This window comes from Rhizobium sp. CIAT894 (assembly GCF_000172795.2).
GTDB lineage: Bacteria > Pseudomonadota > Alphaproteobacteria > Rhizobiales > Rhizobiaceae > Rhizobium.
In genome coordinates, this window is sequence record NZ_CP020947.1 from 569,346 (window position 1) to 624,783 (window position 55,438).

Consider the following 55,438-nt stretch of genomic DNA (forward strand, 5'->3'; position numbering starts at 1 on the left):
CTCGCCGGCGACAAGGACGGCCTGATCGGCTATCGCGGCAAGCATCACACTGCCGTCGTCGATGTCGACAAGAAAGATCAGCACGACATCTATGATTTCTGGGAGCCGCTCTATAGCCGCGGCCGCAACGAGCTGATCCTCGATCCCGACGAGTTCTACATCCTCGTCTCGCGCGAGGCCGTGCATGTGCCGCCGGATTATGCCGCCGAAATGACCCCCTTCGATCCGCTGGTCGGCGAATTCCGCGTCCATTATGCCGGCTTCTTCGATCCGGGCTTCGGCCATGCGCCGGCCGGCGGCCGCGGCAGCCGCGCCGTGCTCGAAGTGCGCAGCCACGAAGTGCCCTTCATTCTCGAAGACGGCCAGATCGTCGGCCGCCTGGTCTACGAGCACATGCAGGAAAAACCCGCCAGCCTCTACGGCTCCGGCCTCGGCTCCAACTACCAGGCCCAGGGCCTCAAACTCTCGAAGCACTTCCGCATCTGACGGGCAGCACTCGACGCGACTTGACAGCGGCCCCCATCTGTTGGAAATCTCGCATCATCGCGGGTGTAGCTCAATGGTAGAGCAGCAGCTTCCCAAGCTGAATACGAGGGTTCGATTCCCTTCACCCGCTCCAGCTGCCTTCTTCTAATCCCCAAAAAACCGGATCGGCTTGTATCGGCGGTGCGCGATGATCAGGCTGCGATCGGGCTGAATGATGTAGGTTTCCTCTACCTGCTGGCCGTATTGGTCGATAAAATCATGCGGGAAGCTGGACCCGGGTGGTGATTTGGTGAGCTTGCTGCGCGGCTGGCCGTTATAGGTGATGCTGCCCGGGATCGGCTCGAGGCCGGGGCCGCTATAGTAGGAAACGCTGTTGCACCCGGCAAGAATAAGGGTGCCGATCAGGCCGATGAGTGCGGGTTTCATGTCCATCCCTTCCGATGCGCCGAAGCCGCGATCTTACTCCTGATTGCATCGTGCTCGCCAGACGAAACGGCATCTGCGCCTTCACGCCTTCGCGAAACATCGCCTGGAGCGCCGTGATCGCTTCCGCCTTTCCATTGCCGAAACCACCGCCGTCTGCTAGATCGGCATCGTCGAAAAAGGCAGGATCGGTTGAGGTAAGCCCGATCCCTTCCGCGAGAGCGCGTGAGCGCTCTTACGAAGCTCTGCTCCGTGCCACGGCACGAGAACCCGCGACGTGATCCGCATCAAGATGCGGGATCCCGGCGGCGTGCGGAGACGGCAAAAGGCAGTCCCGGGATTTTTTCGAACGGAGACTGTCATGCGCCTGAACCATCTCGATTTCCACGTTCCCGATATTGCTGCAACAGCGGATTTCTTCATCCGCCATTTCGGCCTGACGCTGAAGGATATGCGCGGCCAGAACGGCCTGGCGATTCTGAGCGACGACGCCGGCCTCGAAATCGTCCTCAGCCACCCGATCGCCAAGTTCGGCACTGCCGACCAGGTGGAGATAGGCCGCCAGACCTATCACATCGGCTTCATCCTGCCTGAAAGGGGTGACGTCGATACTGTCCATGCCGGGCTTGTTGCCGCTGGCGCGGCGCTGTCCGGTCCGCCGGCCGCCATGCGCGGCGGCTGGCTGTTCTATTGCACGGCGCCGGGGAATATCCTCGTCGAGGTGGGTTGGCGGCCGGGTTAGAGTGGGACGGAGCCGGTAAACGCGGCTAAGAGGGACATGCCGCGACCTCGCGATTCCCTCTTCTCCCCGGCGGGGAGAAGGTGCCCGTAGGGCGGATGAGGGGGCCGGCGAAGCCGGTCTTTCCAGCTACGTCCATGCAGGCTTCGATGGTGGGGTAGATTATGACGAGAGGGAAGTCCGGGTAGCCCCCTCATCCGCCTGCCGGCACCTTCTCCCCGAGGGGAGAAGAGACTTGTGGTTGCCTCTCAGTTCCTCGCCCACCGCTCGCAAGCAAGCCGTCATCGAGGGTGAGGGGCAAATCACAGGGCGCGAACCGGACATCTGTGTCTCAGAACTCCGTCCAATCCCCATCCGGGCTTTTCGGCGCGCTGCTGCCGGCGCCGAAGGCGTTGGCAAGCGTTTGGCCGAGGGCGCGGGCGGGGGAGGCGGCCGGGCGGGTCGTGCCTTCCCTGGCGACGCGGATCGATGCCTTGGCTGCGGCCGGGCGCGTGGGCGCGCGCGGTGCTGCGGCCGGCGGCCGGGTGGAGGCGATCGGGGCGGCGGCGGCGAGGCTGCCGGTGCCGGTCAGCCGGAACTGGCCGAGCAGGTTGTTGAGCGCTGCCGCTTCGGTGGCAAGGCCGTGGCTGGCCGCCGTCGACTGCTCGACCATCGCCGCATTCTGCTGCGTGCCCTGGTCCATGGTGTTGACGGCGGTGTTGATCTCCTGCAGCCCGATCGACTGTTCACGCGCGGCTTCGGCGATCGCGTGGACGTGTTGGTTGATCTCCTGCACCTCGGCGACGATCGAGTCGAGCGCCTTGCCGGTTTCGCCGACCAGCGAGACGCCGGTCTGCACATGCGTGCCGGAATTGGTGATCAGGTCCTTGATTTCCTTGGCTGCCTTGGCCGAGCGCTGGGCGAGCTCGCGCACTTCCTGGGCGACGACCGCAAAACCCTTGCCGGCCTCACCGGCACGTGCGGCTTCGACGCCGGCATTGAGCGCCAGCAGATTGGTCTGGAAGGCAATGTCGTCGATGACGCCGATGATGTTGCCGATCGCAACCGAAGACTGCTCGATCTGCTGCATGGCGGAGACCGCCTTGCGGACGATCTCGCCGGATTTTTCGGCGCCGAGGCGGGTGCGGGCGACGAGCTGGCTCGCCTCCTCGGCGCGCTTGGCGGCGTCGCGCACCGTGGTAGTGATCTCTTCGAGCGCCGCCGCCGTTTCTTCGACGGAGGCCGATTGCTGTTCCGTCCGTTGGGAAAGCTGGTCTGCGGAAGAGCGGATCTCGTTGGCGCCGGCACCGATCGCCCGGGCATTGGCGCCGACCGTATGCATGGTCTCGTTGAGCTTCTCGACCGAGTTGTTGAAATCCTGGCGCAGCGCATCGAGATGGGCAACGAAAGGCTGGTCGATATGCGAGGCGAGATCGCCGGCGGCCAGGCGGCGCAGGCCGTCGCCGAGGGCTGCGACGGCACGGTCGAGTTCGCCGGCTTCGCGGGCTTTCTGCGCCTCGCGATCACGACGCTCGCCGTCGCTGACATCGCGGTCGGCTTCGGCGCGAGCTTCGATCCGGGCTCGCTCGATCGCGTTGTCGCGGAAGATCGATACGGCCTTTGCCATCTGGCCGACTTCGTCGCCACGGTCGAGGCCGCTGACCTCGCTTGTGGTGTCACCTTCTGCAAGCCGGGCCATGCGCAGGCGCAGCTCGGTCATCGGGCCGGTGATGCCTTTCTGCGCCACGAGCACGCCGAAACCGATCGCGGCGAGCACGGCGATGCTGATCAGGGCGAAGCTGAAGGTGATCTGGCCGTTGACGGAAGCCGAAAGCGCGTCGCCGCCGTCGTTGAGCAAGGCCATCATCGCATCGTTGTTGGCGATCATCTTCGGCGTCAGCGCATCGAGCTTGGTATTGATCAGGGCGGCATTCGCCAGTGCGCCGGCGCTGTCCTTGGCCTTGCTCTGTTCGATGATCTTGTTCGCCAGCGCTTCGATTTCATCGATGCCGGCCTGGATGTCGTCGATCGCGGCCTTGCGGCTCGGTACCAGAACCAGCGCCTGTTTCAGCCGGTCACGGGCCTGCGGCAGCCTGCTCGGCGTGGCCAGCGTCGCCTGGAATGCCGGCGTATCGGGTTTCATTTCGGCAAGCAGAGTAACTTGCAGCACCGAGGCCACGACCGATGCGCTGGCGCGCGCGCTCAGCATCGAGGCCGTCGCTTCATGATCGATGAAGGCGCCGTAGGCGGCGTCCGCCCGGCGGAATTCGGAGATGACATAGATCAGCCCGGCCATCGTGATCAGTCCGAGCAGCGCCACGACCGATATGATTTTCGTGCGGATTTTCAGATGCTTCAACATGGAAATGTCACCCGGTTGACTGGGGCGCGTCGCGCGCCCGGTGCTTTTGAAATCAATTGCTGCAGAAAAAAGCGCTGCTTCAATATCGCGGTTCAAAGATAGGTTTGGACTGACGCGTGCATCATGCGATCGGCTGGCGGGGTCCGATGTCGTCGCCACAAATAGAGGCGATATTCTTTAATTCCGCGCTAACACCGGGCGCAGACACACCCATAATTTTAGGGAGGCAAGAGGTTGGCGCCAACGCTCACGAGAGCCTCATCCTTGTAGGTTACCGCGCTGCTCCGAGGCCGATGCTTTCGCAACTGTCATGCTCACCTCACCCATATTCCCCGCCGGCCATGACTCTGTTACATCTTTCCGACCCCGCGATGCTTCGCCCTCAACCCCGAGACCAAGATCACGATGACGCAATCCAAGCTGGCATCCCTGACTCTCAAAGGGTTTTTCGCGTTCGGACTGTTGCTGGCAGCGCTGCTTTCGAGCTCTGCCGTATCCGCCCAGCAGGCGTCTCCCTCGCTGCCGCTGCTCTTCGATGCCCGCGAGCGTCTTGCGAGACCCGATCTCTCCTCGCTGGTGCGCCTGCGCTTCCTCACCTCGGTGGATTTTCCGCCGTTCAATTTCACCGATCAGAACGGCAAGCTTTCGGGTTTCGACGTCGACCTTGCCCGTGAAATCTGCAGCGAGCTGGAGATATCGGACAAGTGCCAGATTCAGGCGATCCCCTTCGCCGATTTGAAGGATGCGCTTGCCGCCTCGCAGGGCGATGCCGTCATCGCCGGCCTGGCGGTGACCCCGGAACTGCGCCGGCAATTCGTCTTCTCCCGGCCCTATCTGATGCTGCCGGCCCGCTTCGTGCGCAATCTCGCCGTGCCGCTCGACGGGAAGACGGCGGCCGCTCTTTCGAAACGCCCGGTCGGTGTCGTCAGGGGGACGGTGCATGAGGCGATGCTGTCGGCCTTCTTCCCGACGATTAAGGCCCAGCCGTTCGACACCAAGGACGCCCTACTGGCAGCCCTCAGGGAGCGCAAGGTCGATGCCGCCTTTGCCGATGCGCTGCAGCTTTCCTTCTGGGTCTCGTCGCCGGCCTCAGCCAAATGCTGCGCGCTGTTCGACGGGCCTTATCTCTCCGAGCAATTCCTCGGCGAGGGCATGACGATCATGCTGCGGCAGAAGGACAGCGTGCTGACGGCGGCCATCGACCACGCGCTCGCCACACTGTCGCGCAATGGCCGCCTCCAGGAAATCTATCTGCGTTATTTCCCTTACGGGCTCTACTGAAAAATAGAGATTAAAGCATGTCGCGCAAAAGTGTGCCGCGGTTTTCCCAGGCAAAGCGGAAGCGCTTTTGCCGGGCAAAGCGCGAAGCGCTTTTGCTGCAACGACATGCGTAAAACAAAGACCTAAAGCACGGGAAGCGAATCTGAAAGATCGCGACGCGCTTTAGCCCTTGCGGAAGCGGGCAATGGCGCTGCGCTCGATCGCCGCGCAGGTGAGCTTGTCGAGCCCGAGCCGGTCGCGCAGCAGGCTGAGCAGCCTGAGTTCCTCGGCCTTGACCGAAAGATCGGCGGAAGCGACTTCGACAGCCAGCGCATAGGCCGTGTCGTAGAGTTTTGCCGGCAGGGTATCGCGCACGGTTTCCAGAACGACGTCGAGACCTTCCGGCCCGGCCAGCAGCGAGGCGCAGTCGCGCGCCACCGAAATCAGCTTGTCGTCGTCGAAATCGCGGAACACCGGCAGGAACCCGATCAGCTGGCCGATCCTTTCCATCTCCCGGTCGTTCATCGTGCTGTCGACGGCGGAGGCCATCACCATCACGTAGATCAGCGCGTCATGGGCGGAAAGCGGCTTGTTCATCTCTGTTTCCTTTTTCGATCAGCCCAGAGTAGGAATTGGCAGCCGGCATTACAAGGGATCGGCCCTCTGTCAAGGCCGCCGTCTATCTCCGGCGCGGGTCGTCGCCGTAAATGCCTTTTCCCGCCTGCCTGGCCGTGTCGGCCACTGATGCCAGCGGCGAACCCGCGCCTGCTTCCGCCCAGCCGTTTTCGACGAGCCATGTGCCGAGATCCTGCCCGCCGAGCCGGCAGCTTGCCGATACCGTTCCCTTCCATTCCGCTGTATCGAGATCGCAGCCGATGCTGCGGTTGCGCAACAGCTGGCGCAGCGCCGTCTTCGCCATCATGCCGCAGGGCCATTGCCGGCCCGCCGGCCCGCATATTTTATCGGCGGCTGTCGGAATGACGCCGGCCAGCTGCAGCCGGCGCTCGCCGAACGAAAGCATACCGGCATTTTCGACCGCCGGCCGCGCCAGCTCTATCGGCTTTTTCGCGGCCGGCGCTGCCGCTTGCTGGCCGCCGGTCTGGGCTTGCTGCGTGACATCGGCGGGTTTGGCTGCCGCGCCGTCACCCGCTCCGGCCCCGGGCTCTGGAGCCGGCGGAGGCACCGGCTGCGCCGAGCCGGCGATGATTTCGGCTTGTTCATCCGATATCACGGCCGATTCGCCGGCCTTGGGGACGCCATCCGCTGCGGCGGTTGCCGTCTCCTCCGCCGATGCCGTCTCGTCGCCGGCGGTGTCGCCGCGAAGCTTTGCCTGCCCGGCCAGCAGCAGGCCGGCCACCACCGTCATCCCTAGGAGACCTGTGAAGACGGCGGCAGGGCGCATGGAATATCTTCCTATTGGCTGGCCCAGATGATGCGGGCGATCCAGTCGACATCGGCAAGATCGAGGGTGCGGTTGGGATGTTCGGGATTGAGCGACAGGAGTTCGATCGACCGCGGGCTCTGGCGCAGCAGTACCTTGGCCATCACCTCGCCCTCGCGTGTGCGCACCACGACGCGGTCGTTGCGGCGCACCTGCGCCGCCGGCTCGACGATCAGCACGTCGCCGTCGCGATAAAGCGGCATCATGCTTTCGCCCTGCACCTCCAGCGCATAGACGCCCGATTTTTGCGACGGCGTTGCCGGAAATTCCACCACGTCCCAGCCCTGGCCGGCCGGAAAGCCGCCATCGTCGAAGAAGCCGCCGGCGCCGGCCTGGGCAAAGCCGAGCAGCGGAATCGAGCTGCCCTGCGGCGGAACCGCGCCGTCGGGCCGTGCGACCAACTGCCCGGCCAGCGTCCTGGAAAAACCGGCATCCGGCTGCAGGAAGGCAAGAAACTGCTCGACGCTCGCCCCGGTGGCGTCGAGCACCTTGGCGATCGATTCCGTCGAGGGCCAGCGCAGCCGGCCATCGGCGGAAAGCCGTTTCGATTTGTTGAAGGAGGTGGGGTCGAGCCCGGCGCGGCGCGCAAGACCGGATGGCGTCAGCTCGTGCCGCTCGGCAAGCCTGTCGATCGCTCCCCAGATCTGGTCGTGTGACAGCATAGGCGCCCGATTCCGTACGCGGTTCATCCGCGCGTCAGCCGGGCGGAATATTAACCGACCGTGCCGTCCGAGTAAAGGCAAAGGAGGAATAAAATCCTGTTATTGCAAGCGTTTCAGGCGACCATCGCCATATTGATCTTGCCGAGCTGGATGACCGCCTGCGTCCGGCTGTCGACATCGAGTTTTAACAGGATCGCCGAGACATGCGCCTTGATGGTCGCCTCGGAGACGCCGAGCTCATAGGCGATCTGCTTGTTCAAAAGCCCTTCGGCGAGCATGGTCAGCACCCGGCTCTGCTGCGGCGTCAGCGTGTGCAGGCGGTGGATCAGGTTGGCGACATCGGGATCCTGCTCTTGCCCGTCGCGATAGCTTTCCGGCGTGGCGATATCGCCGGCCAGCACCGTCTGAATGCTGCGGCGAATGTCGTCGATGCCGGAGGATTTGGAGATGAAGCCGGACGCGCCAAGTTCCAGCGCCCGGCGGATCGTCGTCGCGTCGTCGGTGGCCGAAACGATGATGATCGGCAGGCTGGCGAATTCGGAGCGCAGCGCCATCAGGCCGGAAAAGCCGCTGACTCCCGGCATGGCGAGGTCGAGCAGCATCAGGTCGGCCTCCGCATGGGCGCCTGCCGCCTTGCGCGCGGCGGCGAAATCGCCGGCCTCGACGATCGTCTGCCGGCCTTCCATGCCGATGACAGCCTGGCGCAGCGCATCGCGGAACAGCGGGTGATCGTCGGCAATGATGATGGTCTGTTCGTGCATCGAAAACTCCCTCCCAAGAGCCCGATCCTGCCTGCATGCGCCGCCATCCCCTCCGCGCCGCATGCCGCTTTCTCGCAGGGACTATATCAGATCAGGTCTTCTGCGGAAGAGGATTGGCATTTTCCTCGGCCTGGAACTCCTTCACCATCCCCATGAAACTCTTCATCATCTTTTCCATGATGCTGATCGAGCGGTCGACTTCGGCATCGCTCGGCAGTGCGCGCTGGACGAGGCCGCCTTGTTCCAGCTTCGTCACCCGCTCGGAGAGCCGGTCGAGCTCATCCTCATAGGCTGCCCGCTCGTCGGCGGCCATGCGGCAGACGAGGGCGCCGTCCTTGTCCTGGCAGATCGACATCGCCCCGGTCTGTCGGTCGAGCCGGACGAAATGGTCGCCGCTCTTTTCCAGCTGGAAGCGGGTTGCATCGGCCTCCGCCGCCGCAGCGCCGAGCGGCAGGAGAAGAACGCCAAATGTGAGAACCAAAAACTTCATCGTCTCATCCTCCGGATTTTGCCCGTGGCAGTCCCATTTTAAGCGCCGGGGGCGTGGACATCGCCGCCTCTTTCCGGCAAAGCCCTCGTGACCCGAGGACCAGCAATCGCGAGGCCATGATGAGCGTGACACCGACCCTTTACAAGATCGTGACGGAAACGCTCTGGCAGCAAGCCAGACAAACCGGCATTTTTCATGGCGCCGGCATCGATCTCAAGGACGGCTTCATCCATTTCTCGACGGCCGATCAGGTCAAGCAGACCGCGGCCCTGCATTTTACCGGCCAGTCCGGGCTGCTGCTGGTTGCCGTCGATGGCAGCGGCTTCGGCGACAAGCTGATCTTCGAGCCGTCGCGCGGCGGCGATCTCTTCCCGCATCTTTACGCCGATCTGCCGCTGGCCGCCGTGCTCTGGGAGGCGGCGCTGCCGCTCGATGAAATAGGCGCCCATATCTTCCCGGAGCTTACGCCATGATCGATCCCTTCAAGCGTCTCGCCCGCAAGGGCCTCTTCCTGTTCGATCCGGAAACCGCGCACGGCATGTCGATTGCCGCGCTGAAGTCCGGCCTGGTGCCCGCCTGCCAGGTCACCCCCGATCCGCGCCTGCGCCAGACCGTCGCCGGCCTTGCCTTCGACAATCCGCTCGGCATGGCCGCCGGTTACGACAAGAATGCCGAGGTGCCCGAAGCCCTGCTGAAGCTCGGTTTCGGCTTTACCGAGATCGGCACGGTGACGCCAAAGCCGCAGGCCGGCAATCCGCGCCCGCGCATCTTCCGCCTGGTCGAGGATGAAGCGGTCATCAATCGCCTCGGTTTCAACAATGAGGGCCATGATGCCGCTTTCGAACGCCTCTCGGCACTGACGGGCGGCGGCATGATCGGCGTCAATATCGGCGCCAACAAGGATAGCGAAGATCGCATCGCCGATTACGTCGCCGGCATCCGCCGCTTCTATTCCGTCGCGCGCTATTTCACCGCCAATATCTCCTCGCCGAATACGCCCGGCCTGCGCGACCTGCAGGCGCGTGAAAGCCTGGCGGCGCTGCTCTCATCAGTGCTTGCGGCGCGCGACGAGATGGCACAGAAATCCGGCCGGAAGATCCCGGTCTTCCTGAAGATCGCTCCAGACCTGACCGAGGAAGGCATGGACGATATCGCCGCCGAAGTGCTCTCGCATGCGCTGGATGGCCTGATCGTCTCCAACACCACGCTGTCGCGCGAAGGTCTGAAAGATCAGCGCCAGGCGCAGGAGACCGGTGGTCTTTCCGGCGTGCCGCTGTTTGAAAAATCGACGGCGGTGCTTGCCCGGATGCGCAAGCGCGTCGGCCCGGCTTTGCCGATCATCGGCGTCGGCGGCGTCTCCTCGGCCGAAACGGCACTGGAGAAGATCAGAGCCGGCGCCGATCTCGTCCAGCTCTATTCCTGCATGGTCTATGAAGGCCCGGGCCTGCCCGGCGATATCGTTCGCGGCCTCTCGAAACTGTTGGATCGCGAAAAGGCCGGCTCGATAAGCGAGCTGCGCGATAGCAGGCTCGATTACTGGGCAGCGCGAAAAGTCTGATCGGCGCGCGGCTTGACCAGCACTGCGAGAAAGAAGCCGCGGAAGAGCAGGAAGGCGTTCATGCCGAGCCACAGGCCGTGGTTGCCGAAGAGCGGCACGAAGACGGCGAGCATCAGGAGATAACCGGCAAAGGATATCAGCATGCGGTTGCGCATGTCGACAGACCATGTCGCGCCGATGAAGACCCCGTCCATCAGGAAAGCGAGCGCCCCCGTCAGCCCGGTGATCGCAGCCCAGGGCAGATAGGTTTCGGCTGCCTGCCGCACTTCGGGCGAGGTCGTCAGCACCGAGATCAGCCACGGGCCGGCGAGAAAGAAGAAGGCGGAAGCGAATGCGGCCAGTCCGAAGGACCAGACGGTCGTCAGCTTCAGCCCGCGGTCGAAGGCCGGCCGATAACGCGCGCCGATCGCCCGGCCGGTAATCTGCTCGGCGGCATTGGCAAGCCCGTCGAGATAATAGCCTGACAGCAGGAAGAAATTCATCAGCACGGCATTGGCGGCAAGCGTCACCGCCCCGAAGCCGGTGCCGATCCGTGTCATGATCGTGAAAGCGCCGATCAGCACGAAGGTGCGGATCAGGATGTCGCGATTGAGCGCGAAAAGCTCCGCAAGCCGGTGCCGGGAAAAGATCTCGGGCCAAGCCGGCCGCTCGGCCCCGCCGAAACCTTTGAGCACGATGAAGAGCCCGGCGAACGCGCCGGCTGTCTCGCCGGCCATCGTTGCCCAGGCCACCCCCGCCACACCCCAGCCGAGCGACAGGCCGAGATAGATGGAAAGCAGGATGTTGATGCCATTGATCAGCGCCTGCAGCAGCAGGCCGACAGTGCCCTGTCCGCGCCCGAGCACGAAGCCGAGGATCGCGTAATTCGCCAGCGCCGCCGGTGCTGCCAGCATGCGGATCGCGAAATAGGTGCCGGTCGCTTCGGCGATCGCCCCTTGCGCGCCCATCAGCTTCAAACCGGCCGCCATCAACAGCGGCGAAAGACAGAGCAGCGTCAAGCCGCAGCCGAGCGCGGAAATCAAAGCCCGCCAGAAAACGGCCTGTTGCTCGTGCTGATCCCGCCGGCCATAGGCCTGCGCCGTCAGTCCCGTCGTCGAGGCGCGCAGGAAATTGAAACTGCCGAGGATCAGATCGAACAGCATCGCGCCGATCGCAAGCCCTGCAAGCGCTTCCGCGTTGCCCATATGGCCGACGACGGCGGTGCTCGTCAGCCCGAGCAGCGGTGTGGTCATGAAGCCGAGCGTCATCGGAATGGCAATCGACAGCACCAGCCGGTGCGTTACCTCGAAGCCAAAAGAGTGATTGTCGCTGCGCGTATCCATGACCTGCCTCATATTGAGGCGGAATCGCCTCGGCTGGAAAGCACCATGGCCCAATAGGGCAGGTTCCTGGAAGATGTATTATGGGCAACGGCGACGCCGAGGCCGTCATAACGCCCGAGCATGTTCTCCAGATGATGCGGCGAGTTGATCCAGGCCGTCACCACGGCATCGACGCTCTGCTGGCCGGAGGCAATGTTTTCCGCTGCCGGCAGCCGCACGCCGCTCGCTTTGACGCGGGCGCCGAAATTGTCGGTCATGCCGATCAGATGCGCCATCTTGCCGACGCTCGCCATGCGTTTGGCCTGGAAGAGGGCGGCGGTCTGCGCCGCCGGGTCGATAGCAAGCGGCGGCAGGCCGTTTTTGGCACGGAGCTGATTGACGAGCGGCAATACGCTCGCCGTCTCGTCCTCGCCGTTCGAAGGCGTGCCGGCAACGCGCGGCGTGGTGGTGCAGCCGGCAATGCCGGCGGCGAGCGCAAGTCCGGAAAGGCGGAGCAGGCCGCGCCTGGAAAGATCGATGGAGGTCATGTTACCGGCGATAGCTGAAAAGGCGAAGGATGACGAAGAGCGGGATGACGATCGTGGCGCCGAGCAGGAGATAGTCGCCGACGCGCCCGAGTGCCGAAAAACCCCGATGCCAGATTTCCAGGATGAAGTCGCGGAAACCATAGATGATGTTCCATGGCGTCAGGCCGAAGACGGTCATGACGAAACCGACGATCAGCGACACCACGATAAGTTTTATCAACGTGCGGCCGACTGAATCGCCAAGGAACCTGTTCGCCTGATCGGACATAAGCCATCTCCTGTTTGCCCCTGGAATAAGGTTGCGGCGCACTGCCCGCAAGCCCTTTCCGGAATTGGCTGTTTCGCCTGTGAAATAGGACTTGAGTTTTTTTGTGGCCGCCGCCAGATGCGCGGATTGAAAGTGTTACAGCCTCCTTTGCGCGTCTTAAAAGACGCGCGGCTGTGTAATGCTTGTCGCGCAAAAGTGTCGACCGGTTTTGCGACAACGACATGCGTAAAACAAAGAAGCAAGGTCCACTCATGCAGCCCCACCAGCTTTCCTCAGGCGATGTTATCGCCGACCGCCGCGCCGATTATGCCAGGATGCTCGAAGAAGGCGGTGAGCCGGAGGCGGCGGCCGAGCTGATGGAGCAGGCGCTGGAGCTCGTGCCCGCCTGGGCGGCCGGCTGGTATCGCCTCGCCACCTATCGCGAAAAAGCGGGCAGGGGGGACGCGGCGATCGAGGCCTATCGGCGGACGCTTGCCCTCGATCCCGATGACATTTTCGGCGCCGCCCTCAAGCTCGCCCTTCTCGGCGACGGCGCCACCCCTGACAAGCCGCCGAGCCGCTATATCGAGCGCCTGTTCGATGATTATGCCGACCGTTTCGAAACGTCGCTCGTCGAAAAACTCGACTACAGCGTGCCGCAGAAGCTTGCCTCCCTTGTCACCTCCACCGGCAGGCATTACGCATGCGCCGTCGATCTCGGCTGCGGCACCGGTCTGCTCGGCCCCGAAATCCGCGCTTGCGCCGGCCGTCTCGAAGGCTTCGACCTCTCGCAGAACATGCTGGTCAAGGCGGCCGAGAAGGGGATCTACGATCATCTCGCCCAGGCCGATCTCTCGCTCGCGCCCGATCTTTCCGGCCTGTTTGCCGATGCGGGACGCCAGCGCGCCGACCTGGTGACGGCAGCCGACGTGCTGATGTATCTCGGCAATCTCGAAAGCGTCTTTGCGATCATCGAAGAGCTTGCCGCGTCGGGCGCCCATATCGCCTTTTCCGTCGAGGATGCAGGGGATGGCGAAGGCTTCCATCTCGCGCCGTCGCTGCGCTATGCCCATTCCGAAACCTATGTGAGGCAGCTGCTTGCCCGCCACGGCCTGGAAATCCTCACCATCGTCAGGACGGTCATTCGCAAAGATGGCGGCAAACCGGTTGCCGGCATTCTGTTCCTTACGCGCAAACCCGCGTGAGCGAACATTTCTTGCGATGTTTTTATAGGACAGCATTGCTTACCTATTTCGCTTGATCGACGCACAAGAAGACTGATATTGCACGGATATCCGCAGAGAGCGCGGCGATAAGACGCTGGGCAATCCTGTTCATTTCACAATCGAAAATCCACCGCGTCCGGCTTTTCCTCCGGACGTGTTCCCGAACGCGTCTGCTGTTGGAGACTGGCGACATGACACAGCTCATCAATACCTTCGGCTTCTGGAATACCAGCGCCACGCGCCATGCCCCGGCCGAAGACGTGCAGGGCATCTTCTCGGGCAGCCTTGTCGCAGCCCTTGGCCTTTACGTGCTCGCCAGCGCCGGGCTTCTGACAGGCAGCACCGCCGGGGTGGCTTTCCTTCTGCATTATGCTTTCGGCGTCAATTTCGGCCTTGCCTTCTTCCTGCTCAACGTGCCGTTCTTCTGGCTGTCGTGGAAGCGCCTCGGCATGGCTTTCACGATCAAGACCTTCATCGCCATCGGCCTGACCTCGGTGCTATCAGACGTGCAGTCGCGCTTCTTTTCGATTTCCAGCATCCATCCGGCCTGGGCCGCCCTTCTCGGCGGCCTGCTCCTCGGCTTCGGCCTGCTGGCGCTCTATCGCCACCGCGCCAGCCTCGGCGGCGTCGGCATTCTCGGCATCTATCTGCAGGAACGTTTCGGCATCCGCGCCGGCCTCGTCCAGCTCGCCATCGACATGTGCGTGCTCGCCGCCGCCTTCTTCGTCACCACGCCGCCTGTCGTCTTCTACTCCGTCCTCGGCGCCATCGTCCTCAACCTCTTCGTCGCCATCAACCACCGCGCCGACCGTTATATCGCCCTCTGACATTACAAATCCGTAAGCCATTCTAAACAAATCGTAACTTGCCCCTGCTCCGTCCCGGCGCGAAACTCCACTCGCGCCGGATTTGATGAGGTGAGTTATGTCAGATTTGGAAAAGCTTGTGAGACGCCGCATGCAGGAAGAATACGCCAGGGGCGCTTCCGCGGACGAAATCGCGAAGGTCGTCCGCGATCTGCTCAACAGCATCGACCTCTCGGGCACAGGGCCTGACGCCGTTGCCTTGCGAGCCACTCCGAATTACGAGTGACCGTATATTCAACCGACCCGAATTTTTCGGGTCGGTTGTTGGGATGCCATCAAAGGTGCCCGCGGGGCAGATGGGGTTGAGAAGCCTATGCAAAAATCGCTACCCCGCACCGATTCCTAGCTGTCCTTGCTCCACAAACCACCCCACACTCCGTCATCCTCGGGCTTGACCCGAGGATCCACGCCGGCCGCCGTCAGAGGGGCCATGGATCCCAGGCTCAAGGCCTGGGATGACGGAGATTGGGGGCCTGTTTTGCCAAACTTGCCGTTGATGCAGCGGATGAGACGTCGCACTTCCTGGTTCTACGCGGTGCCGTGTGGCCTCACGCTTACCTGGTTGAGCCAACGGGCTCACCCCCTCCTTGGGACTGAGGCGAGCAGAGGATATGCCGCGACCTCTCCATCCCCCGCTCACTTCTATCGCATTGACCTCAAGCCGCTTTCACTGCCGCATCGATCGGATGCTGCGAGCGGAAGCCGACCGCCAGCCGGTTCCAGATATTGATCGCGCCGATCGCCACGGTGATCTCGGTCATCTCCTTCTCGGAGAAATGCGCCTTCAGCGCCTCGTAATCGCCGTCCGGTGCGCCCGTCTTGGCGATATTGGTGACGGCGTCGACCCAGCCGAGCAGGGCCCTTTCGCGGGCATCGTAAACAGGCGATTCCCGCCAGACGCACATCAGGTTGATCCATTGCTCGCTGAGGCCATCGTGGCGGGCTTCCTTCACATGCATGTCGACGCAATAGGCGCAGCCATTGATCTGCGAGGCGCGCAGCTTGATCAGGTGAATGAAGCGGCGCTCCAGCCCGGAAGACTGGACATATTGTTCGAGTGCGGCGACGGCCTTGTAGGCATCGGGAGCGGCTTTGGCGAAATTGAAACGTGGTTGCATGGTCATTCTCCTTGTTGGGGCTCAACGAGCCGTCTTGCGTTCATGAATTTCAAGGAAGGCGCAGCCTCGGGCTGCGATCGATCCGTCGTCGAGGGCGGCAAGTTCAATGCCGAGATCGGCAATGCTGGTCTTGGCGAGTTCGGCCCGGTAGACCCGTTCGGCTCTCAGCATCGCCGCGCTGATGTTGCAGGGCGTGGCGAAGAAGCGGTCGGAGACCGGGTTCGGTCCGCGCTGGCGGATTTCGGCGCAGCGAAAGGCCGGTGCCGGTCCTTCGACGGCGAGCAGAATATCGAGCAGCGAAATCTCCGCCGGCGCCTTCGCCAGCCGATAACCGCCCTTCGGCCCCGGCACGGTATCGAGGATGCCGGCACCCGACAGCGCCTGCAGGTGTTTGAGCAGATAGCTCGTCGACACGCCGTGGAATTGCGCCAGCGCGGCCGCCGAAAGCACGCCGCCTTCGGAAAGGCCGGACAGCATGGCGACGCTGTGAATGGCCTGCTCGACCCCATCGCTCATTTTCATACGCACGGCCTCCTCAATTCGTGGATAAAAAATATCCACGATTAGGGCGACTGTCAAGCGGCGCCTTGCTGCTTGCCTTTATCCCCGCGCGGGATAGAAGACGGAAAAAGCCGACAGGGGAACATCATGGCATCCAACGCCTTCGCAGGCCTTCTGAATTCCAGCGCCGATCGCCATTCGCCGTTCGACGATGCGCAGGGCATCGTCGCCGGCAGCATGCTCGCCGTGCTCGGCGTCTCGCTTCTGTCGGGCGCGGGGCTGCTCGCCGGCGGCACGGCCGGTCTTGCCTTTCTCGCCCATTATGCGACGGGTTTTAGCTTCGGCCTCTGCTTCTTTGCCGTGAACCTGCCCTTCTATTATCTCGCCTTTCGCCGATTGGGGCCGGCCTTCACCATCAAGACGTTCGCCGCCATCGCGCTGACCTCGATCCTGTCCGAATTCGTGCCGGGCTTTATCGGCATCACGCATGTCAATCCTATCGCCGGGGCGCTGTTTGGCGGCCTCGTCATCGGCGCCGGCATGCTGGCGCTCTTCCGCCATCGCGCCAGCCTCGGCGGCATCGGCATTCTCGCCCTCTATATCCAGGATCGTCTCGGCTGGCGCGCCGGCCTCGTTCAGCTCGGCTTCGACCTTGTTATCCTGGCGCTCTCCTTCTTCGTCGCCAGTCCCTTTATCATCGCCTGCTCTGTGCTCGGCGCGGTCGTGCTCAACCTTGCGATTGCCATCAATCACCGCAAGGACCGCTATATCGCCGTGTGAGGCGACGGCCGCTCTTCTTTTTCCTTGAGGTTTCACTACCTTCAGGATGTGGACCAGATCGATTCCGAAGCCCGCGCCCTGCTGCCTGCCGCCTTTGCCCGCTGGTTTGCGGAAAAGGGCTGGCGCCCGCGCGCCCATCAGCTGGAACTGCTTGCCCGCGCCGAGGCCGGCGAAAGCACGCTGCTGATTGCTCCCACAGGCGCCGGCAAGACGCTCGCCGGTTTCCTGCCCTCGCTCACCGATCTCACCCGTCGCGGCAGGATTCCGCCCGGCTCCGCCTTCACCGGCATCCATACGCTCTACGTCTCGCCGCTGAAGGCGCTGGCGATCGATATCGAGCGCAACCTGATGAAGCCGGTGGCGGAAATGGGCCTGCCGGTCACCGTCGAAAACCGCACCGGCGATACGCCGAACGCCAAGCGCCAGCGCCAGAAGCTCAATCCGCCGGATATTCTGCTGACGACGCCCGAGCAGGTCGCCCTGCTGCTGGCCAACCACGAGGCCGAGCGCTTCTTCAAGGATCTGAAATATGTCGTGCTCGACGAGCTGCATTCGCTGGTCACTTCGAAGCGCGGCCATATGCTGTCGCTCGGCCTTGCCCGTTTGCGCCGCCTTGCGCCCGACCTCAAGACCATCGGCCTGTCGGCGACCGTCGCCGAGCCGATGGATCTGCAGAAATGGCTGGTCGGGCAGGAGGAGGGGAGCAAGCATCATGCGGGTCTCGTCGTCGTCGAAGGCGGCGCTAAACCCGACATCTCGATCCTGTCGACGGAGGAACGTATTCCCTGGGCCGGCCATTCCGCCAAATATGCCATTCCCGATGTCTACACCAAGCTCCTCGACCACCAGACGACGCTGCTCTTCGTCAATACCCGCAGCCAGGCCGAGATGCTGTTCCAGGAACTCTGGACGATCAATGACGACAACCTGCCGATCGCCCTCCATCACGGCTCGCTCGATGTCGCCCAGCGCCGCAAGGTCGAGGCGGCGATGGCCGAAAACCGGCTGCGCGCCGTCGTCGCCACCTCGACGCTCGATCTCGGCATCGACTGGGGCGATGTCGATCTCGTCATCCATGTCGGCGCGCCGAAGGGGGCGTCGCGTCTTGCCCAGCGCATCGGCCGCGCCAATCACCGCATGGACGAGCCCTCGAAGGCGATCCTCGTGCCGGCCAACCGTTTCGAGGTGATGGAGTGCCAGGCCGCGCTCGACGCCAATTATATCGGCGCTCAGGATACCCCGCCCGTCGGCCGCGGCGCGCTCGACGTGCTCGCCCAGCACGTGCTCGGCATGGCCTGCGCCGAACCTTTCGACATGCTGGAACTCTACGACGAAGTCACCAGCGCCTCGCCCTATGCCGATCTCACCTGGGAGACCTTCGAGCGCGCCGTCGATTTCGTCGCGACCGGCGGTTATGCGCTTCGAACCTATGAGCGTTACGCCCGCATCCGCAAGACCAAGGAGGGTCGCTGGCGCGTTTCCAATCCCGCCGTCGCCCAGCAATACCGCCTCAACCTCGGCACCATCGTCGAAAGCCCAATGCTGAATATCCGCATGGTCAAGCGCGGCGAGGGCGGCCGGATCGGCCGCGGCGGCGCCACGCTGGGAAAGGTCGAGGAATATTTCCTCGAGCAATTGTCGCCCGGCGATACTTTCGTCTTCTCCGGCAAAGTGCTGCGTTTCGAGGGCATCCGCGAAAACGAATGCCTGGCCTCGCAGGCCTTTTCCCTTGATCCGAAAATCCCGTCCTACAACGGCGGTAAGTTTCCGCTGTCGACCTATCTCGCCGAGCAGGTGCGGGCGATGATCGCCGATCCCGACCGCTGGCGCCATTTGCCGGATCAGGTGCGCGATTGGCTGTCCTTGCAAGACGACAAGTCGATGCTGCCGAAGCGCGACGAGTTCCTGATCGAAACCTTCCCGCGCGGCAGCCGCGGTTATATGGTCGCCTATCCCTTCGAAGGCCGTCTCGCCCATCAGACGCTCGGCATGCTGCTCACCCGCCGGCTGGAGCGGGCGGGCGCCAAGCCGCTCGGCTTCGTCGCCACCGATTATTCGCTGGCCGTCTGGGGCCTGGAGGATATCGGGCTGATGATCGGCAATGGCCGGCTCAACCTCTCCGACCTGTTCGACGAGGACATGCTCGGCGATGATCTCGAGGCCTGGCTCGACGAATCCTTCCTGCTGAAGCGCACCTTCCGCAATTGCGCCGTGATTGCGGGCTTGATCGAGCGCCGCCATCCCGGCAAGGAAAAGAGCGGCCGCCAGATCACCGTCTCTGCCGATCTGATCTATGACGTGCTGCGCAGCCACGAGCCGGATCACATCCTGCTGCAGGCGACCCGCCAGGATGCGGCGACCGGACTTTTGGATATCAGCCGTCTTGGCGATATGCTGAGGCGAATCAGGGGCCACATCACCCATCGCCCGCTCGACCATATTTCCCCGCTCGCCGTGCCGGTGATGCTGGAAATCGGCCGTGAAGCGGTGCCGGGCGAGGCCCATGATGCGCTGCTCGCCGAAGCGGCCGACGATCTGATCGCCGAAGCTCTGGCATGATGATGACGACTGGGAAAAACACGACTGTGATGAACCGCCTGGCGCTGGCGCGCAACATTTCCGGACTGGCCGCGATACCCGGCATCGAGACATCGGTGAACGGCGTTGCCGCCGTCTGCGATCCGCTCGGCGCCCTCTATCTGCCGGACGCCGGCCTGCTCGTCGTCTCCGATCTGCATCTGGAAAAGGGCGCCGCCTTCGCCCGCCGCGGCATGATGCTGCCGCCCTATGATACGCTGGCGACGTTGACGGTGCTGGCCGCCGTGATCTCGCGGTATGATCCGAAGCTCGTCGTCTCGCTCGGCGACAATTTCCACGACCGCATCGGCTCCAAACACCTGCCGGAGAATTTTCGCGCGCTGATCGTCGCCATGGCGCGCGGCCGCGAATGGATCTGGATCAACGGCAATCACGATCCCGACGGCGTCGTCGATCTGCCCGGTGTTTCCACCGACGAGCTGCATTATGCCGGCCTGACCTTCCGCCACGAGCCGAGGAACGGTCTACAGAGCGGCGAAATCGCCGGCCATCTGCACCCGTCGGCCACCGTGCGCCGCCGCGACAAATCCGTCCGCCGCCCGTGTTTCGCCACCGACGGCGCCCGCCTGCTGATGCCCGCCTTCGGCGTCATGAGCGGCGGCCTGGATCTCGGCCATCAGGCGATGAAAGGCCTCTTCGACACATCGTCGCTGGTGGCCCATCTCTTGGGGCGCGATCGGATTTATTCGGTGCGGTATGGGAATTTGCGGGGGTAGGAACTGTTATCCCTGATGGGGCTTGCTTGGCACGCCCCCAATAGTCTGTTCAAAAAGCGGGTATCGGGCTGGCCGTCGGTCATGAGCTTGATCATTGCGGCCTGGATGAAAGTAAGGCTCGTCGCTGAAAAGCGCTTGAAATCCTTCGCCACGCCGGTTTATTCCGGGCCGGCCGAAGCCCTACGGCAGGAAGCAAATCATTGAGCTATGCTGCACTTAAAATCCCCAAGTTGCTTACTGTGTTGACGGCGTTGGCAGCAGGCACGCTCTCTGGCTGCGCCAGAATGCCGCCGGTATTTTCCGACGATGGCGCGTCAATTTCATTCAAGGGTGAAAAGTTTGAGTATCGCGCACCCGGTCAGGCTGAGGTGTCCTGCAAATTTGATAATACGCGAAAATTGGCAGTTTGTGACAATGGCCTAACCTCCGAGTTGGTAGTGGCAGGGCTTCCCTTCCGTGGCGTCGTCATAGTTGAATTCAGTGGGCGGCGGTTCAGGCCCGCAAAACACCCCTAAACCATCGCTCCTTCCAAAAGGCCGACCAGCGCTAACGCGCTCTTCTTAGACCAAGCCGCCATTCTTGGACGGACACTAATCAATCACACCCCTGCAACTGCTGCTGATATGTCCCAGCCATCCGCGCGAACTTCTGCGCGGTCTGCTGCAATTGCCCGTTCGAGCGCCAGTCGCCGCGCTTATATCCGGTCGGGCCGGAATAATAGGCGAGATAGAGATTATAGGCATCGTTCAGCGGAATGCCGGTCTCGGCGCTGTTCTGGGCGTGGTACCAGCCGATGAAATCGATCGCGTCGGCGAAGTTTGCCCGCCGCGCCGTCCAATTCCCCGTCTGCGACTGATAATGATCCCATGTGCCGTCGAGCGCCTGCGAATAACCGTAGGCGGTCGACGGCCGGGTCCAGGGAATGAAGCCGAACAGTTTGGTGCGCGGCGGCCGCGCATAGGGCTGGAAGCCGGATTCGGTATACATCGTCGCCATCAGGATCGGCACCGGCACGCCGTATTTCTTCTCCGTCCGCTCGGCCGCACTCTGCCAACTGGAGAAGAGCCCGTCGCGCTGATCGAAGACGGCGCAAATGTTCCGCGTCTGCTTCGGCGCCGTCGCGCAGCCGGCAAGCAGCGCGAGACCCATAGCGGCCAGAACGATACGAGTACGCATGACAAAACCTCTCGTTTCGGAGAGATTACTAACTCGTAAATGTTAAAAACCGGTTTTTAGTCGAATACGAAGTTTTCTGAGGAACTGCCACCCAGGAATCGACGGTTCAATCCTTGCGGAAGATCAGGCTGGCACCCCAGCCGGTGATGACGGCGAGAGCTACGGACGCAAAGCCGTAGAGGATCGGCTGGCTGTGCGCCGCATCGGTGATGGTCTGCTCGATGCCGGTCTTGATGACGCGCAGCGGCAGCGATTCCTGGGTCACCAGATTGCCGCTCTTGAAGAGATAGGCGCGCACGGTGTGGACGCCGTTCGGAATGTTCGCCGGCAGGCGCAGGCTCGCCTTGAAAAGGTTGGAGGAAACGAACCGCACGCCGCTCGGGTTGCGGTCGTAGAAGCCGCCGCCCTGCTGCAGCCGCCGGAAGGCATCGCGGAATTCGCCGAGATTGCTGCCGTCGCCGACGAAGCCGACCGGCGTCAGCGGAATGTGATCGATGCCGATCCCCTGATCGGTCAGTTCGAGCGGCGTCGTCAGGTCGTCGATCATCCGCGAACTCGACATCGAATAGGAGTGCGGCACCGCCTCGAAGGTCATCGAGCGCCTGTTCACCCAGATGCCGAAAACGCGCTCCTTCTTGCGCACCGTTGCATCCTGGCGCGGGCCCTCCAGCACCACGACCACGTCATACTGGCCGATGGCGAGCAGCAGCTGATCGGTATTCGAGAGCGCCCCGAAGATCGTCAGATCGGCACCGTGGAAATCCGAGGTAATGGCGATTTCGCTGGTCGAGGTGCCGATCTCGAGCCCTTCGCGCACCGCTTCGGTGGACTGCCCGGGCAGCCATTGCGCGCCGGCAACCGCTGGCAGCAGGCAAAGGAATGTCATGACGGCGGCAAGCAGGCGCATCAGTTGCCGGCTCCCATCACCACCGAATAGACGTCGGCCGGCGTCACCACCAGCGCGATCGCCAGGCGCAGGCCGACGGCGAGCACCAGCAGGCCGAGCAGGGCGCGCAGCTGCTCGCCGCGCAGCTTCTGGCCGACGCGCACGCCGTATTGCGCCCCGACGACACCCGCCACCATCAGGATGAAGGCGAGCACGATGTCGACGGAAAAATTCGTCGCCGCCTGCACGATCGTCGTATAGGCGGTGACGAAAATGATCTGGAACAGCGAGGTGCCGACGACGACATTGGTCGGGATGCGCAGGAGATAGATCATCGCCGGCACCATGATGAAGCCGCCGCCGACACCCATGATCGAGGTGAGGATGCCGATCGCGAAACCGAGCGCGACGATCGGAATGACGCTGAGAAAAATCTTCGATTTCTTGAAGCGCACCTTGAGCGGCAGCTTGTGCACCCAGTGCTGGTGGCCGGGCTTGCGTGGCGTCGGCGGTTCGTTGCGCGCGGCGCGGCGCATCGCATTGATGCTTTCGAGCAGCATCAGCCCGCCGACAGTACCGAGGAAGATGACATACATCAGCGAGATGATCAGATCGAGCTGGCCGATGGCGCGCAGCAGCGAGAAGATCCAGATGCCGACTGTGGCACCCGAGAGACCGCCGATCAAAAGCACCGTGCCGAGCTTGACGTCGAGCGTGCCGCGCCGGAAATGGGTGATCGCGCCCGATATGGATGAGGCAACCACCTGGTTGGCGCCGGTCGCGACCGCAACGACCGGGGGAATATTGTAGAAGATCAACAGCGGCGTGATCAGAAAGCCGCCGCCGACGCCGAACATTCCAGACAGGAATCCGACGGCGGCCCCCATGCCGAGAATGATGAAAATGTTCACCGACAATTCTGCGATGGGCAGATAGATTGTCACAACCGACCCCGAATGATGACCGCGCCTGCCGGGCGGTTTCCGTCCCGTCCCCGTTCGAATGCGCACCATACTGTGAAATCGTTGCCAGAGGCTTTCGATCGGCCTGATTGGCGATGGAGATCGATGGCAGGAGATTCGGCGATGCGCGGATCGATATGTCCCGCATAATCCGGCTTTTTTCAGATTGCATGACGGGCGGGAGCAAAAAGTGGAGAAAGCCTTGCGGCATAGTGCCGCCAGGCTCGGATCGCGGACAAAGTCCGCCGAGGCTTGGGGGTCGTACGCGACGGCTGCCCCCCGGGGGCAAGGGGCGTGCCTCGCGAGATGCCAGTGAGGGAGGGAGAGGTCACGGCATATCCCTTCTCCCCGCGTGCGGGAGACGGTGCCGGGCCCACACTCTCTTCCCTCATTCCTGTGCTCGTCACAGGAATCCAGCCACGGCGCGTCCGCGCCGTGAATGAATCAATATCCTAAGAGGAAAAGTCTCTCGCGCCCAAGGACTTGGGCGCACTGGATTCCTGTGACGAGCACAGGAATGAGGGAGATTGTAGTAGCCGTTTCACCCAACTTTCTGCCAATGCGGATAAAGCCCATACGCCCAAAGGGCACCGACCCGTCTTTCGGATACCGAGAGAAGAATAGGGAAACCGTCCGCCGCGGCGCCTCTCAGATCGCCTTGGCTCCCTGCTTGTTGCGCTCGAGCAGCGCCTTGACAGTCGCGTCGGTCACCTTGCCGTCCGGCTCCTGGCCGATCGATTTCTGGAAGCTCTTGATCGCGGTCACGGTCTTTGCGCCCATTTCGCCATCCGGTGCGCCGGCGTCGAAGCCGTTATTGTTGAGGATCGCCTGGATGTTGCGGATCGCCTTCTTCATGTCGACGCTTGCCGTCTTGGGGCCCGTTCCGGCCCATTCGTCAGGAATGTCGATGGCATTGGTGCGGTGGTCGACCGGTTCCGGCTTCCAGAGATCGGCCTTGGCGCGGGCCCGTTCGAGCTGGTCGGGCTTCATGGCGTTGGCCACTTCGTCGCGCTTCTGCGCCGCATCCTTGTCGCCGGCCTTGGCAGCGATCGCAAACCATTTGTAGGATTCTTCGAGATCCGCCGGCACCCCGTTACCCCGCGCACAGAGGATCGCCAGGTTGAACTGGCTGTCGGTGATGCCGAGGTTGGCGGCCTTGGTGAACCAGGAGGCTGCCGTCGCATAATCCTGCTGGCCGAGCGCGCCGGAGGCGTAAAGCACGGCGAGATTGTGCATGGCGCTGGCATTGCCCTGGTTTGCCGCCTGTTCGTAAAAGCCCTTCGCCTTGGCGATGTCGCGTTCGACGCCGTTGCCCTTCTCGTACATGCTGCCGAGCCGGTACTCTGCGGGTGCAAAACCCTTGTCGGCCGAAAGCTGGTACCAGCTTGCCGCCTGCTTCTGATCGACCGTCATACCGTTGCGGCCGTCCGAATAGCGCGCGCCGATCTCGAACAGCGCTAGCGGATCGCCGCCCTGCGCCGCATCGGCGAGCGATTTCGGCTGGACGGTGTCGGGAATGGCAATCGTGGCCTGCGGTGCGGATGCGCCGCCGGCCGGGGTGTTCGCAACGAAGCCCGATGTCTCCGGTGCTGTGCCGGCCGGAGCAAATGTCGCAGCCCCTTCGCCGTCGAGCGGCGCTGCCTCGGTCAGATGGTCGCCGGCAACAGGCGGAGCTGTTTCCGGCTCAGCCCGTTCGGCGGCCGAAGGCGTGGCTTCCAATGCGGGAGTGGTCGTTTCCGCGGTGCCGGCATTCGGCTGGACGGGCGCCGCTTCAGGCAGGGCCGGCGCCGGGTTCTCCGTTACCCCCGTCAATGCCGAAACTTCCGCCGGCGGCTGCGGTGCGCGCTCGCCGCTCGTCAGTGTCCGGGCGAGCGGGAAGGCCATGATGGCGAGCAGCACGGCGCCGACCGCCAGCAGGATCGGCCGCCGGTAGCGCGAAAAGGCGCTGGTTTTGCCGGTCTTGTCCGAAGCCTTGTCGGACGTCTTGCCGGCCTTGTCGGCGGTCGCGCCCTTCTTCTCGGCCTTGACGGCTGGTTTCGGGTTGGCGTCGACTTCCATCGCCGCGGCCTGCGCTGCACGGCGGGCCGCGGCGATATAATCGGCGCGATCGGTCTCAGCGGCGGGTTTGCCGCGTGCGGCATTCTGGCTGGCGCGGACGCGCTCGAGGATCTTCTTGACGTCAGGGGCGCCGGAACCCGGCTCGAGCAGTTCGTTTGACGCATCCGTCGGCACCACGTCGGCCGGATCGATCGACGGTGCGGGATCGATCATCGGGCGTTCGGCGGCACGGGCTTCGGTCTTCTTGCCGGGCAGCAGCCGCTTGCCGAGGCTGGCGAGCAGGCTGACCTTGGCCGGTGCCGCCGTCGCAGCCTCCGGCGTCCTGGTCGCGGCTTCGATGGCGATCGCGCTCGTTCCGCTCATCGCGGTGGCTTGTGCGGGGACGACAGGTTCGGCTGCGACCTCGGCGGTGCGGATCACAGGAGAGGGTTTCGGCGCCGGGGCAGCGGCCGGCGTCCTGTCCATCTCGGCTTCCGCCACCATCAGCGCATAGGGATCGACATCGAAATCGACGTCGGCCACCGGCATCTGGGCGCTCACCCGTCCGCCGCGCTCTTCCATGCCGTCGAGGCGGTCGGCGATGTGCACCAGCGTTTCGTGCAGCGCCTTGAACGTCTTGTGGGTGCGCTCCTCGCTGTCGCGGCTGATATCCTCGAGGTGGCGCAGATCCTCGGCCAGCGCCGTCAGCGCCGACATGTCGGCGGCGGGCACGCCGCCCTGGGCGCTGCCATTGCGCGCATAGGCTTCGACCACCGCTTCCGCCGCCTGGCGCGCCGCCTCGATGATATATTCGTCGCTGGTCGCCATATAATCTTCGATCGCGCCCATGCGCCGGTCGAGATCGGCGGGGATCGCAGCGCTTTCGCGCGGTTCGCTCATCAGCGCCGAAAGATTGGCGATCTGGTCTTCGAGGCTCTTCAGGGCGCGCGCATCGGTCGGCGCCGCCGCGGTGCTCTCTTCCAGCCGGGCGGCGATGTCGCTCAGCCGCCCTTCGAGGCGCTGGAAGGCGACGTCGTCGATCGCAGCGGCCGGCGCCGGCTGCTGATAGGCCATCTCGTCGATGCGCCGGGCGAGATAGTCGAGCCGCTGCGCCAGCACATCGTTGACGGCGCCGTTCTCGAGCGCGTCGATCTTGCGGGAAATATCGGAAAGCGGTCCGGTGAGGTCGGGCTGCGGCGCGGCTTTCTGCGTGCGCTCCAGGAGGTAGGAAAGATGCTCCAGCCGTTCGTCGAGCCGCGACGTCGCTTCCGCCTTGGTCAGCTCCTCGACGCGTGTCGTCAGCGCCTCCAGCCGCATCGCCAGCTCGTCGGCCGGGTTGACGCGGTTCGCCGCATCATGGCTCATCAGGTCGATCTGGTCGGCAAGCGCCGAAAGTCGGCTTTCCAGCCGCTGCATCAGCGCCGGGTCGTTGGCGGCGGCCGCCCGGCCGCTGGCCGCGATCGCCCGGCTGATCTCGTCGAGGCGCGAATCCATGGCGGCGAACTGCTCGGACATGACCCGGTCGTGCGGCTGGATCATATTGCCGAACTGCTCCATCGCCGTGGCGATGGCGATCAGCTTGTCTTCCAGCGCCCGCACCGCCGGGCTTTCGCCCATGCCGCCGATATGGCGCTTGATGTCGTCGAGCCGGTAGGCGAGCGAAACCAGCTCTTCCTGCAGGCCCTCGGTATCGAGCGCGGCAAGCCGGCTCTCGAAGCCGTCCCAGCGGTTTTCCATGTGGCGCAGCGAATCCTCGCGCGCCAGCCCGTCCATAAGTGAGCGAAGGTCCTCGAAATCCTCACGCAGACCGGCTGCCTCAGGGCCGCTCGCGCGGCCGGTCAGCTGGCTGATGCTCTGGGCAAGGCGGCCCATGTCGGCGCGCATGTCGTCGGCGAAACGGCCGTCTCCGGCACTTGTTTTGATCTCGCGCAATTCGGTGCGCAGCGCGTTCATCTCGCGGGTGACGCCCTCGGAAATGTCGCGCTTCAGGTCCTGGCGCAGGTTGACGAGCGCCTGGGCGATCTCCGTCATCGTGTCGTCGCCGGCGCGGAAGGCGGGTGCGGCCAGCGGCGCGGCGGCACGCGGCGCCGGTTCACGCATCTGCGGGGCCGGCTCGCGTGTGTAGGGCCGTTCGCGGCCCGCTTCGAGGGCGCGCTGGCGCTGGCGGATTTCGGCGAGCGGATCCGGCCGCGGTTCGAGCGGCGGCCGTGCCGGGCGCGGGGCGTTGGAGCTGGCATAGGGATCGCGCTCGGCCGTTGCCGTGCGCGGCCGCTGTTCGCGCCCACTGCCCATCAGCCCTTCGATGCGTGCCTCCAGCCCTTCGATCGTGCGGTTCAGCGCATCGAGCGAGGTCCTGTCGGACTGTCGGGAAGGATTTGATCGCGATCCGTTCATCTTCTTGCTCGCTTCGACTGCTCGATCTCTCGTCAGAGCTCGATCCTTGGCTTTTCCCTCTGCTGCCGCGGCTTTGCCGCGGAGCACATCATTCATGAGAAGGTAGTCAATTAGACTTTCCTCAAGCTGAACGATGTAGCGGCATCCTTAGAAACGCGAGACTGGAGTAAGGAATGCGGATTGCTACTGCTCAATCCGCACCTTTCACGAAACGTGGTAAACAAGCCGTTAATATCGATGAGAATTTTTTAACGTTTATGTTCGAAAGGCCGCTTTTGGCGGCAATTGCTACTGAATTCGTCAGATCGGACGGCCGCCACGGCTCAGGCCGGCCGGGGATATTGCAGCTCGATCTTCACGCCTTCGGGGCCGTAAACGAAGACCTGGCCGAGGTCGGTGTCGGGAATATCGTAATATTCGTAGCGGTAGCCGCTGGCCTTGATGCGCTCCAGCGCCGGCCCGAATTCATAAAGGCTGAAGGCGACATGGTTGAAAATGCCAGGCGGAAAATCGGTGCTGCGCGATGTCAGGCTGAGATGGATCACCGGCAGTCCGTCGAGATAGAGCCAGTGACCGGGCGAGGCGAAAGGTGGGCGATAGCCTTCCTTGACGCCGAGCAGGGTTTCGAAAAAACCGATCATGACAGGCGCATCGCGGGTTTCGATGGTGACGTGATCCAGGCGCGGCATCGGTATCCTCCCAGCCAGCGTTGACGGTAAAGTCTAGCTTGTACGAACCCGCCGCGAAAGTTGCTTCGTCAGCATGCAGCGGAGCTCAAAAGTTCTCCGCCCCCGGCTGCCGCCTCGGACGAATTCAGTGCGGCTCTCCCGCATCGATCGAATAGGCGCTGATGCGCGAGAGATGGATGAAGGACAGGCCGGTCTCCTCCGCCCAGTCGTTGAAGGCCTGCTGGATCAGCGGCTGGTCCTTCTTCGCCGTGCCGGCGGCAGACAGCGGCACGCCGGCCGATCTCAGGCAGGCGAGCACATCCATGGTGGCGACGAAGCTGTCGCGGCCGATGCCCCGCAGGAAATATTGCCCGGTCATGCCGCCGAGCCGGTTGCCGCGTTTGCTCAACAGCTCGAGAAGGCCGATCTGGTCCTCGCGCGGCCAGTCTGCGAAGAAGGCGCCGGCGCTGCCGTGTTCTCTCGCCAGCTCCCTGATGAAGGCGGCATTGGCGCGAACCGACATGATCTTTGCGCCGTTGCGTATGATCCGTTCATCCGAGGTCAGCTCATGCCAGTAGTCGTCGGGTGCGATATTCAGCATTGCCGGATCGAAACCGGAAAAGGCCGCCTCGAAACCCGGCCACTTCGCATCGATCACCTTCTGGACGAAGCCGCTATAGAAGATGCGCCGGGTCATGTCCGCCAGAATGCGGTCGTCGGGCATGGCGCGCAGCCGGTCGTGATCCGGCCGGTGTTTCTCCAGCAATGCCTGCAGCGCCGCCGCGCCGCCTTTTCGCTGCTCCGCACGCTGCCTGATCGTCTCGAAACTGATCATCCCGCCGGTCCTCCTCTGGCATTCCCGAATTGCGGGTTGAACGATGCTTTCGCTTATACGCCGTTCCCAGATGGACAAGGAAGGGGAGATGACGTCTCTTCCTGGCGTTTCATGGCTGGTGGATTCGTGCCTTGCAATTTTTTCATGAAAAGGAGGCAAAGGTGCAGATTTTGACGTTTACGCAAACGTCAATATTTTGTAAGACAGTGCCCGAGGCCGGCGCGATCCGGTCAACCGAATGGGAGGAATTTGCAAGATGCCAGTCTACAAGGCCCCGGTCACCGATACGCTCTTCGTCCTGAACGACGTGCTGGGCCTCGAACGCTACAACAATCTTCCCGGTTTTGCCGATGCGACGCCCGATCTGATCGAGGCAATCCTCGGCGAGGCGGCCAAGGTGGCCGAGGAAGCGCTCTTCCCGCTGAATTATCCCGGCGATCAGCAAGGCTGCACGCGCCACGACGATGCCAGCGTCTCGACTCCGAAGGGCTTCAAGGAAGCCTATAAAGCCTATCGCGATGGCGGCTGGATCGGCCTTGCGGTGCCGGAGGAATTCGGCGGCCAGGGGCTTCCCTATACGCTGCATACCGCTGTCGGCGAATATACCTCGGCCGCCAACATGTCGCTGATGATGTATCCCGGCCTGACGCAGGGCGCGATCGCCGCGATCCTCGTCCACGGCACCGACGAGCAGAAGAGCATCTATCTGCCGAAGATGGTCGACGGCTCCTGGTCCGGCACCATGAACCTGACCGAGCCCCATTGCGGTACCGATCTCGGCATGCTGCGCACCAAGGCTGTGCCGCAGGCCGACGGCAGCTACAAGATATCGGGCCAGAAGATTTTCATCTCCGCCGGCGAACACGACCTGGCCGACAATATCGTCCATCTGGTGCTCGCCCGCATCGAAGGCGCGCCCGAGGGGACCAAGGGCATTTCGCTGTTCATCGTTCCGAAATTCCTCGTCGGCAAGGACGGTGCGCCCGGCGCCCGCAACGCCGTCTCCTGCGGCGCGATCGAACACAAGATGGGCATTCACGCCAACGCCACCTGCGTCATGAATTACGACGAGGCGACCGGCTTCCTGATCGGCGCCGAAAACCGCGGCCTCAACGCCATGTTCGTGATGATGAACGAGGCCCGCCTGATGGTCGGCCTGCAGGGCATCGCCATTTCCGAGGTCGCCTATCAGAACGCCGCCGCCTACGCCCGCGACCGCATCCAGGGCCGCTCGCTGTCCGGCGTCAAGGCGCCTGATAAGAAGGCCGATCCGATCATCGTCCATCCGGATATCCGCCGCACGCTGATGACCATCCGTGCCTTCAACGAGGCCGGCCGCGCCTTCCTGCTGTGGACGGCGCTGAAATCCGATATCGCCCACCGGGCCACCGACGACAAGGAGCGCCAGACGGCCGACGATATTCTCGGCCTCGTCACCCCGATCCTCAAGGGCGTGATGACCGACAAGGGCTTCGATCACGCCGTCATGGCCCAGCAGGTCTTCGGCGGCCACGGCTATATCGAAGAACACGGCATGAGCCAGTATGTGCGCGATGCCCGCATCGCCATGATCTATGAAGGCGCCAACGGCATTCAGGCGCTCGATCTCGTCGGCCGCAAGCTCGCCTTGAACGGTGGCCGCGCCGCCATGGCGCTGTTCAAGGAGATCGGCGATTTCTGCGAGGAGAACCGCGGCAATGAAAAGCTTTCCTTCTTCACCAAGCATCTGAAGAAGGGCTTGAACGACATCCAGGGCGCGACCATGTGGTTCATGCAGAACGCCATGGCCAAGCCCGACAATGCCGGCGCCGGCTCGACCGACTACATGCACCTCTTCGGCCTCGTCGTTCTCGGCTATATGTGGGCGAAGATGGCCAAAGCTGCCGAGGACGGGCTTGCATCGGGTGACGCCGCCCGCGAGGATTACCTGAAGAACAAGCTGATCACGGCGAAATTCTTCATGGAGCGCATCATGCCGGAAACCGCGCTGCGCAAGATCCGCATCGAAGCCGGCGCCGACACGATGATGGAGCTGGCCGCCGAAGCGTTTTGAGCCATTTCTCCCTCCGCCTTGTGGGGAGGGTTGGGGAGGGGTCTTTCCCCTCCCTCCAAGATTTGAGGCAAGATAGATTGCCGCCAGGGAGATGAGACTATGACCGAGGTTTTCATTTACGATCACGTCCGCACGCCGCGCGGCCGCGGCAAGAAGGACGGCGCCCTGCATGAGGTGCCCTCCGTCCGCCTGGCGGCGAAGACGCTGGAAGCGATCCGCGACCGCAACGGGCTCGACACCAAAACCGTCGACGACATCATCATGGGCTGCGTCGATCCGGTCATGGATGCCGGCGCCGTCATCCCGAAGGCCGCCGCCTTCGAAGCCGGTTACTCCACCCGGGCGCCGGGCATGCAGATTTCCAGATTCTGCGCCTCCGGCCTCGACGCCGTCAATTTCGGCGCCGGCAAGATCGCCCAGGGCGCCGACGACATCGTCATCGCAGGCGGGGTGGAAAGCATGTCCCGCGTCGGCTTGGGCATGTCGGGCGGCGCCTGGTTCATGGACCCTTCGGTGAATTTTCCGGCCTATTTCATGCCGCAGGGCGTCTCGGCCGATCTCATCGCCACCAAATACGGTTTCTCCAGAACCGATGTGGACGCCTATGCCGTCGAGAGCCAGAAGCGCGCCGCCAACGCCTGGGAAAACGGCTGGTTCGACAAGTCGGTCGTCCCGGTCAAGGACCAGAACGGCCTGACGATCCTGGCAACGGACGAGCATATGCGTCCGGGCACAGACATGCAGGCGCTCGCCTCGCTCAATGCTTCCTTCCAGATGCCCGGCGAGATGGGCGGCTTCGAGGCCGTCGGCATCCAGGCCCATCCGGAGATCGAGCGGATCAACTATGTCCATCATGCCGGCAATTCCTCCGGCATCGTCGACGGCGCCGGCGTCGTCCTGCTCGGCTCCAAGGCCGGCGGTGAAAGCATGGGGCTGAAGCCGCGCGCCCGCATCAAGGCTTTCGCCAATATCGGTTCCGATCCGGCTCTGATGCTGACCGGCCCGGTCGACGTCACCGAGAAGTTGCTGAAACGCACCGGCATGAGCCTCTCCGACATCGACCTCTTCGAGCTGAACGAAGCCTTCGCTGCCGTGGTGCTGCGCTACATGCAGGCCTTCGACATCGGCCACGACAGGATCAACGTCAATGGCGGCGCCATCGCCATGGGCCATCCGCTCGGCGCCACCGGCGCGATGATCCTCGGCACGGTGCTGGACGAGCTCGAACGCCGCGACTTGAACACCGCGCTGGTGACGCTCTGCATCGGCGCCGGCATGGGCACGGCGACGGTTATCGAACGCGTTTGATCCGCAAGAGAATTCAGGGAGAGGAATTCCCAAGATGAGCACCTACACCAATTTCACGCTCGAAACCGACGCCGACGGCATCGCTCTTATCACCTGGGACATGCCCGGCAAGTCGATGAACGTCTTCACATCAGAGGTGATGGCCGAACTCGACGCCATCATCGATGCGACCACTGCCGACGCAGCGATCAAGGGCATCGTCTTCACATCAGGCAAATCCTCCTTCTCCGGCGGCGCCGATCTGTCGATGATCAAGTCGATGTTCAGCTCCTATCAGGAGGAGAAGGCAAAGAGCCCGGAAAAGGCGGTGCAGACCCTCTTCGGTCTGGTCGGCCGCATGTCCGGCCTGTTCCGCAAGCTGGAAACTTCGGGCAAGCCCTGGGTGTCGGCGATTAACGGCACCTGCATGGGCGGCGCTTTCGAACTGTCGCTCGCCTGCCATGGCCGCGTCGCCTCCAATGCCAAGAGCGTCAAGATCGCGCTGCCCGAGGTCAAGGTCGGCATCTTCCCGGGCGCCGGCGGCACCCAGCGCGTGCCGCGCCTCGCCAATGCCCAGGATGCGTTGCAGATGATGACCACAGGCCAGTCGCTGACCGGCTCGCGCGCCAAGGCAATGAACCTCGTGCATCAGGTGGTCGAGCCGGATCAACTGATCCCCGCCGCCAAGCAGATGATCAAGGATGGCCTGAAGCCGGTCGCGCCCTGGGACGAGAAGGGCTTCAAGGCGCCCGGCGGTGGCATCTGGACGCCGGCCTCCGCCCAGCTCTGGCCGGCCGCCCCCGCGATCCTGCGCCGCGAAACTTCAGGCAATTATCCCGCCGCGCTCGCCATCCTGAAATGCGTTTATGAAGGCCTGCAGGTGCCGTTCGACACCGGCCTGAAGATCGAGCAGCGTTATTTCACCGAGGTGCTGCAGACCCGCGAAGCCTTCTCGATGATCCGCTCGCTGTTCATCTCGATGCAGGAACTCGGCAAGGGCGCCCGCCGCCCGGCCGGCCAGTCCAAGACCGAGCTGAAGCATGTCGGCGTCGTCGGCGCCGGCTTCATGGGCGCCTCGATCGCCTATGTTACCGCCGCCGCGGGCATTCCCGTGACGCTGATCGACCGTGACATGGACGCGGCCGCCAAGGGCAAGGCCGTCTCCGAAGGGTTGGTCAAGGATGCTATCGGTAAGGGACGGCTAACGCAGGATGACGCGGCGGCATTGCTGTCGCGCATCACGCCTTCGGCGGACTACGCCGCCCTCGCCACTGCCGATCTCGTCATCGAGGCGGTGTTCGAGGACCGCGAAGTGAAGAAAGCGGTCATCGAAGCGGTCGAGGCCGTGCTGCCGGAAGGCGCGATCTTTGCCTCCAATACCTCGACCCTGCCGATCTCGGGTCTTGCGAAGAATTCCAAACGCCCGGCCGATTTCATCGGCATCCACTTCTTCTCGCCTGTCGAAAAGATGATGCTGACCGAGGTCATCCTCGGAAGCGAAACCGGCGACAAGGCGCTGGCCGTCGCTCTCGATTATGTCGCGGCGATCAAGAAGACGCCGATCGTCGTCAACGACACTCGCGGCTTCTTCGTCAATCGCTGCGTGCTGCGTTACATGTCGGAAAGCTATGACATGCTGATCGAGGGCGTGCCGCCGGTGATGATCGAAAATGCCGCCAAGATGGCCGGCATGCCGGTGGGACCGCTGGCGTTGAACGACGAGGTCGCCATCGATCTGTCGCTGAAGATCCTCAAGGCGACGGTCGCCGATCTCGGCGAGAAGGCTATCGACCCCAGGCATATGGAGTTGATCTCCCGCATGGTCGAAAAGGAAGGCCGCTTCGGACGCAAGAATTCCAAGGGCTTTTACGACTATCCGCCGAAGCCGGCAAAGAAGTCCCTCTGGCCCGATCTCAAGAACTTCTACCCGCAGAAGAAGGCCGACGAGGTCGACGTCACCGTGCTCAAGCAACGCTTCCTCGTCACCATCGCACTTGAAGCCGCCCGCACCGTCGAGGAAAGCATCGTCACCGATCCGCGCGAAGCCGACGTCGGCTCGATCCTCGGCTTTGGCTTCGCGCCCTATACCGGCGGAGCGCTCTCCTATATCGACGGCATGGGAGTAAAGGCTTTCGTGGAACTGGCTGAAAAGTTAGCCGGAACTTACGGAAAGCATTTCGAGCCGACGCCGCTGCTGAAGGACATGGCCGCCAAGGGCGAGACGTTTTATGGGCGGTTCGATCCCTATGTGAAGGTCGGGAAGGCGGCCTAAAGCATGTCGCGCAAAAGTGTGCAGCGGTTTTGCGCTGAAGACATGCGGAAAACCAAAGACCTAAAGCGTGGCCAAGCGAATCCGAAAGATCGCGACGCGCTTTAGGCCGTTTTCGCGATCTTGGTTTAACGGGACTACCTTTGCCGTCGTGCCGTGGTCACCTCTGCCCTGCCGAGCAGAGGAGGTGACTAGGCACGGCGTTGAAGAGCCTTCTGATTTCCCTCAATCCGCACGAATTCTAATTTTCCCTGCCGACGCCTTGTCACGAACACAATTTCCGATTAAACGTTCAAGCATCGATCTTGCTAGATGAACTTTGAAACGGCGCTTGCGTCTTTCCTGGCGAACTTCCTCCAAAATCGGTTTTCATCGCGGCTCGTACCTTTGTCCGGGCTGCAACCTTCTATGAACGATTCGAAAGGGATATCGTCATGAGCACTGGTACCGTAAAGTGGTTCAACGCAACCAAGGGCTACGGCTTCATTCAGCCGGATGACGGCGCAGCCGACGTTTTCGTCCACATCTCCGCCGTTGAACGCGCTGGCATGCGCGATCTCAAGGATGGCCAGAAGCTGTCTTACGAGCTCGTCCGCGACAACAAGTCCGGCAAGATGTCGGCAGACCGCCTCCAGGCGGCCTGAGGCCCGGTAATTCCAGGAAAAGTGCAAAGCGGTTTTCCGTCCGGAATTGCGTTAAAGACAAAAGCAGCGCGTCCTCTTGGGCGCGTGGGGCTTTGAATATCATCTCCGGATCGTGACCACGGATGTACTGGCACGGTCCGTCGAGATGGCAGGGAAGGTCGGGTTAGCCCGGCCTTTTTGCGTTCCGGCTGGTCGCTATGCTCGCAGGTAGAAACGACATAGGCCTTTGAGTTGTGCCGCGGCCACGGCACGACCTTAATGAATTTTTCGCGCCCGCCAAACTGAATGCGTCATTGGTGACAACGAGCCTCGTAAGACAGGTAAGCCGCTCAGCCGCCCGCCGCCTCACCACCTTCCAGCATCTCCATCACCCGCGCCATCACCGCCCGTGCCGCATCGAGTTCGGCCGACGTGAAGGCGGCGCCGAGTCCATCCGCCCATCCGGCCTGCGCGATCTCGATAACCCGCAGCCGCGCGGCGCCTTCCGCCGTCAGCCGCACCAGCTTGGCGCGCTGGTGCTGCGGGTTGTCGGCATAGGCGATCAGCCCTTCACCCTCCAGCACATCGGCAAGCCGCTGCACGCCCTGGCGGGCAAGGCCGAGGGCGCGGGCGATCTGTGCCACCGACATGTCGCCGCGCCTTGCTGCGGCCAGAACCTGCCAGCGCGCACTTGTCTGTCCCGCGGGCTTGGCCAGCTGGTCGCCGGCCGCCGTCAGATGGCCGGCGAGGCGAAGGGCTGTGATCGCGAAAGCGGAAAAGGCATTCCCCTCCATCGTCCGCTCCGGTCGATTTTGTTTGACAACATGTTGTCGATTTTGTATCTCATCCATAATGACAACATATTGTCATATACTGGTGGCCGGTGCAACGGCCAAGGAGGAGGACCTCATGAAGAAGACCTACAAGGGAAGCTGCCATTGCGGCAAAGTGCATTACGAGGTCGACATCGACCTCGAAGAGGGAACCGGCCGCTGCAATTGTTCGATCTGCGCCAAGCGGCGCTACTGGGGCGCCAACGTCAAGCCGGAGGATTTCCGGCTGATGTGCGACGAGGCTGAGACATCGGACTACCAGTTCAACACGATGAGCGGCCATCATCGCTTCTGCCGCACCTGCGGCGTGTCGGCCTATGGTGACGGCTATGTCGAGGCGATCGGCGGCGCCTATGTCTCGATCAACATCGCCTGCCTCGATGATATCAGCCCTGAGGAACTGGCAGCCTTGCCCGTCCGTTATTACGACGGCAGGCACGACGCCTGGTGGAACGAGCCTGAAGTGACGAGTTATCTCTGAAGCAATTCCGGCAAAATTGCGCAAACGGAAGCATCCTTGTCGGATCGTCGTTCTCCCGTGCGTCCTCTGCCTGCAACAGATGAGGAGAGTGGGCATGAGCAACGAAAACTATGCCAACGTCGAGGAAGAAGCGGTCATCGCCATGCTGATGATGCGGGCCAAGGCGCTGGGCGAAAAGAACGCCGGGGATGCGCTTTCCTACGAGGCCGAGGATTCCGTCGAGTTTTCGCTGGCGCCGCCGCTCGTCTACAATGGCAAGGACGAGGCGGGCCTGCAGGCCTGGTTCGATACCTGGGAAGGACCTATCGGCGGTGAAGTGCGCGATGCCAAATTGACGGTCGGCGGCGATGTCGCCTTCTGGAGCGGCCTGACCCGCATGACCGGCACCAAGACCGATGGCACCGAGGTCGATCTCTGGTTCCGCCAGACGCTGGGTCTCGTCAAGCGGGATGGCCGCTGGCTGGTCGCCCACCAGCACGCCTCGGTGCCTTTCGCCATGGATGGCAGCGGCCGCGCGCTGCTTGACCTGAAGCCGTGAAGCCAGGCTCTCTATTGCATAATCTATCCTGGAATACCGGGAGATGGTGCATTGTCGGCCGCTAAGCTGGAGCTGGATAGTCCCGTGCCGTTTCGTGGAGAATAAGAACTTTCTTTTAATCAAATTTTGCAAGCATGGATCTTCGGAGGCCTTCAGTATCTGCTGGATGACGGTTGTTTAAACCTGTCGGCGAATTGACTTAAGGCGTGCGCCAGTACCAGCATCGGGGGCGAGCGGGAACATGCTTTTCAAGTCTACGACCAGTCGCAATCTTTTTTCTGTGGCCGCCTGTGGCGTCATCGCCGTTATTGTCGCTTCCGGCGTCATATTCTATCGGTCATACACCGAAATTCGCAGCAGCAGCATCGAACAGATGCGCCAGATCGCGACAGCCGAGGCGCTGAAGGTTGAAAGGGATATCGGCGGCACCGTGCATATCGTCGACGGACTTGACACCGTGCTGACGACAATGAAGGAGCTTGGAGACACCGATCGCGCCAAGGCGGACAAGGTCCTGCTCAACATGCTGCAGGCCAATCCGCCGGTCCTTGGCACATGGACCGGATGGGAGCCGAATGCTTTCGACGGCAAGGATAAGGATTATGTCGGCAAGGAAGGACACGACGCGACAGGCCGCTATGTGCCCTATTGGGTGCGGAGCGGCGGCCAGATCACCCATACCGCGTTGACCGATTACACAGTGGCTGGAGCGGGCGACTACTATCAGCTGCCCTTCACGCAGCGCAAAACCGTTATCATCGAGCCCTATTCTTATGCGATCGATGGAAAAGACGTGTTGATGACCTCCGTCACCAAGCCGATTGTCATCGACGGCAAAGCGGTCGGCGTTGCCGGTCTTGACCTTTCGCTGCAGGACACAAACAAGGCGCTGTCAGCGGTTCGACCGATGGGAGCGGGCTTCCTCGGCCTCGTGACCAGCGCCGGCAAGATCGTCAGTCATCCGGATGCAGGCCTCATCGGCAAAAGCCTTTCCGAGACGGGGGCGAAGACAGCGGATTGGGACCGTCTGATTGCCAATCCCGGGGTTGAGCATGAGGTGACCAACGAGGACGGCAGCGTCTCGCTGGCGATTGCCAGCGCCGTCAAGCTTGCCGAGAGCCCCAATTGGTATGCGATCGTTTCGGTCCCGAAGGCAACACTGTTCGGGCCGCTATATGCCGTCGTGCGGGATGCGATCGTCGCGACGAGCCTGGCGGCGGTACTGCTCGGCCTTGCCGTGTGGCTGATCGCCCGCCGCTTCGTCGGCCGGATTTCCAGCGTCATCGCCGAGACTGCCGAGATTGCCGCAGGCAAACTCGATGTGCCCCTCAGGGACGGCGACGCCAAGGACGAAATCGGCGATCTCTCGCGCTCGCTGAAGGCGCTGATGGAGAGCAATCGCGACAGGGCGCGTCTGGAGGCCGAAGCGGAAGAAAACCGCGCGCTGCAGGAAAGGGAGCGTACCGAGCGCGCCCGGATCGACCAGGCCCAGGAAGCGGACGTCAAATTCGCCGTCGGTGAACTGGCGCTTGGCCTGGCGAAGCTTGCCGAAGGCGACATGACGAGCGCGCTGGAGCATCCTTTCGCAGCGACGCTTGACGAGACCCGTATCAATTTCAACGAGTCGGTCGTCAAATTGCGGTCGGCGCTGGTGTCATTCTCGCAGAACGCTCAGGTCATACAAAGCGGCACCGAGGAAATCCGTTCTGCCGCAGACGATCTTGCGCGCCGCACGGAACAGCAGGCGGCCTCCGTCGAGGAAACCGCCGCAGCGCTGGAGCAGATCACCACATCCGTCAAGGATTCCACGGCACGCGCCGAAGAAGCCGGATCGATGGTGGTTCGCACGAAGGAAAATGCCGAACGCTCCGGCCAGATCGTGCAGCGCGCTGTTGAAGCCATGCACGACATCGAACAGTCGTCCCAGTCGATCTCAAGCATCATCGGCGTCATCGACGAGATCGCCTTCCAGACCAACCTGCTGGCGCTGAATGCCGGCGTCGAGGCAGCGCGCGCTGGTGAAGCCGGCAAGGGCTTCGCCGTCGTCGCGCAGGAGGTACGTGAACTGGCGCAACGCTCGGCCGGCGCGGCCAAGGAGATCAAGGCACTGATCGGCTCTTCAGGCGGCCAGGTCCAACAGGGTGTTGCCCTGGTCCGTCAGACCGGCGATGCCCTGCAAGGCATTGTCGAGGAGGTGCAGCAGATCGACCGCAATGTCCACGCGATCGTCCAGTCGGCGCGCGAGCAGTCGACCGGCCTTCAGGAAATCAACACCGCCGTCAATCAGATGGATCAGGCGACGCAGAAGAATGCCGCCATGGTCGAGGAGTCGAACGCGGCGGCCCACACGCTGGCGACCGAGGTCTCGGCGCTCTCCGGGCGCCTGGGCCAGTTCCGGCTCGATACGGGCGCGGGCATGACTTCGGCGATGCCGCGATCGAATGCTTCGCGTTCGATCGCGGCTCCGAAAATCGTATCGTCGCACGCGGCCGTCCCGGTTCCCTCTCCGGCTCGTGCGTTGAAGAAGACGCTGTCTGTCGCCCTTGGCGGCGGCTCAACGGCAGCAGCCCCGGCCGGCGACGGCTGGGAAGATTTTTGATCCGGTCTGTTCAGCGGAACGGAGACAGGTCCCCACTATAGCTCAGGCCGCCGCCTTCCGGCGGCCGGCCCGAATGGCGATCAGCCCGGCGCCCATCAACAGCAGAATTACAGTCGCATAGATATCCGTCGTCAGCGCATAACCGGCCGATTTCGCCAGAAACCCGGCAAGGATCGCCGGCAGGCTGAAGGCGAGATAGCTCTGGACGTAGAAGGCCGCAAGCAGACCGGCCCGCTCGTCCGGTTTGGCGAGCGGCATGATGGTGCCGATCGAGCCGAGGAAATTGGTGCCGAAACCGGCGCCGGTGAAGACGGTGCCGATGATGAGCATCGGCACATTGGCAAGATGCACGCCGGCAACGACCGTCAGGATGCCGAGCGTCTTGGCCGACACGCCGAAACCGAGATTGGCCGATGCGCTCTTGGCGCGCCTGAGATAGACGGTGATCGCCCCGCTTGCCATCAGCGCGGTCACCACGGCTCCGCCGGTCAGCGGCGCCCCGCTGCCGGTCGTTCCGGCGACCAGGGATGGAACCAGCGAGAGATAGAAACCGGCGAGCGTCCAGTTGGCGATGTTGATCGGCGTCACCAGCGACAGCGGCCGCTTCACCTGCGGCGGAACGGTGACGCGCGGCATCAGCGAGCCGAGCGCGCCCGGCCGCCTGCCGCCGGTCTCGCCCGTCAGCCAGATGCCGGCCGCCTGCACTGCGAAGGCGGTGAGCAACAGCGCATAGATCAGATGCATCGGGAAAGGGGCATATTGGATCAGGGCGCTGGTGCCGACCGCGCCGACTGCCATGCCGCAAAGCGGGGCGATCGAATTGACGATCTGCCCCTTGGCCCGGTCGACATCGACGAGCGCGGCGCCGAGCGAAGCGCCGGCGATCCCCGTTGCAATACCCTGGACGATCCGCGCCGCGATCAGCCAGCCGGGGCCGCTGGCGGCGACGAAGAGCGCCATGGCGACGATTTCGAGCACCAGGGCGAAAAAGATCACCGGCTTGCGGCCGAGATGATCGGAGATGGAACCAGCCGTCAGCAGTGCTGCCAGCAGCGCGAAGGCGTAGACGGCGAAGACCACCGTGATCAGCACCGGCGAGAGCGCGAAATTCTCCTGATAGATCCGGTAGAGCGGCGTCGGCGCCGCGGAAGCGCCGAAGAAGGTGGCGAGCGTCAGCGCATGAAAGCCGATCGAGGGGCGCGGCGCATTCTCTGTGGATTTGGCGGCGGCGAGCATATATAAGCCCCTTAAAGCTAAGTCGTTGCGTTAGCTCCATGTAATGTAGGCGCATCATAAAAGCAAATTATTTGCGTTTATGATGCTGTCAAAGATTTTGAACTCTCGGATCGGGGGATCGGGTTGCAGGCATGGCAGTGAAAGAGAATCTCCGCCCGGGCGGCAGAAGCGCCAGGGTTCAGGCATCGGTGCACAAGGCGGTGCGCGAGCTGTTGGCTGAGATGAGCCGCGCCGAGGTGACGATCCCGCTGATCGCTGCCAGGGCGGGTGTAACGCCGTCGACCATCTATCGTCGCTGGGGCGACCTGCAGGCGCTTCTTGCCGATGTCGCCGTCGAGCGGCTGCGGCCGGATATGCAGCCGGTCGATGCCGGCAGCGGCAAGGCCGATCTTCAAGCCTGGGCCGAGCAATATGCCGAGGAAATGTCTTCCGGCCCGGGCCGCGAGATGATCCGCGACGTGTTGGCGGCGCAGGCGGGCGCCAATGCCTGCAAATGCTGCGAATATACCCGCCAGCAGATCGTCGTCATCGCCGAGCGGGCAAAGGTCCGCGGCGACAGCTTCCCGGATGTCGACGACGTCATGGATCGGGTCGTGGCGCCGATCATGTACCGCATCCTGTTCGGTGACGTGCCGGATACGGCGCGGGTGCGCGATCTCGTTTCGCGCGTCATGAGCGCGGCGAACTGAACCTGGTTATTCCGCAGCCGCGCGTTTGAGGCCGGATATCTGGGTGATATAGGCGCGCAGCGCCGCCGGCCGCACCGGTTTGTGCTGAACGGCGATATCGTGACGCTCGGCCTCGCTGCGCACCTCCGGCGTGCGGTCGGCGGTGATCATCAGGGCAGGGATATCGGCGCCGAACTGCCGGCGCAGATGCAGGATCGCGGCAATGCCGGTTCCGTCGTCGAGATGATAGTCGGCGATGGCGAGATCCGGCGGCCCGTCACTGCCATCGCTCGATATCACGTCGGCGAGGCAATCCAGTGCCGTGACCTCGCAACCCCAGCCGCTGAGCAGCAGCCGCATGCCTTCGAGGATCTTCGGCTCGTTGTCGATGCAGAGGATCTTCAGCCCCTTGAGCGGCTGCCCCGCCCGTTCGGTGGGGGCGGCGGCCGGCGCGGCCTCGGCCGGGCGCGAGACGTCGAGCGGCATGGCGATGCGAAATTCAGTGCCCTTGCCATGCGTCGAGTTGAGCTCGACCGGATGGTTGAGCACGCGGGCGATGCGGTCGACGATCGAGAGGCCGAGCCCGAGGCCGGAGGCGGTTTTGGCGCCTTCGTCAAGCCGGGCGAATTCCTTGAACACCGTGCGGAATTTTGACGGTGGAATGCCGATGCCGGAATCGATCACCTGGATGATCACCTGGTTGCCGCGCCGCCGCGCACCCACCAGAACCTTGCCGGTGATCGTGTATTTGATCGCGTTGGAAACCAGGTTCTGCACCAGCCGGCGCAGAAGGTTGGGGTCGGAGCGGACTCTGAGCGATGTCGGCATGACCACCAGCTTCAGCTGTTTTTCGCGGGCGATCGGCGCAAAATCGGTTTCGATCCGTTCGAGCAGATCGGAGAGTGCGACGGAGGCAAGCCGCGGCCGCATGGCGCCGGTATCGAGCCTGGAGATATCGAGCACCGCGCCGAGAATGGTTTCGACCGATTCCAGGGCGGAATCGATGTTGCGCACGATCGGGCTGTTATCGGATTGCGCCATGCGCTCGACCAATGCCGAGGAATAGAGCCTGGCGGCATTCAGCGGCTGCAGGATGTCGTGGCCGGCGGCGGCGAAAAAGCGCGTCTTGCCGATATTCGCCTCGTCGGCGGCCGCACGCGCCTCGCCGAGTTCGCGGTTGACGCGGGTCAGCTCGGCCGTGCGTTCGGCGACGCGTTGCTCCAGCGTCTCGTTTGCCTGTTTCAGCGCCTGGTCGGCGCTGACGCGTTGGGTGATATCGGTGAAGGTGGCGACAATGCCCTTGTCCGGCATGGCGTTGGAGCGCACCTCGATGATCCGCTCGCCGCCGCCGAGCACCAGCGAAAACGGTTTGTCGAGCGTCAGGAAATGCCGCACCGTCTGGCTGAGATCGCCGGGCGCGATATCGCCGCGCTGGCTGAGCGTGGTGACGATCTCGGACAGGGGGAAACCGACTTGGCCGGCACTTTCCGGCAGATCCAGCAATTGCCGGAAACGGCGGTTCCAGATCGTCAGCCGGTTGGAGCTGTCGAAGACGGCGATGCCCTGATCCATCTGCGATAGCGCCGTCTGCAGCATGTCCTGGTTATATTGCAGCGCCTCGCTCGCCTGGTCGAGCAGCCAGGCGGTGTCGGAAGAGGCATCCTCGATCTTCTGCAGGATCAGGGACAGCACCAGCCGGGCCGAGGATGAGCCGATGGCGCTGCCGAGCAGTTGTTCGCTGAAATGGATCAGCGCCATGTCGGCCGGCTGTTCGTCCTCCAGCTTGCGCCCCGAGCTTTGCTCGTAGGTGGTGAACGACCGCTGCATGCGCTCTTCGCCGAGATAACGTGAGATCGCCGCCTTGAGATCGCCGACGCTGATGCGGGTCTTCCAGCCGCGCGTGGCAAATTGCGAGCGCGAATGCCGTTTGACGAAGATGCCGGCCTGGATGCGTTCCAGCGGCCTGGCATTGCGGGTGAGCGAGCCGACGATGAAGAAGGCGGTGTTGACGAGCAGGCTCATGACCGTCGCATTGACCAGCGGATCGGCATCGGGCGCGGTAAACAGCGTCGTCCCGGGAAAGATGAAGCCGAGCACGGCGCTTGCCACATGCGAATAATCGGGACCGCCGAGCGAGGGCAGGAACAGCAGATAGATCCAGATGACGAAGCCGGAGGTGAGCCCGAGGATCGCGCCGCGCGCATTCGCCCGCCGCCAGATCAGCCCGCAGATCAGGGCGGGGGCGATTTGCGCGATCGCGGCAAAGGAAAGCAGGCCGATCGAGGCAAGGCCGGCGGTGCTGTCGGTCGAGCGGTAATAGGCATAGCCGAACAGCAGCACGGCGAAGATGGCGCTGCGGCGGATATTGAGCAGCGTCTTGGCGAAATTGTCGCGCTGGCTGGCGCGGCCGGCGAGTTTGCGCCTGAGGAAGATCGGCATGATGATGTCGTTCGACACCATGATCGACAGCGCCACGGAATCGACGATGACCATCGCGGTGGCGGCGGAGAAGCCGCCGATGAAGGTGATCAGCGACACCAGAGGCATCTGGCCGGCAAGCGGCAGCGACAGCATGTAGAAATCGGCATTGCCGCTGCCGCCAAAGGTCAGCAGCCCGCCGATCGCCACCGGCAGCACGAAGAGATTGATCGCGATGAGATAGGTGGGAAACAGGAAGCCCGCCAGTTTCAGCTGTTTCGGCGTCCGGTTTTCGACGACCGTCACGTGGAATTGCCGCGGCAGCAGAATGATCGCGAAGGCCGACAGGGCGATCAGCGTGATCCAGCGGCTGATCGGCGTATGGTAGTTGAGCGCCGACATGACTAGCGCATTGTCGACGGTCTTCTGCCAGAGGTCGGCCGGCCCGTCGAAGAGAAACCAGATGACGCAGACGCCGGCCGTCAGGAAGGCGACGAGCTTGACGACGGATTCCATCGAGACGGCGAGGATCAGACCGTCCTGGTGTTCCGTCGCATCCGTATGCCGGGTGCCGAACATGATGGCGAAGCAGGCAAGCACCAGCGTGGCGAGAAGCGGCAGGTCGAGGAAATAGAGATTGCCGCTGCCGATGCCGTAATCGGAAGGATTGACCATGGCGCTGACGGTGCTGGAGATCGCTTTCAGCTGCAGCGCGATATAGGGAATGGTGCCGATCAGCGAGATCAGCGCGACGATCGTCGCGACCGTCGGGTTCTTGCCGTAGCGCGCGGCGACGAAATCGGCGACCGAGGTGAGCTTCTCCGCCTTGGCGAGCTCGATGATGCGGCGAAGCAGCGGCATGCCGAGCGTGAAGACCAGGATCGGGCCGATATAGATGCCGGCAAATTCCAACCCGCGCTGCGCCGCAAGCCCGACGCTGCCGAAATAGGTCCAGGAGGTGCAGTAGATCGCCAGGCTCAGCGCATAGACGACCGGCCATCCGCCTTCCAGCGCGCCCGGGCCGCGATCGAGCGTGCCCTGGCCACGGTTCTTGCGGTCGCCATAGCTTGCCACGGCGAAAAGCAGAAGCAGATAGCCGAAGGCAGACGCGAATATGACCCAGCCTGGAAGCATTGACCCTCCGCCGGCGGAAAACCCGCCGGGACCTCCCGCAACAGGATCAGCTTAAGTTATTTCAGGGGCTTTGAAAATTCCCGGCCGTCTAGGCCTTAAGTCAAAGAACCCACCGGAGTATGGCGAAATAATTGCGATTGCCGATTGATTAATTGCGGTGAAGATGGTGCTAATAAAAACAATTGCATATCGTTGAACTGCATCAGAGGGAGACGGATCCGATGCTCAATGAGTTCAAGGCCTTTATCGCCCGCGGCAATGTCATGGATCTTGCCGTCGGCGTCATCATCGGCGGCGCCTTCGGCGGCATCGTCAAATCTCTGGTCGATGACCTGATCATGCCGATTGTCGGCGCCATTTTCGGCGGTTTCGATTTTTCCAATTACTTCCTCCCGCTCTCCTCGGCCGTCAACGCGCCGACGCTGGCTGCCGCCCGCGCCCAGGGAGCGGTGTTTGCCTATGGCAGCTTCCTCACGGTGCTCATCAACTTCCTGATCCTTGCCTGGATCATCTTCCTGATGGTCAAGGGCGTGAACATCCTGCGTGCCCAGGTCGAGCGCAAGGAAAAGGCCGCACCGGAGGAACTGCCCCCGCCGCCGGCAGATGTTCAGCTGCTGACGGAAATCCGCGATCTTCTGGCCACACGCCCGACGGCCTGATCGGGTCCCGGAGGCTGCGGCTTCAAGCGGCGGACTGAGGCACGTCGTGGTGGGCTCCACAACGGCTCCGCCCCACCCTCCGTCATGCTCGGGCTTGACCCGAGCATCCACGCCGCGTCCATCAGCAGCCACCGCATGGGTCCTCGGGTCGAGCCCGAGGACGACGGAGGGGGGGTGGCTTTCCAGTCAAACTCGCTCACGGCGGACTGATCTGCGCCGCATTGGGGTGCTTCACCCCGCCGGCCCACCCCGGCCATCCATCACCAAAATCGATATGCCATCACTCGATATCATGGGATTTGCCGGCACAAATCTTCTATGAAGGCGGAAACCGGAGATATGCATGTCGATCGTGAAAAGCCTCAGCCCGCGCGCCATGGCGGCGCCCGAAAGCGGGATCGTCGAAGTCGTCAATTATGCCCGCGGCCGCGAAGGCCTGTTGCCGCTCTGGGTCGGTGAAGGCGATCTGCCGACGCCCGATTTCATCAGCCGGGCGGCGATGGATGCGCTTGCTTCAGGCGAGACCTTCTACACCTGGCAGCGCGGCATTCCCGAGCTTCGCCGGGCGCTTTCGGATTATTACAGCAGACATTTCGGTGTCCGGCTCCCGGTCGAGCATTTTTATGTCACCGGCTCCGGCATGCAGGCGATCCAGATATCAGTGCAGACGCTGACCTCGCCGGGTGACGAATTCGTCTATCTGACCCCCGCCTGGCCGAATATCGCCGCAGCCCTGGAGATCGCGGGCGCGCGTTCCGTCGGTGTCGAGCTGCAGTTCGAGGGCGGCAAATGGGCCATCGATCTTGACCGCATCGAAGCCGCCATCACGCCGAAGACCCGGGGCCTCTTCATCAACACGCCATCGAACCCGACCGGCTGGACGGCAACCAGGAAGGATCTGGCCGATCTCCTGGCGCTGGCCCGCAAGCATGACCTCTGGATCATGGCGGATGAAATCTACGCCCTCTATTATTTTCCCGGCGGCCGGGCGCCCTCCTTCCTCGATGTGATGGAGCCCGACGACAAGATCATCTTCGTCAATTCCTTCTCGAAGAACTGGTCGATGACCGGCTGGCGCGTCGGCTGGATCGTCGCGCCGCCCGAGATGGGCCAGGTGCTCGAAAACCTCGTGCAATATTCGACATCGGGCGTTGCCCAGTTCATGCAGAAGGGCGCCGTCGCAGCACTCGATCAGGGCGACGATTTCGTGCGCGCCAACATCGCCAAGGCGGCCCGCTCCCGCGATATTCTCTGCGATGCGCTTGTCGCCACCAACCGCGTCGAGACCCTGAAGCCGGACGGCGCGCTATACGCGTTCCTGAAGATCGACGGCGTCACCGACAGCCGCCGCGCCGCCATCGATATCGTCGACAAGACCGGCGTCGGCCTTGCTCCCGGAACCGCGTTCGGCGCCGGTGGCGAGCTCTTCCTGCGCGCCTGTTTCCTGCGTGACCCCGCCCAGGTGGCGATCGCGGCCGAGCGTCTTTGCGACTATATCCTCAAGCTCTGAGCAGCGGTCCGGCGGGTCATTTTGTGCCGGAATCGCCGGATCGATAAAAGTTGAGCAAAGCCCGAAATCGGCCTCTAACCACAAGTCCAAACATACCGGTTCAAAGGCGGCAGAACGGCCGTTCGATAACAAAATTGGAAAGAAAAACCGGGCCTGATGCCCCTGCTATAAAACAAAAGCAGGGATGCGGGACATGGCGGTTTTGGTGACGGGCGGCGCCGGATATATCGGCAGTCACATGGTTTGGGCGCTGCTCGATGCGGGCGAGGATGTGGTTGTGCTCGACTGCCTCTCCACCGGTTTTCGCTGGGCCGTGGCGCCGGCGGCGCGTTTCTATCTCGGCGACGTCGCCGATCCCGACATATTGAAGAAGATCTTCATCGAAAACGACATCGAGGCGATCATCCACTTTGCCGGCTCCGCCGTCGTCCCGGTCTCGGTCGCCGATCCGCTCTCCTATTATGACAACAACTCCGGCAAGACCCGCGCGCTGCTGAGCTCCTCGATCAAGGCCGGCATCCGCAACTTCGTCTTCTCCTCGACGGCGGCCGTCTACGGTCAGCAGAAGAGCGACCTGCCGGTGAAGGAGACGGCCGTCCTCAATCCGGAAAATCCTTACGGCCAGTCGAAGCTGATGACCGAATTCATGCTGCGCGATGCCGCCGCCGCCTATGATTTCAACTATGTCGCGCTTCGCTACTTCAACGTCGCCGGCGCCGATCCCGACCACCGTGCCGGCCAGTCGACCTCCGGCGCCACCCACCTGATCAAGGTTGCCTGCGAGGCGGCGCTCGGCCGGCGCGACAGCGTCAGCGTCTATGGTATCGATTATCCCACCCATGACGGCACCGGCGTGCGCGACTACATCCATGTCACCGACCTTGTCGAGGCCCATCTGAAAGCGCTGCAGCACCTGCGCAGGGACAAGGGTTCGCTCGTCGCCAATTGCGGTTATGGCAGCGGTTATTCCGTGCTCGACGTGCTGAACATGGTCACGCGCCTGCACGGCCATTCCTTCAAGATCCACATGGCGCCGCGCCGCGCCGGCGATTCGGCAAGTGTCGTCGCCGACGCTTCGCTCGCAAGGCAGGTGCTCGGCTGGAAGCCCCGGCACGATTCTCTGGAAACCATCGTCCAGAGCTCGCTCGATTGGGAGCTGTTCCTGGCGAACAGAAACGTCGACGATCTGCACAGCATCCACCGGGCACTCGCAGCCGCTTCCTTCTGAAGCGCTTCCGGCGAGAGCGCGCATCGGCCCGTTGACCATCCCCGTGCCTGCTGGACCTGCATGACATGACGTGAATAGGGAAAAATCGAGCATCTCTGGCCCCGGCCAACGGAAACAAGAGAAGATGAGGAACTTTCTAGCCTCGTTGAGGCTGCAAAAAGACAATCCGACTTTTCTGACGGCGCAGTTCCAGGCCCTGTCGTCGCAGATCCCCATTCTCTATGTTCTCTTGATCATCAATGCCCTTGCGGTGGCGATCACCCATCTCCAATCCGCTCCCCTCTGGCTCTCCTGTTATATTCCGGTCGGCTTGAGCATCGTCTGTATTTTCCGGCTCTGCTGGTGGGAGACCAGGGGCAAGGACATCACCGCCGAGCGGGCCTACCGGCTGATGAAGGTCACCATAGCGGGCGCCTGCATCCTGTGCGTTGCCTTCGGCGGCTGGGCGATCGCGCTCTACCGATATGGCGATGCATACCAGCAGGGCCAGATCGCCTATTTCCTGGTCGTCACCGGGATTTCCTGCATCTTCTGCCTGATGCATCTGCCGCTGGCGGCGGTGCTGACCACTGTTATCACCTTCTCGGCCATGGTCGTGACCTTCATGTTCTCGGGCAATCCGGTTTTCGTGGCGACCGCCGTCAGCGGTCTTTTCCTGATCCTGCCCTTTCTCCGGGTGATCGACAGCTATTTCCAGAACTTCGTCGGCCTCGTGCGAATGACCGAGGAGTTGAAGCAGAAGCGGGCGGAAGCCGAAGAGCTGAACCTCGTCAACAGCCGCAACGCCCTGCACGACCAGCTGACCGGCCTTGCCAACCGCCGCAGTTTCTTTCTCTCGCTGGAACAGCGGCTGCAGAAGCACCCGTCTCGGCCACCCGTCATCGGCATTCTCGATCTCGATGGCTTCAAGCCCGTCAACGATGTCTTCGGCCATGCCGCCGGCGATCTCGTGCTCAAGGAGACCGCCCGCCGTTTCAGCGCGCTGCTCGGAGAAGAGGGCATCGTCTCCCGTCTCGGCGGCGATGAATTCGGCATCATCTTCCCCTGTTCGATGACACGCCAGGCAATCGCCGATCTCGGCCAGGCGCTCTGCGCCGCCGTCCGCGATCCTTTCGAAATCCCCGATGGCTCGGTTCGCGTTTTCGGTTCCTGCGGCATCGTCTATCCCGACGCCGGCCAATACACCGCCGAAGATCTCTACGAAAAAGCCGATTTCGCCCTCTACCAGGTCAAGAGCAAGCGCAGCAGCGGCGTCGAATTCTTCTCAGGCGAGCATGAGAAGATCCTGACGCAGCGCTATCTGATCGAACTCGAGCTCCAGGCAGGCGATTTCGCCCGGGAATTGAAACTCGAATATCAGCCGATCGTCGAATTGAAGAGCGGCCGCGTCGTCGGTTACGAGGCGCTCGCCCGCTGGGACAGCGCCCGCTTCGGCCGCATCAGCCCGGCAGCCTTCATCCCGGCTGCCGAACGCACCGCCGTGATCGGCCGCATGACGCGCATCCTTTTCGCCAAGGCGCTCGAAGCGCTGGCGATCATTCCCCGCCATCTCAAGCTCTCCTTCAATCTTTCGGCCCGCGATATCTGCGACCACGAGACCTCGATGGCGCTGCTTGCCATGATCACCCGTTCCGGCATTGATCCCAGGCGCATCGAATTCGAGATCACCGAGACGGCGCTGCTCTCCGATTTCGACACCGCCGACCAGGTCATCTCGATGCTGCGCGCTGCCGGCATCTCGATCGCGCTCGACGATTTCGGCACCGGCTATTCCAGCCTCAGCCATATCCATCGCCTCGGCTTCGACAAGCTGAAGATCGACAAGGCCTTCGTGATGAATTTCGATCGCGACGCCCGTTGCATGAACATTACCCGCTCGGTCGCCAGTCTCTGCCAGAATCTCGGCATTGCCTCCGTTGCCGAAGGCGTCGAAAGCGAAGGGGTCGCCGAGGGATTGAAGGCGATCGGCGTTCGCCTGGCGCAGGGCTACCATTTCTCGCGGCCGCTGCCGCTGGAGCTTGCCATCGATTACGCCGCCCGCTGCGAAGCCGAAGCCGTCGCCCGCAATTCGCTATCGGCCTAAGCGATCGATCTTGCCTGCTGTAAATCGACTGGAGCGACGCTGCATCGTCGTCTATTCATGGTCACGAGCCTTTCCTGAGCAGAATGCTCCAATCGGATCAGCAAGGCTCCAGCAGCGGAGGCGAAGCATGCAGGACGGCGAAGTCATCATTGAACGGCAGGGCACTGCCGGCATCATCCGGCTCAACCGGCCGCGTGCGCTGAACAGCCTGACGCTGCCGATGATCCGCGCGATCGCCGAGGCGCTGCATGCCTTTGCCGGTGATCCCGAGGTGGCGAGCGTCGTCATATCGGGGGAGGGCGAACGCGGCTTCTGCGCCGGCGGCGACATCCGCGCCCTGCATGAGAGCGCGCGTACCGGCGATGGCCTGGCGGCAACCTTCTGGCGCGAAGAATTCCGCCTCAACCATCAGATCGCATCCTACCCCAAACCCTATGTCGCGCTGATGGATGGCATCACCATGGGCGGCGGCGTCGGCCTGTCGTCACACGGCCGCCACCGCATCGTCACCGAGCGCACGCGCCTCGCCATGCCGGAAACCGGCATCGGCTACGTCCCGGATATCGGCGCCACCTGGCTGCTGCCGCAGGCGCCGGGCGAGACCGGAACATGGCTCGGCCTGACGGGGCTGGATATCGGCGCGGCCGACGCGATCCATGCCGGGCTTGCCGACCGTCAGATCGCTTCGTCGCGGCTCGGCGCGGTGATCGATGCTCTGTCGGGCCTGCCACGCGGCAGTTCGTCTGATGACGTCGATACCCTGTTGCAGGGCCTTTCCGAGCTTCCGGCAGAAAGCCGGCTCAGGCAGAATGCGGCCTTGATCGATCGCGCCTTTCGTTTCGACACGGTCGAGGAAATCCTGGCAGCGCTGGCAGGCGAGGAGGGCGACTTCGCCGCCGAGACACGCCGGGTGCTGTCGACCCGTTCGCCGACCAGCCTGAAGCTTGCTTTGCGGCTGCTCCGGGCCGGCCGCCGCAGCGCCTCGCTTGCCGAATGCCTCGGCCGCGAACTCGGCGCCTGCCTGCAGATGCTGGATAATCCGGATTTCTTCGAAGGCATCCGCGCCGCCGTCATCGACAAGGACCGCAATCCGAAATGGTCGCCGGCCTCAGTCGAGGCCGTCGAGACGGCAATCGTCGAGCGCTTCCTGAAACCGGCCGAGCCGCCGCTTTCACTCTGAGATCTATCTCGTTATCGCCACATGCCGCGCATGCGGGCGCCGACATCGATGCGCACCTGCCGCGCCTGCGCTTGAGCGGCGGCGTCCGATTTCACCTGCGGCCAGCTGCAGGCTTCGAAGAACTGCAGCAGCGTCGCCGGGATGAAGCGGCTGCGTGAGGCATAGACGTGCCGGTCGCCCTGCGAATTCTGCCCATAGGTGAAGAAGCGTTGCGGCACCACCAGATCGAGACCGTCTCTCGCCCGCGTCATCGCCACATAGAGCAGCCGGCGTTCCTCCTCGATTTCGGCGGTGGCGCCGACGGCGAGATCGCTCGGAATGCAGCCGTCGACGACATTCAGCATGAAGACCCTCGTCCATTCCTGGCCCTTGGCGGAATGGATTGTCGAAAGGATGAGATAATCCTCATCGAGCAGCGGCACACCCGCCTGGTCGCTGGTCGCATCCGGCGGATCGAGGGTGAGTTCGGTGAGAAAACGCTCGCGCGAGGCATAACCGCCGGCGATCTGTTCGAGCTGCAGGAGATCGGCCTGCCGGGTGGCGGCGTCCTCATGCAGCCGCTCCAGATGCGGCGCATACCATTGCCGCGCCAGCTCGATTTCCGCCGGCCAGCCGGCCTTGCCGGATTTCATCTCCTGCAGCATGGCAACGAAATCAGTCCAGTCCTCGCCGGAGCGTGGCGGCGCCGGCATGGCGGCCAGAGCCGTTATCGGGCTCGCATCCTCGGCCATCAGGTCGAGCGCCTTCTGGGCCGTCGACGGCCCGACGCCCGGCAGAATCTGCATCAGCCGGAAGCCCGCCACCCGGTCGCGCGGGTTCTGGGCGAAACGCAGCGCAGCCAGCATGTCCTTGACATGGGCGCTGTCGAGAAACTTCAAGCCGCCGAATTTGACGAAGGGAATATTGCGCCGGGTCAGCTCGACCTCCAGCGGCCCGCTGTGATGCGAGGCGCGGAACAGCACGGCCTGCTGCTTGAGTTTCAGGCCTTCTTCGCGATTGTCGAGCACCTTGTCGGCGACGTAACGCGCCTGCTCGGCCTCGTCGCGCACCGAAACGAGGCGCGGCCGCTCCGCCGATTGCCGCTCGGTCCACAGGTTCTTGGTGAAACGCTCCGAGGCGAGATCGATGACGGCGTTGGCGGCCGTCAGGATCGGCTGCGTCGAGCGGTAGTTGCGGTCGAGCGTGACGATATTGGCGGCCGGGCTGAAGGCGGCGGGAAAATCGAGGATATTGCGCACAGTCGCCGCGCGGAAGGAATAAATCGACTGCGCATCGTCGCCGACGACGGTCAGCCCCTGGCCTTGCGGTTTCAGCGCCATCAGGATCGAGGCCTGCAGCCGGTTGGTGTCCTGATATTCGTCGACCAGCACATGGTCGAAGCGGCTGCCGATATCCTCGGCAATCACGCTCTCGCCGACCATCTGCGCCCAGTAGAGCAGCAGGTCGTCGTAATCGAGCACGTTCTGCGCCTGCTTGGCCTCGACATAACAGGCGAAAAGCTCGCGCAGCTGTTTCTCCCAGGTCGCGCACCAGGGAAAGGCGTCGCGCAGCACCTCATCGAGCGCCGTTTCCGAATTCACCGCCCTGCTATAGATGGCAAGGCAGGTGCCTTTGGCCGGAAACCGGCTTTCCGTTTTGGAGAAACCGAGATCGTGCCGGATGAGGTTCATCAGGTCGGCGCTGTCTTCGCGGTCGTGAATGGTGAAATCGGCGTCGAGGCCGATCTGCTGGGCATAATCGCGCAACAGCCGCGCGCCGATGCCGTGGAAGGTGCCCGACCAGTGAAGCGCATCGGCCATCACACCGGCATTCGCACCCAGCACATCGCGGCAGATGCGCTCGACGCGGCGCGCCATCTCGGCGGCTGCCCGGCGCGAGAAGGTCATCAGCAGGATACGGCGGGGATCGGCGCCCTTGACGATCAGATGGGCGACCCGATGCGCCAGCGTATTGGTCTTGCCGGAACCGGCGCCGGCAATGACCAGCAGCGGCCCGGCAATATGGCTGCCATCGGTGAGCGTGCCGTGCTCGACGGCCATGCGCTGCTGGGGATTGAGCTTTTCGAGGTACATCCAGCCGTCCGGTCGGGCTCCCGCAGAATCACTGGGGAAGATTAGATGTTCCTTGAATGTTCGCGATTGCCGCCTCTGTCAAGCGGCGCGACAACCTCAATCGGGGAAATCCGGGCCGACCACGCGCCGCACCAGTTTGAGGCTGCGGTCCGGCTGAAGAATATAGGTTTCCTCCACCCGTTGGCCCGTCCCGTTGTAGAATTGGTGATGGACGGCGCTGCCGATCGGCGATTTGGTGAGCTTCGTCCGCGGCTGGCCGCCATAGGTGATGCTGCCGGGAATGGGGTCCAGCGCCGGGCTGTCGGCCGAAGAGCAGCCGGCGAGCAAAACCCCGGCAAACAATGCCCCGGAAAATCGGGCGGGCAGAAACGATTTCATCATCGTCATCCCTCTTTCGACTGCATCAGATATGGAAATCGCGGCGTCTTTCGCCAAGGGCTGCCGGCTCAGCCCGCAACGAAATGCCTCGCTGCCGCGTTAACGCGGATCGACCAGTCGCGGGAGAGGTTTAAGGTGTTTGGGTTTCCGGCATTCGCGGAGCATGAGGATTCCGGCGGGGAGGGTCACGGCGGCGCGGCGACCCGCATCTCGGTCGAGAGCGCCCTGCACGCGGCCGGCGATCTCGACGCCGGGGAGATCATCGTCACCACCTCAGGCCCCTATGTCATTCTCGAGGGTTTCGTGCATCGGTGCGGCGATGTCGAGCGTGCCGTCGGGATCGCCGAGAGCATCGTCGGTCGAGCTTATGTGCGCAGTCGCCTGTTGCGGGCCTGAGGGAACCAACTGCCCTCCCGCGTGTTGAAACGCCGGATCGAAACGCTGGAGACCATCATGCGGTTGCTTCTTCGCCTCTCCACGACCTTGATATCGGTTTGCGCTGTCTTTGCCGGCTCCGCCTACGCCGCGCTCGAAACCGGCGCGAATTATTCCGCGTTGCCGAAGGACCAGATCGCCCTCAACGAATACACCGGGACGACCGCCTGCGAACCGGCGGAGCCCCATTACCTCCCCACCTTCATCCGCGCGGGCGACGGCACGATCATCGGCGTCGGTTATGTCGAGGTGGAGAGTGAGGGCGGCGGCGCTTGCTGAAAATAGTCCTGCTCAAACGAGGCTCGCCTGCGTTACCGCAGAGGTGACGAGCCTCTGACCATCATCATGATGGCTGGGCGTCTTTTATGAATACGGCTGCATCAGGCGCAACGCCCGTTGCGCCAAAATCCGGCACAGCTTCGATCCAGGGTTAAAGAAATTAAAGCAATGTCCCATTCCGGCGCGCTCCGTTTACCCGCCGGTACGCCGGAAATCCTGACCGAAAGGCCAGTTCAAAATCATAGAGCGTGTTTGCGCGTCCTGGCGGACACGCGGCGCGCTAATGCAGCTTCAGCTTCGCCTCTTCGGCGGCGGCCAGAAACTCGGCTCTCGCCTCTTCCACGCTCTTGCGCCCATCGAGCGCTGCTCGGCAGGTGCTGCGGGCCTTGATGTAACGCAGCCCGCGCGCATTCGGCCAGAAATCCGCCAGGCACTTCAACGCATCGAACGGCCCG

Annotated in this window: 52 protein-coding genes and 1 tRNA gene (2 of these 53 only partly in view); 29 read left to right on the forward strand and 24 right to left on the reverse strand. The window is 63.0% G+C overall.

Annotated elements, in window-relative coordinates; translation table 11 throughout:
• Together RHEC894_RS02795 and RHEC894_RS02800 are read left to right on the forward strand one after the other, a co-directional pair.
• Window positions 1-486: the 3' portion of a 2'-deoxycytidine 5'-triphosphate deaminase gene (locus RHEC894_RS02795; RefSeq protein WP_085736026.1), read on the forward strand. The gene continues 609 nt to the left of window position 1, outside the view; 486 of the gene's 1,095 nt are visible here — the last part of the coding sequence; its start codon lies off the left edge, out of view; the stop codon is at window positions 484-486.
• A 59-nt stretch (window positions 487-545) separates the two neighbouring features.
• Window positions 546-619: transfer RNA gene (locus RHEC894_RS02800), tRNA-Gly, on the forward strand.
• Between the two features lie 11 nt (window positions 620-630).
• On the opposite strand, the gene RHEC894_RS02805 is transcribed toward RHEC894_RS02800, so the two are convergent.
• On the reverse strand, window positions 631-912 hold the full coding sequence (locus tag RHEC894_RS02805; RefSeq protein WP_085738831.1) for a hypothetical protein: 282 nt from the start codon (window positions 910-912) through the stop codon (window positions 631-633).
• A gap of 358 nt (window positions 913-1,270) precedes the next feature.
• Between RHEC894_RS02805 and RHEC894_RS02810 the strand changes: the two genes are divergently transcribed.
• The gene (locus tag RHEC894_RS02810) at window positions 1,271-1,651 is read left to right on the forward strand and encodes a VOC family protein (protein ID WP_085736028.1); all 381 of its coding nucleotides are present in this window, start codon (window positions 1,271-1,273) and stop codon (window positions 1,649-1,651) included.
• A 328-nt stretch (window positions 1,652-1,979) separates the two neighbouring features.
• Here RHEC894_RS02810 and RHEC894_RS02815 read toward each other — a convergent pair whose 3' ends face one another.
• Window positions 1,980-3,989, reverse strand: coding sequence for a methyl-accepting chemotaxis protein (locus RHEC894_RS02815; protein ID WP_085736029.1), 2,010 nt, complete (start codon window positions 3,987-3,989; stop codon window positions 1,980-1,982).
• A gap of 405 nt (window positions 3,990-4,394) precedes the next feature.
• Between RHEC894_RS02815 and RHEC894_RS02820 the strand changes: the two genes are divergently transcribed.
• Complete coding sequence (locus RHEC894_RS02820) at window positions 4,395-5,270, forward strand: transporter substrate-binding domain-containing protein (RefSeq protein ID WP_010069423.1); 876 nt, start codon at window positions 4,395-4,397, stop codon at window positions 5,268-5,270.
• Window positions 5,271-5,432: 162 nt separating this feature from the next.
• Here RHEC894_RS02820 and RHEC894_RS02825 read toward each other — a convergent pair whose 3' ends face one another.
• The 5 genes from RHEC894_RS02825 to RHEC894_RS02845 form a co-directional block, all read right to left on the reverse strand.
• Entirely contained in the window at window positions 5,433-5,846 is a 414-nt protein-coding gene (locus tag RHEC894_RS02825; protein WP_003570543.1) for a tellurite resistance TerB family protein, read from the reverse strand.
• 82 nt (window positions 5,847-5,928) lie between these two features.
• Window positions 5,929-6,651, reverse strand: a complete 723-nt coding sequence (locus RHEC894_RS02830; protein WP_085736031.1) for a thermonuclease family protein — start codon at window positions 6,649-6,651, stop codon at window positions 5,929-5,931.
• Window positions 6,652-6,662: 11 nt separating this feature from the next.
• Window positions 6,663-7,352, reverse strand: coding sequence for a helix-turn-helix transcriptional regulator (locus tag RHEC894_RS02835; protein WP_085736032.1), 690 nt, complete (start codon window positions 7,350-7,352; stop codon window positions 6,663-6,665).
• Between the two features lie 113 nt (window positions 7,353-7,465).
• Window positions 7,466-8,113: a response regulator transcription factor gene (locus RHEC894_RS02840; protein WP_085736034.1), complete on the reverse strand. Its 648-nt coding sequence runs from the start codon at window positions 8,111-8,113 to the stop codon at window positions 7,466-7,468.
• Window positions 8,114-8,204: 91 nt separating this feature from the next.
• Window positions 8,205-8,603 carry a hypothetical protein gene (locus RHEC894_RS02845; protein ID WP_085736035.1) on the reverse strand — a complete coding sequence of 133 codons (399 nt, stop codon included), beginning with the start codon at window positions 8,601-8,603 and terminating at the stop codon, window positions 8,205-8,207.
• Window positions 8,604-8,722: 119 nt separating this feature from the next.
• Here RHEC894_RS02845 and RHEC894_RS02850 point away from each other — a divergent pair, with 119 nt between their 5' ends.
• Together RHEC894_RS02850 and RHEC894_RS02855 are read left to right on the forward strand one after the other, a co-directional pair.
• On the forward strand, window positions 8,723-9,076 hold the full coding sequence (locus tag RHEC894_RS02850; protein ID WP_085738832.1) for a DUF952 domain-containing protein: 354 nt from the start codon (window positions 8,723-8,725) through the stop codon (window positions 9,074-9,076).
• Window positions 9,073-10,161: a quinone-dependent dihydroorotate dehydrogenase gene (locus tag RHEC894_RS02855; protein ID WP_085736037.1), complete on the forward strand. Its 1,089-nt coding sequence runs from the start codon at window positions 9,073-9,075 to the stop codon at window positions 10,159-10,161. Before RHEC894_RS02850 ends, RHEC894_RS02855 begins: the two co-directional genes overlap by 4 nt.
• Here the strand turns inward: RHEC894_RS02855 and RHEC894_RS02860 are convergent.
• Genes RHEC894_RS02860 through RHEC894_RS02870 form a run of 3 tightly spaced genes read right to left on the reverse strand, consistent with a single transcriptional unit; the run spans window position 10,137 to window position 12,278 of the window.
• Window positions 10,137-11,483, reverse strand: coding sequence for an MATE family efflux transporter (locus RHEC894_RS02860; protein ID WP_085738833.1), 1,347 nt, complete (start codon window positions 11,481-11,483; stop codon window positions 10,137-10,139). The genes RHEC894_RS02855 and RHEC894_RS02860 overlap by 25 nt on opposite strands.
• Window positions 11,484-11,491: 8 nt before the next feature.
• Entirely contained in the window at window positions 11,492-12,010 is a 519-nt protein-coding gene (locus tag RHEC894_RS02865) for a CAP domain-containing protein (protein WP_085736038.1), read from the reverse strand.
• Between the two features lies 1 nt (window position 12,011).
• Window positions 12,012-12,278 (reverse strand): DUF6460 domain-containing protein, encoded by a 267-nt coding sequence (locus RHEC894_RS02870; RefSeq protein WP_085736040.1) that lies wholly within the window; start codon window positions 12,276-12,278, stop codon window positions 12,012-12,014.
• Between the two features lie 251 nt (window positions 12,279-12,529).
• Between RHEC894_RS02870 and RHEC894_RS02875 the strand changes: the two genes are divergently transcribed.
• The 3 genes from RHEC894_RS02875 to RHEC894_RS32835 all read left to right on the forward strand — a co-directional run bounded on the left by RHEC894_RS02875 (window position 12,530) and on the right by RHEC894_RS32835 (window position 14,575).
• Window positions 12,530-13,462: a methyltransferase domain-containing protein gene (locus tag RHEC894_RS02875; RefSeq protein WP_085736042.1), complete on the forward strand. Its 933-nt coding sequence runs from the start codon at window positions 12,530-12,532 to the stop codon at window positions 13,460-13,462.
• 212 nt (window positions 13,463-13,674) lie between these two features.
• Window positions 13,675-14,310 carry a YitT family protein gene (locus RHEC894_RS02880; RefSeq protein WP_010068919.1) on the forward strand — a complete coding sequence of 212 codons (636 nt, stop codon included), beginning with the start codon at window positions 13,675-13,677 and terminating at the stop codon, window positions 14,308-14,310.
• A 97-nt stretch (window positions 14,311-14,407) separates the two neighbouring features.
• Window positions 14,408-14,575: a hypothetical protein gene (locus RHEC894_RS32835; protein WP_010068918.1), complete on the forward strand. Its 168-nt coding sequence runs from the start codon at window positions 14,408-14,410 to the stop codon at window positions 14,573-14,575.
• A 430-nt stretch (window positions 14,576-15,005) separates the two neighbouring features.
• Here RHEC894_RS32835 and RHEC894_RS02885 read toward each other — a convergent pair whose 3' ends face one another.
• Both RHEC894_RS02885 and RHEC894_RS02890 read right to left on the reverse strand, forming a co-directional pair.
• Complete coding sequence (locus RHEC894_RS02885) at window positions 15,006-15,467, reverse strand: carboxymuconolactone decarboxylase family protein (protein WP_085736043.1); 462 nt, start codon at window positions 15,465-15,467, stop codon at window positions 15,006-15,008.
• 21 nt (window positions 15,468-15,488) lie between these two features.
• Window positions 15,489-15,989, reverse strand: a complete 501-nt coding sequence (locus RHEC894_RS02890; protein ID WP_010065103.1) for an Rrf2 family transcriptional regulator — start codon at window positions 15,987-15,989, stop codon at window positions 15,489-15,491.
• Between the two features lie 126 nt (window positions 15,990-16,115).
• On the opposite strand from RHEC894_RS02890, the gene RHEC894_RS02895 reads away from it, so the two are divergent.
• Genes RHEC894_RS02895 through RHEC894_RS02915 form a run of 5 tightly spaced genes read left to right on the forward strand, consistent with a single transcriptional unit; the run spans window position 16,116 to window position 20,577 of the window.
• On the forward strand, window positions 16,116-16,748 hold the full coding sequence (locus tag RHEC894_RS02895; RefSeq protein WP_008524203.1) for a YitT family protein: 633 nt from the start codon (window positions 16,116-16,118) through the stop codon (window positions 16,746-16,748).
• A 48-nt stretch (window positions 16,749-16,796) separates the two neighbouring features.
• Window positions 16,797-19,307, forward strand: a complete 2,511-nt coding sequence (locus RHEC894_RS02900; protein WP_085736045.1) for a ligase-associated DNA damage response DEXH box helicase — start codon at window positions 16,797-16,799, stop codon at window positions 19,305-19,307.
• A gap of 29 nt (window positions 19,308-19,336) precedes the next feature.
• Window positions 19,337-20,062: a ligase-associated DNA damage response endonuclease PdeM gene (gene pdeM, locus RHEC894_RS02905; protein ID WP_085736047.1), complete on the forward strand. Its 726-nt coding sequence runs from the start codon at window positions 19,337-19,339 to the stop codon at window positions 20,060-20,062.
• Window positions 20,063-20,077: 15 nt separating this feature from the next.
• The gene (locus tag RHEC894_RS02910; protein WP_085736048.1) at window positions 20,078-20,266 is read left to right on the forward strand and encodes a hypothetical protein; all 189 of its coding nucleotides are present in this window, start codon (window positions 20,078-20,080) and stop codon (window positions 20,264-20,266) included.
• Complete coding sequence (locus RHEC894_RS02915) at window positions 20,263-20,577, forward strand: hypothetical protein (RefSeq protein ID WP_085736050.1); 315 nt, start codon at window positions 20,263-20,265, stop codon at window positions 20,575-20,577. The genes RHEC894_RS02910 and RHEC894_RS02915 overlap by 4 nt, the downstream gene beginning before the upstream one ends.
• 79 nt (window positions 20,578-20,656) lie before the next feature.
• Here RHEC894_RS02915 and RHEC894_RS02920 read toward each other — a convergent pair whose 3' ends face one another.
• The 6 genes from RHEC894_RS02920 to RHEC894_RS02945 form a co-directional block, all read right to left on the reverse strand.
• A complete protein-coding gene (locus RHEC894_RS02920; RefSeq protein WP_085736052.1) occupies window positions 20,657-21,238 on the reverse strand; it encodes a transglycosylase SLT domain-containing protein in 582 nt (193 codons plus the stop codon).
• A gap of 106 nt (window positions 21,239-21,344) precedes the next feature.
• Window positions 21,345-22,145 carry a TIGR02186 family protein gene (locus RHEC894_RS02925; protein ID WP_085736054.1) on the reverse strand — a complete coding sequence of 267 codons (801 nt, stop codon included), beginning with the start codon at window positions 22,143-22,145 and terminating at the stop codon, window positions 21,345-21,347.
• A complete protein-coding gene (locus tag RHEC894_RS02930; protein ID WP_085736056.1) occupies window positions 22,145-23,068 on the reverse strand; it encodes a sulfite exporter TauE/SafE family protein in 924 nt (307 codons plus the stop codon). Before RHEC894_RS02930 ends, RHEC894_RS02925 begins: the two co-directional genes overlap by 1 nt.
• 666 nt (window positions 23,069-23,734) lie before the next feature.
• Window positions 23,735-27,517, reverse strand: coding sequence for a peptidoglycan-binding protein (locus RHEC894_RS02935; protein WP_085738834.1), 3,783 nt, complete (start codon window positions 27,515-27,517; stop codon window positions 23,735-23,737).
• Window positions 27,518-27,840: 323 nt separating this feature from the next.
• Window positions 27,841-28,206 carry a VOC family protein gene (locus RHEC894_RS02940; RefSeq protein ID WP_010069157.1) on the reverse strand — a complete coding sequence of 122 codons (366 nt, stop codon included), beginning with the start codon at window positions 28,204-28,206 and terminating at the stop codon, window positions 27,841-27,843.
• A gap of 124 nt (window positions 28,207-28,330) precedes the next feature.
• The gene (locus RHEC894_RS02945; RefSeq protein WP_010069156.1) at window positions 28,331-29,020 is read right to left on the reverse strand and encodes a DNA-3-methyladenine glycosylase I; all 690 of its coding nucleotides are present in this window, start codon (window positions 29,018-29,020) and stop codon (window positions 28,331-28,333) included.
• Window positions 29,021-29,276: 256 nt separating this feature from the next.
• Between RHEC894_RS02945 and RHEC894_RS02950 the strand changes: the two genes are divergently transcribed.
• The 4 genes from RHEC894_RS02950 to RHEC894_RS02965 all read left to right on the forward strand — a co-directional run bounded on the left by RHEC894_RS02950 (window position 29,277) and on the right by RHEC894_RS02965 (window position 35,273).
• The gene (locus tag RHEC894_RS02950; protein WP_085736058.1) at window positions 29,277-31,073 is read left to right on the forward strand and encodes an acyl-CoA dehydrogenase C-terminal domain-containing protein; all 1,797 of its coding nucleotides are present in this window, start codon (window positions 29,277-29,279) and stop codon (window positions 31,071-31,073) included.
• Window positions 31,074-31,172: 99 nt separating this feature from the next.
• Window positions 31,173-32,381, forward strand: coding sequence for an acetyl-CoA C-acetyltransferase (locus tag RHEC894_RS02955; protein WP_085736060.1), 1,209 nt, complete (start codon window positions 31,173-31,175; stop codon window positions 32,379-32,381).
• A 34-nt stretch (window positions 32,382-32,415) separates the two neighbouring features.
• Window positions 32,416-34,632 carry a 3-hydroxyacyl-CoA dehydrogenase NAD-binding domain-containing protein gene (locus tag RHEC894_RS02960; protein WP_085736062.1) on the forward strand — a complete coding sequence of 739 codons (2,217 nt, stop codon included), beginning with the start codon at window positions 32,416-32,418 and terminating at the stop codon, window positions 34,630-34,632.
• Window positions 34,633-35,063: 431 nt separating this feature from the next.
• Entirely contained in the window at window positions 35,064-35,273 is a 210-nt protein-coding gene (locus tag RHEC894_RS02965; RefSeq protein ID WP_010064266.1) for a cold-shock protein, read from the forward strand.
• A 329-nt stretch (window positions 35,274-35,602) separates the two neighbouring features.
• On the opposite strand, the gene RHEC894_RS02970 is transcribed toward RHEC894_RS02965, so the two are convergent.
• Window positions 35,603-36,103, reverse strand: a complete 501-nt coding sequence (locus RHEC894_RS02970) for a MarR family transcriptional regulator (protein WP_085736064.1) — start codon at window positions 36,101-36,103, stop codon at window positions 35,603-35,605.
• A 58-nt stretch (window positions 36,104-36,161) separates the two neighbouring features.
• On the opposite strand from RHEC894_RS02970, the gene RHEC894_RS02975 reads away from it, so the two are divergent.
• The 3 genes from RHEC894_RS02975 to RHEC894_RS02985 all read left to right on the forward strand — a co-directional run bounded on the left by RHEC894_RS02975 (window position 36,162) and on the right by RHEC894_RS02985 (window position 39,703).
• Window positions 36,162-36,566, forward strand: coding sequence for a GFA family protein (locus RHEC894_RS02975; protein WP_085736066.1), 405 nt, complete (start codon window positions 36,162-36,164; stop codon window positions 36,564-36,566).
• Between the two features lie 94 nt (window positions 36,567-36,660).
• Complete coding sequence (locus RHEC894_RS02980; protein WP_085736068.1) at window positions 36,661-37,104, forward strand: nuclear transport factor 2 family protein; 444 nt, start codon at window positions 36,661-36,663, stop codon at window positions 37,102-37,104.
• 241 nt (window positions 37,105-37,345) lie between these two features.
• Window positions 37,346-39,703 carry a methyl-accepting chemotaxis protein gene (locus RHEC894_RS02985; RefSeq protein WP_085736069.1) on the forward strand — a complete coding sequence of 786 codons (2,358 nt, stop codon included), beginning with the start codon at window positions 37,346-37,348 and terminating at the stop codon, window positions 39,701-39,703.
• Window positions 39,704-39,745: 42 nt separating this feature from the next.
• Here the strand turns inward: RHEC894_RS02985 and RHEC894_RS02990 are convergent, their stop codons facing one another.
• Complete coding sequence (locus tag RHEC894_RS02990) at window positions 39,746-40,939, reverse strand: MFS transporter (RefSeq protein ID WP_085736071.1); 1,194 nt, start codon at window positions 40,937-40,939, stop codon at window positions 39,746-39,748.
• A 131-nt stretch (window positions 40,940-41,070) separates the two neighbouring features.
• On the opposite strand from RHEC894_RS02990, the gene RHEC894_RS02995 reads away from it, so the two are divergent.
• Window positions 41,071-41,628, forward strand: a complete 558-nt coding sequence (locus RHEC894_RS02995) for a TetR/AcrR family transcriptional regulator (RefSeq protein WP_085736074.1) — start codon at window positions 41,071-41,073, stop codon at window positions 41,626-41,628.
• A 6-nt stretch (window positions 41,629-41,634) separates the two neighbouring features.
• Here RHEC894_RS02995 and RHEC894_RS03000 read toward each other — a convergent pair whose 3' ends face one another.
• Complete coding sequence (locus tag RHEC894_RS03000; RefSeq protein WP_085736076.1) at window positions 41,635-45,159, reverse strand: PAS domain-containing hybrid sensor histidine kinase/response regulator; 3,525 nt, start codon at window positions 45,157-45,159, stop codon at window positions 41,635-41,637.
• 221 nt (window positions 45,160-45,380) lie between these two features.
• On the opposite strand from RHEC894_RS03000, the gene mscL reads away from it, so the two are divergent.
• The 5 genes from mscL (at window position 45,381) to RHEC894_RS03025 (ending at window position 51,819) form a co-directional block, all read left to right on the forward strand.
• Window positions 45,381-45,818 carry a large conductance mechanosensitive channel protein MscL gene (mscL, locus tag RHEC894_RS03005; RefSeq protein WP_085738835.1) on the forward strand — a complete coding sequence of 146 codons (438 nt, stop codon included), beginning with the start codon at window positions 45,381-45,383 and terminating at the stop codon, window positions 45,816-45,818.
• Between the two features lie 343 nt (window positions 45,819-46,161).
• The gene (locus RHEC894_RS03010) at window positions 46,162-47,328 is read left to right on the forward strand and encodes a pyridoxal phosphate-dependent aminotransferase (protein WP_085736077.1); all 1,167 of its coding nucleotides are present in this window, start codon (window positions 46,162-46,164) and stop codon (window positions 47,326-47,328) included.
• 193 nt (window positions 47,329-47,521) lie between these two features.
• A complete protein-coding gene (gene galE / locus RHEC894_RS03015; RefSeq protein WP_085736079.1) occupies window positions 47,522-48,556 on the forward strand; it encodes a UDP-glucose 4-epimerase GalE in 1,035 nt (344 codons plus the stop codon).
• Window positions 48,557-48,680: 124 nt separating this feature from the next.
• Entirely contained in the window at window positions 48,681-50,639 is a 1,959-nt protein-coding gene (locus RHEC894_RS03020; protein ID WP_085736080.1) for an EAL domain-containing protein, read from the forward strand.
• A 127-nt stretch (window positions 50,640-50,766) separates the two neighbouring features.
• Complete coding sequence (locus tag RHEC894_RS03025; protein WP_010068992.1) at window positions 50,767-51,819, forward strand: enoyl-CoA hydratase/isomerase family protein; 1,053 nt, start codon at window positions 50,767-50,769, stop codon at window positions 51,817-51,819.
• 11 nt (window positions 51,820-51,830) lie between these two features.
• Here RHEC894_RS03025 and RHEC894_RS03030 read toward each other — a convergent pair whose 3' ends face one another.
• Entirely contained in the window at window positions 51,831-53,891 is a 2,061-nt protein-coding gene (locus RHEC894_RS03030; protein ID WP_085736082.1) for an ATP-dependent helicase, read from the reverse strand.
• A gap of 96 nt (window positions 53,892-53,987) precedes the next feature.
• A complete protein-coding gene (locus tag RHEC894_RS03035) occupies window positions 53,988-54,269 on the reverse strand; it encodes a hypothetical protein (protein WP_085738836.1) in 282 nt (93 codons plus the stop codon).
• A 135-nt stretch (window positions 54,270-54,404) separates the two neighbouring features.
• Here RHEC894_RS03035 and RHEC894_RS03040 point away from each other — a divergent pair, with 135 nt between their 5' ends.
• Together RHEC894_RS03040 and RHEC894_RS03045 are read left to right on the forward strand one after the other, a co-directional pair.
• Entirely contained in the window at window positions 54,405-54,665 is a 261-nt protein-coding gene (locus tag RHEC894_RS03040) for a hypothetical protein (protein WP_010069182.1), read from the forward strand.
• A gap of 57 nt (window positions 54,666-54,722) precedes the next feature.
• Window positions 54,723-54,983, forward strand: coding sequence for a hypothetical protein (locus tag RHEC894_RS03045; RefSeq protein WP_085738837.1), 261 nt, complete (start codon window positions 54,723-54,725; stop codon window positions 54,981-54,983).
• A gap of 280 nt (window positions 54,984-55,263) precedes the next feature.
• Here the strand turns inward: RHEC894_RS03045 and RHEC894_RS03050 are convergent, their stop codons facing one another.
• A protein-coding gene (locus RHEC894_RS03050; protein ID WP_085736084.1) for a DUF982 domain-containing protein crosses the window boundary here: on the reverse strand, window positions 55,264-55,438 show its 3' portion. The gene runs 68 nt beyond the window's last position; 175 of the gene's 243 nt are visible here — the last part of the coding sequence; its start codon lies off the right edge, out of view; its stop codon occupies window positions 55,264-55,266.

What these genes read in the sequence shown, in the direction of transcription:
- RHEC894_RS02940 (WP_010069157.1), bottom strand. Translation starts at nt 28,206, where the DNA reads ATGCCGCGCCTGGATCACGTCACCATCGAAACCCGCGATGCGCCTGTC.
- RHEC894_RS02820 (WP_010069423.1), top strand. Translation starts at nt 4,395, where the DNA reads ATGACGCAATCCAAGCTGGCATCCCTGACTCTCAAAGGGTTTTTCGCG.
- galE (WP_085736079.1), top strand. Translation starts at nt 47,522, where the DNA reads ATGGCGGTTTTGGTGACGGGCGGCGCCGGATATATCGGCAGTCACATG.
- RHEC894_RS02975 (WP_085736066.1), top strand. Translation starts at nt 36,162, where the DNA reads ATGAAGAAGACCTACAAGGGAAGCTGCCATTGCGGCAAAGTGCATTAC.
- RHEC894_RS02890 (WP_010065103.1), bottom strand. Translation starts at nt 15,989, where the DNA reads ATGAAAATGAGCGATGGGGTCGAGCAGGCCATTCACAGCGTCGCCATG.
- RHEC894_RS03035 (WP_085738836.1), bottom strand. Translation starts at nt 54,269, where the DNA reads ATGAAATCGTTTCTGCCCGCCCGATTTTCCGGGGCATTGTTTGCCGGG.
- RHEC894_RS02945 (WP_010069156.1), bottom strand. Translation starts at nt 29,020, where the DNA reads ATGATCAGTTTCGAGACGATCAGGCAGCGTGCGGAGCAGCGAAAAGGC.
- RHEC894_RS02810 (WP_085736028.1), top strand. Translation starts at nt 1,271, where the DNA reads ATGCGCCTGAACCATCTCGATTTCCACGTTCCCGATATTGCTGCAACA.
- RHEC894_RS02865 (WP_085736038.1), bottom strand. Translation starts at nt 12,010, where the DNA reads ATGACCTCCATCGATCTTTCCAGGCGCGGCCTGCTCCGCCTTTCCGGA.
- RHEC894_RS02805 (WP_085738831.1), bottom strand. Translation starts at nt 912, where the DNA reads ATGAAACCCGCACTCATCGGCCTGATCGGCACCCTTATTCTTGCCGGG.
- RHEC894_RS02970 (WP_085736064.1), bottom strand. Translation starts at nt 36,103, where the DNA reads ATGGATGAGATACAAAATCGACAACATGTTGTCAAACAAAATCGACCG.
- RHEC894_RS03010 (WP_085736077.1), top strand. Translation starts at nt 46,162, where the DNA reads ATGTCGATCGTGAAAAGCCTCAGCCCGCGCGCCATGGCGGCGCCCGAA.
- RHEC894_RS02835 (WP_085736032.1), bottom strand. Translation starts at nt 7,352, where the DNA reads ATGCTGTCACACGACCAGATCTGGGGAGCGATCGACAGGCTTGCCGAG.
- RHEC894_RS02950 (WP_085736058.1), top strand. Translation starts at nt 29,277, where the DNA reads ATGCCAGTCTACAAGGCCCCGGTCACCGATACGCTCTTCGTCCTGAAC.
- RHEC894_RS03045 (WP_085738837.1), top strand. Translation starts at nt 54,723, where the DNA reads ATGCGGTTGCTTCTTCGCCTCTCCACGACCTTGATATCGGTTTGCGCT.
- mscL (WP_085738835.1), top strand. Translation starts at nt 45,381, where the DNA reads ATGCTCAATGAGTTCAAGGCCTTTATCGCCCGCGGCAATGTCATGGAT.
- RHEC894_RS02860 (WP_085738833.1), bottom strand. Translation starts at nt 11,483, where the DNA reads ATGGATACGCGCAGCGACAATCACTCTTTTGGCTTCGAGGTAACGCAC.
- RHEC894_RS02920 (WP_085736052.1), bottom strand. Translation starts at nt 21,238, where the DNA reads ATGCGTACTCGTATCGTTCTGGCCGCTATGGGTCTCGCGCTGCTTGCC.
- RHEC894_RS02885 (WP_085736043.1), bottom strand. Translation starts at nt 15,467, where the DNA reads ATGCAACCACGTTTCAATTTCGCCAAAGCCGCTCCCGATGCCTACAAG.
- RHEC894_RS02895 (WP_008524203.1), top strand. Translation starts at nt 16,116, where the DNA reads ATGGCATCCAACGCCTTCGCAGGCCTTCTGAATTCCAGCGCCGATCGC.
- RHEC894_RS02875 (WP_085736042.1), top strand. Translation starts at nt 12,530, where the DNA reads ATGCAGCCCCACCAGCTTTCCTCAGGCGATGTTATCGCCGACCGCCGC.
- RHEC894_RS02965 (WP_010064266.1), top strand. Translation starts at nt 35,064, where the DNA reads ATGAGCACTGGTACCGTAAAGTGGTTCAACGCAACCAAGGGCTACGGC.
- RHEC894_RS32835 (WP_010068918.1), top strand. Translation starts at nt 14,408, where the DNA reads ATGTCAGATTTGGAAAAGCTTGTGAGACGCCGCATGCAGGAAGAATAC.
- RHEC894_RS02845 (WP_085736035.1), bottom strand. Translation starts at nt 8,603, where the DNA reads ATGAAGTTTTTGGTTCTCACATTTGGCGTTCTTCTCCTGCCGCTCGGC.
- RHEC894_RS03020 (WP_085736080.1), top strand. Translation starts at nt 48,681, where the DNA reads ATGAGGAACTTTCTAGCCTCGTTGAGGCTGCAAAAAGACAATCCGACT.
- RHEC894_RS02830 (WP_085736031.1), bottom strand. Translation starts at nt 6,651, where the DNA reads ATGCGCCCTGCCGCCGTCTTCACAGGTCTCCTAGGGATGACGGTGGTG.
- pdeM (WP_085736047.1), top strand. Translation starts at nt 19,337, where the DNA reads ATGAACCGCCTGGCGCTGGCGCGCAACATTTCCGGACTGGCCGCGATA.
- RHEC894_RS02870 (WP_085736040.1), bottom strand. Translation starts at nt 12,278, where the DNA reads ATGTCCGATCAGGCGAACAGGTTCCTTGGCGATTCAGTCGGCCGCACG.
- RHEC894_RS02955 (WP_085736060.1), top strand. Translation starts at nt 31,173, where the DNA reads ATGACCGAGGTTTTCATTTACGATCACGTCCGCACGCCGCGCGGCCGC.
- RHEC894_RS02935 (WP_085738834.1), bottom strand. Translation starts at nt 27,517, where the DNA reads ATGAACGGATCGCGATCAAATCCTTCCCGACAGTCCGACAGGACCTCG.
- RHEC894_RS03000 (WP_085736076.1), bottom strand. Translation starts at nt 45,159, where the DNA reads ATGCTTCCAGGCTGGGTCATATTCGCGTCTGCCTTCGGCTATCTGCTT.
- RHEC894_RS03025 (WP_010068992.1), top strand. Translation starts at nt 50,767, where the DNA reads ATGCAGGACGGCGAAGTCATCATTGAACGGCAGGGCACTGCCGGCATC.
- RHEC894_RS02825 (WP_003570543.1), bottom strand. Translation starts at nt 5,846, where the DNA reads ATGAACAAGCCGCTTTCCGCCCATGACGCGCTGATCTACGTGATGGTG.
- RHEC894_RS02925 (WP_085736054.1), bottom strand. Translation starts at nt 22,145, where the DNA reads ATGCGCCTGCTTGCCGCCGTCATGACATTCCTTTGCCTGCTGCCAGCG.
- RHEC894_RS02815 (WP_085736029.1), bottom strand. Translation starts at nt 3,989, where the DNA reads ATGTTGAAGCATCTGAAAATCCGCACGAAAATCATATCGGTCGTGGCG.
- RHEC894_RS02850 (WP_085738832.1), top strand. Translation starts at nt 8,723, where the DNA reads ATGAGCGTGACACCGACCCTTTACAAGATCGTGACGGAAACGCTCTGG.
- RHEC894_RS02985 (WP_085736069.1), top strand. Translation starts at nt 37,346, where the DNA reads ATGCTTTTCAAGTCTACGACCAGTCGCAATCTTTTTTCTGTGGCCGCC.
- RHEC894_RS03030 (WP_085736082.1), bottom strand. Translation starts at nt 53,891, where the DNA reads ATGTACCTCGAAAAGCTCAATCCCCAGCAGCGCATGGCCGTCGAGCAC.
- RHEC894_RS02910 (WP_085736048.1), top strand. Translation starts at nt 20,078, where the DNA reads ATGGGGCTTGCTTGGCACGCCCCCAATAGTCTGTTCAAAAAGCGGGTA.
- RHEC894_RS02880 (WP_010068919.1), top strand. Translation starts at nt 13,675, where the DNA reads ATGACACAGCTCATCAATACCTTCGGCTTCTGGAATACCAGCGCCACG.
- RHEC894_RS02960 (WP_085736062.1), top strand. Translation starts at nt 32,416, where the DNA reads ATGAGCACCTACACCAATTTCACGCTCGAAACCGACGCCGACGGCATC.
- RHEC894_RS02995 (WP_085736074.1), top strand. Translation starts at nt 41,071, where the DNA reads ATGGCAGTGAAAGAGAATCTCCGCCCGGGCGGCAGAAGCGCCAGGGTT.
- RHEC894_RS02990 (WP_085736071.1), bottom strand. Translation starts at nt 40,939, where the DNA reads ATGCTCGCCGCCGCCAAATCCACAGAGAATGCGCCGCGCCCCTCGATC.
- RHEC894_RS02840 (WP_085736034.1), bottom strand. Translation starts at nt 8,113, where the DNA reads ATGCACGAACAGACCATCATCATTGCCGACGATCACCCGCTGTTCCGC.
- RHEC894_RS02855 (WP_085736037.1), top strand. Translation starts at nt 9,073, where the DNA reads ATGATCGATCCCTTCAAGCGTCTCGCCCGCAAGGGCCTCTTCCTGTTC.
- RHEC894_RS02980 (WP_085736068.1), top strand. Translation starts at nt 36,661, where the DNA reads ATGAGCAACGAAAACTATGCCAACGTCGAGGAAGAAGCGGTCATCGCC.